This is a genomic window from uncultured Methanobrevibacter sp. (assembly GCF_902764455.1).
Classification (GTDB): domain Archaea; phylum Methanobacteriota; class Methanobacteria; order Methanobacteriales; family Methanobacteriaceae; genus Methanocatella.
Window position 1 is genome coordinate 1 of sequence record NZ_CACWVY010000009.1, and the last position, 57671, is coordinate 57671.

At 31.3% G+C, this 57671-nt stretch carries 43 protein-coding genes (1 of these 43 running past the window's edge); 17 read left to right on the plus strand and 26 right to left on the minus strand.

Annotated features, from left to right (window positions below; all coding sequences use genetic code 11):
• Positions 1-975: 975 nt before the first annotated feature.
• The gene (cobQ, locus tag QZU75_RS03210; RefSeq protein ID WP_296881512.1) at positions 976-2511 is read left to right on the plus strand and encodes a cobyric acid synthase CobQ; all 1536 of its coding nucleotides are present in this window, start codon (positions 976-978) and stop codon (positions 2509-2511) included.
• A 2-nt stretch (positions 2512-2513) separates the two neighbouring features.
• On the opposite strand, the gene QZU75_RS03215 is transcribed toward cobQ, so the two are convergent.
• Both QZU75_RS03215 and QZU75_RS03220 read right to left on the minus strand, forming a co-directional pair.
• Positions 2514-3248 (minus strand): class I SAM-dependent methyltransferase, encoded by a 735-nt coding sequence (locus tag QZU75_RS03215; RefSeq protein ID WP_296881513.1) that lies wholly within the window; start codon positions 3246-3248, stop codon positions 2514-2516.
• A gap of 18 nt (positions 3249-3266) precedes the next feature.
• Complete coding sequence (locus tag QZU75_RS03220; RefSeq protein ID WP_296881514.1) at positions 3267-4025, minus strand: TatD family hydrolase; 759 nt, start codon at positions 4023-4025, stop codon at positions 3267-3269.
• 101 nt (positions 4026-4126) lie between these two features.
• Here QZU75_RS03220 and QZU75_RS03225 point away from each other — a divergent pair, with 101 nt between their 5' ends.
• Positions 4127-4837 carry a tRNA threonylcarbamoyladenosine dehydratase gene (locus QZU75_RS03225; RefSeq protein ID WP_296881515.1) on the plus strand — a complete coding sequence of 237 codons (711 nt, stop codon included), beginning with the start codon at positions 4127-4129 and terminating at the stop codon, positions 4835-4837.
• Positions 4838-5006: 169 nt separating this feature from the next.
• A complete protein-coding gene (locus QZU75_RS03230) occupies positions 5007-5786 on the plus strand; it encodes a class I SAM-dependent methyltransferase (protein ID WP_296881516.1) in 780 nt (259 codons plus the stop codon).
• 60 nt (positions 5787-5846) lie between these two features.
• Here QZU75_RS03230 and QZU75_RS03235 read toward each other — a convergent pair whose 3' ends face one another.
• The 11 genes from QZU75_RS03235 to QZU75_RS03285 form a co-directional block, all read right to left on the minus strand.
• A complete protein-coding gene (locus QZU75_RS03235; RefSeq protein ID WP_296881517.1) occupies positions 5847-6065 on the minus strand; it encodes an isoprenylcysteine carboxylmethyltransferase family protein in 219 nt (72 codons plus the stop codon).
• A 281-nt stretch (positions 6066-6346) separates the two neighbouring features.
• Positions 6347-7801 (minus strand): energy-coupling factor ABC transporter ATP-binding protein, encoded by a 1455-nt coding sequence (locus QZU75_RS03240; protein ID WP_363139635.1) that lies wholly within the window; start codon positions 7799-7801, stop codon positions 6347-6349.
• Entirely contained in the window at positions 7794-8513 is a 720-nt protein-coding gene (locus QZU75_RS03245) for an energy-coupling factor transporter transmembrane component T (protein WP_296881518.1), read from the minus strand. The genes QZU75_RS03240 and QZU75_RS03245 overlap by 8 nt, the downstream gene beginning before the upstream one ends.
• A 10-nt stretch (positions 8514-8523) precedes the next feature.
• Positions 8524-9105 (minus strand): MptD family putative ECF transporter S component, encoded by a 582-nt coding sequence (locus tag QZU75_RS03250; protein ID WP_296881519.1) that lies wholly within the window; start codon positions 9103-9105, stop codon positions 8524-8526.
• Between the two features lie 40 nt (positions 9106-9145).
• Positions 9146-10891 carry an ABC transporter ATP-binding protein gene (locus QZU75_RS03255; RefSeq protein ID WP_296881520.1) on the minus strand — a complete coding sequence of 582 codons (1746 nt, stop codon included), beginning with the start codon at positions 10889-10891 and terminating at the stop codon, positions 9146-9148.
• On the minus strand, positions 10892-12682 hold the full coding sequence (locus QZU75_RS03260) for an ABC transporter ATP-binding protein (RefSeq protein WP_296881521.1): 1791 nt from the start codon (positions 12680-12682) through the stop codon (positions 10892-10894).
• 220 nt (positions 12683-12902) lie between these two features.
• Entirely contained in the window at positions 12903-13853 is a 951-nt protein-coding gene (locus tag QZU75_RS03265; RefSeq protein ID WP_296881522.1) for an AraC family transcriptional regulator, read from the minus strand.
• 244 nt (positions 13854-14097) lie between these two features.
• Positions 14098-14604, minus strand: coding sequence for a hypothetical protein (locus QZU75_RS03270; RefSeq protein ID WP_296881523.1), 507 nt, complete (start codon positions 14602-14604; stop codon positions 14098-14100).
• Positions 14605-14912: 308 nt separating this feature from the next.
• The gene (locus QZU75_RS03275) at positions 14913-15566 is read right to left on the minus strand and encodes a flavodoxin family protein (protein ID WP_296881524.1); all 654 of its coding nucleotides are present in this window, start codon (positions 15564-15566) and stop codon (positions 14913-14915) included.
• Between the two features lie 34 nt (positions 15567-15600).
• Positions 15601-15981 carry a putative zinc-binding protein gene (locus QZU75_RS03280; protein WP_296881525.1) on the minus strand — a complete coding sequence of 127 codons (381 nt, stop codon included), beginning with the start codon at positions 15979-15981 and terminating at the stop codon, positions 15601-15603.
• A gap of 397 nt (positions 15982-16378) precedes the next feature.
• The gene (locus QZU75_RS03285) at positions 16379-16678 is read right to left on the minus strand and encodes an STAS domain-containing protein (protein ID WP_296881526.1); all 300 of its coding nucleotides are present in this window, start codon (positions 16676-16678) and stop codon (positions 16379-16381) included.
• A 374-nt stretch (positions 16679-17052) separates the two neighbouring features.
• Between QZU75_RS03285 and QZU75_RS03290 the strand changes: the two genes are divergently transcribed.
• Together QZU75_RS03290 and QZU75_RS03295 are read left to right on the plus strand one after the other, a co-directional pair.
• Positions 17053-18438 (plus strand): carbon starvation protein A, encoded by a 1386-nt coding sequence (locus QZU75_RS03290; protein ID WP_296881527.1) that lies wholly within the window; start codon positions 17053-17055, stop codon positions 18436-18438.
• A 95-nt stretch (positions 18439-18533) separates the two neighbouring features.
• Positions 18534-19166 carry a flavodoxin family protein gene (locus tag QZU75_RS03295; RefSeq protein ID WP_296881528.1) on the plus strand — a complete coding sequence of 211 codons (633 nt, stop codon included), beginning with the start codon at positions 18534-18536 and terminating at the stop codon, positions 19164-19166.
• Positions 19167-19441: 275 nt separating this feature from the next.
• Here QZU75_RS03295 and QZU75_RS03300 read toward each other — a convergent pair whose 3' ends face one another.
• The gene (locus tag QZU75_RS03300; RefSeq protein WP_296881529.1) at positions 19442-20395 is read right to left on the minus strand and encodes an arsenic resistance protein; all 954 of its coding nucleotides are present in this window, start codon (positions 20393-20395) and stop codon (positions 19442-19444) included.
• A 112-nt stretch (positions 20396-20507) separates the two neighbouring features.
• Here QZU75_RS03300 and QZU75_RS03305 point away from each other — a divergent pair, with 112 nt between their 5' ends.
• The 6 genes from QZU75_RS03305 to QZU75_RS03330 all read left to right on the plus strand — a co-directional run bounded on the left by QZU75_RS03305 (position 20508) and on the right by QZU75_RS03330 (position 29743).
• Positions 20508-21968: a sodium-dependent transporter gene (locus QZU75_RS03305; protein WP_296881530.1), complete on the plus strand. Its 1461-nt coding sequence runs from the start codon at positions 20508-20510 to the stop codon at positions 21966-21968.
• Between the two features lie 468 nt (positions 21969-22436).
• Positions 22437-24422 carry a phage holin family protein gene (locus QZU75_RS03310; protein WP_296881531.1) on the plus strand — a complete coding sequence of 662 codons (1986 nt, stop codon included), beginning with the start codon at positions 22437-22439 and terminating at the stop codon, positions 24420-24422.
• A 331-nt stretch (positions 24423-24753) separates the two neighbouring features.
• The gene (locus QZU75_RS03315; protein WP_296881532.1) at positions 24754-26358 is read left to right on the plus strand and encodes a DUF2142 domain-containing protein; all 1605 of its coding nucleotides are present in this window, start codon (positions 24754-24756) and stop codon (positions 26356-26358) included.
• A 195-nt stretch (positions 26359-26553) separates the two neighbouring features.
• Positions 26554-27960 (plus strand): DUF2142 domain-containing protein, encoded by a 1407-nt coding sequence (locus QZU75_RS03320; protein ID WP_296881553.1) that lies wholly within the window; start codon positions 26554-26556, stop codon positions 27958-27960.
• A gap of 112 nt (positions 27961-28072) precedes the next feature.
• A complete protein-coding gene (locus tag QZU75_RS03325; protein ID WP_296881533.1) occupies positions 28073-28225 on the plus strand; it encodes a hypothetical protein in 153 nt (50 codons plus the stop codon).
• 96 nt (positions 28226-28321) lie between these two features.
• On the plus strand, positions 28322-29743 hold the full coding sequence (locus QZU75_RS03330; protein ID WP_394350229.1) for an MFS transporter: 1422 nt from the start codon (positions 28322-28324) through the stop codon (positions 29741-29743).
• Between the two features lie 326 nt (positions 29744-30069).
• Here the strand turns inward: QZU75_RS03330 and QZU75_RS03335 are convergent, their stop codons facing one another.
• Positions 30070-33996, minus strand: a complete 3927-nt coding sequence (locus tag QZU75_RS03335; protein ID WP_296881535.1) for an SAP domain-containing protein — start codon at positions 33994-33996, stop codon at positions 30070-30072.
• Between the two features lie 511 nt (positions 33997-34507).
• Positions 34508-35635: an MFS transporter gene (locus tag QZU75_RS03340; protein ID WP_296881536.1), complete on the minus strand. Its 1128-nt coding sequence runs from the start codon at positions 35633-35635 to the stop codon at positions 34508-34510.
• A gap of 505 nt (positions 35636-36140) precedes the next feature.
• On the opposite strand from QZU75_RS03340, the gene QZU75_RS03345 reads away from it, so the two are divergent.
• On the plus strand, positions 36141-38996 hold the full coding sequence (locus QZU75_RS03345) for a hypothetical protein (protein ID WP_296881537.1): 2856 nt from the start codon (positions 36141-36143) through the stop codon (positions 38994-38996).
• A gap of 536 nt (positions 38997-39532) precedes the next feature.
• Positions 39533-39862, plus strand: coding sequence for a histone family protein (locus QZU75_RS12800; RefSeq protein ID WP_394350228.1), 330 nt, complete (start codon positions 39533-39535; stop codon positions 39860-39862).
• Positions 39863-40117: 255 nt separating this feature from the next.
• Here the strand turns inward: QZU75_RS12800 and QZU75_RS03355 are convergent, their stop codons facing one another.
• The gene (locus QZU75_RS03355) at positions 40118-43741 is read right to left on the minus strand and encodes a hypothetical protein (RefSeq protein ID WP_296881538.1); all 3624 of its coding nucleotides are present in this window, start codon (positions 43739-43741) and stop codon (positions 40118-40120) included.
• A gap of 259 nt (positions 43742-44000) precedes the next feature.
• On the opposite strand from QZU75_RS03355, the gene QZU75_RS03360 reads away from it, so the two are divergent.
• Positions 44001-45032: an aldo/keto reductase gene (locus tag QZU75_RS03360; RefSeq protein ID WP_296881539.1), complete on the plus strand. Its 1032-nt coding sequence runs from the start codon at positions 44001-44003 to the stop codon at positions 45030-45032.
• A gap of 50 nt (positions 45033-45082) precedes the next feature.
• Here the strand turns inward: QZU75_RS03360 and QZU75_RS03365 are convergent, their stop codons facing one another.
• The 6 genes from QZU75_RS03365 to QZU75_RS03390 form a co-directional block, all read right to left on the minus strand.
• Positions 45083-46021 (minus strand): bile acid:sodium symporter family protein, encoded by a 939-nt coding sequence (locus tag QZU75_RS03365; protein ID WP_296881540.1) that lies wholly within the window; start codon positions 46019-46021, stop codon positions 45083-45085.
• Positions 46022-46135: 114 nt separating this feature from the next.
• Complete coding sequence (locus QZU75_RS03370) at positions 46136-47104, minus strand: alpha/beta hydrolase (protein WP_296881541.1); 969 nt, start codon at positions 47102-47104, stop codon at positions 46136-46138.
• Between the two features lie 36 nt (positions 47105-47140).
• A complete protein-coding gene (locus tag QZU75_RS03375) occupies positions 47141-47578 on the minus strand; it encodes a cyclophilin-like fold protein (protein ID WP_296881542.1) in 438 nt (145 codons plus the stop codon).
• 19 nt (positions 47579-47597) lie between these two features.
• Positions 47598-48752 (minus strand): cyclophilin-like fold protein, encoded by a 1155-nt coding sequence (locus QZU75_RS03380; protein ID WP_296881543.1) that lies wholly within the window; start codon positions 48750-48752, stop codon positions 47598-47600.
• 11 nt (positions 48753-48763) lie between these two features.
• The gene (locus tag QZU75_RS03385) at positions 48764-49153 is read right to left on the minus strand and encodes a helix-turn-helix domain-containing protein (protein ID WP_296881544.1); all 390 of its coding nucleotides are present in this window, start codon (positions 49151-49153) and stop codon (positions 48764-48766) included.
• A gap of 87 nt (positions 49154-49240) precedes the next feature.
• Positions 49241-50182: an aldo/keto reductase gene (locus QZU75_RS03390; RefSeq protein WP_296881545.1), complete on the minus strand. Its 942-nt coding sequence runs from the start codon at positions 50180-50182 to the stop codon at positions 49241-49243.
• Between the two features lie 94 nt (positions 50183-50276).
• On the opposite strand from QZU75_RS03390, the gene QZU75_RS03395 reads away from it, so the two are divergent.
• Positions 50277-50648: a helix-turn-helix domain-containing protein gene (locus tag QZU75_RS03395; protein WP_296881546.1), complete on the plus strand. Its 372-nt coding sequence runs from the start codon at positions 50277-50279 to the stop codon at positions 50646-50648.
• A gap of 176 nt (positions 50649-50824) precedes the next feature.
• Here QZU75_RS03395 and QZU75_RS03400 read toward each other — a convergent pair whose 3' ends face one another.
• Positions 50825-52213 (minus strand): DHA2 family efflux MFS transporter permease subunit, encoded by a 1389-nt coding sequence (locus QZU75_RS03400; protein ID WP_296881547.1) that lies wholly within the window; start codon positions 52211-52213, stop codon positions 50825-50827.
• Positions 52214-52769: 556 nt separating this feature from the next.
• Between QZU75_RS03400 and QZU75_RS03405 the strand changes: the two genes are divergently transcribed.
• Complete coding sequence (locus tag QZU75_RS03405) at positions 52770-52916, plus strand: hypothetical protein (RefSeq protein WP_296881548.1); 147 nt, start codon at positions 52770-52772, stop codon at positions 52914-52916.
• A 149-nt stretch (positions 52917-53065) separates the two neighbouring features.
• Positions 53066-54940, plus strand: a complete 1875-nt coding sequence (locus QZU75_RS03410) for a sensor histidine kinase (protein WP_296881549.1) — start codon at positions 53066-53068, stop codon at positions 54938-54940.
• A gap of 435 nt (positions 54941-55375) precedes the next feature.
• Here the strand turns inward: QZU75_RS03410 and QZU75_RS03415 are convergent, their stop codons facing one another.
• Entirely contained in the window at positions 55376-55714 is a 339-nt protein-coding gene (locus QZU75_RS03415) for a hypothetical protein (RefSeq protein WP_296881550.1), read from the minus strand.
• A gap of 927 nt (positions 55715-56641) precedes the next feature.
• Positions 56642-57671: part of an ABC transporter transmembrane domain-containing protein coding region (locus QZU75_RS03420; RefSeq protein WP_296881551.1), annotated on the minus strand (this coding region is incomplete at its 5' end). The annotated region continues 939 nt past the right edge of the window; the window shows 1030 of its 1969 annotated nt.

A 57671-nucleotide genomic window follows, 5' to 3' on the forward strand; every position in this document is an offset into this window, starting at 1 on the left:
GATATTAATGCACACCATGATAGAGAGATAATGTCTCACTTCACCTCCCATTAAAAGTAATTAGTTAAATTCAATTTCTGTGAAGGAATGTTAGAAAACACTACCCGAAGTTTTCGAGAGGCCTTTTCGCCTGAAAAGAACACTAACTAATTACATTCACATGAAATAATTAGATTTATATATAACATTCCATAATAAATAACACACAAGAGAGTTAACACAAAAGTTAACCTCCAATTAATGGGTATTTAAAGATAATGTCTAAAGGGTAGTATTGTAGGATTAAACTCCTGCAATATAGACATTGTCACAAAAAAACTATTTTTCAAAACTTTTTCTAAAAGAGTAAATTTTTTCATCAACTATTATTTTTTCAACTGTTTGATAGTTTGGAAAATATGTTTTTGCAAGACAAGATGACAAACCAAAATTTTAATGCAAGTTCAATTTGAATATATACTAATATTTCTGTACGTTACTTGCAATTTTCAGTGAAAACCTGCTAATTTTTAATGATTAAATTTCAATCTGCTTTTCTCTTTTTTAAAGAAACAAATTTCACTGTATATTCTTTTATTAAAATAGATTATATGAAATAAAAGTTACTAAAATCAGAACCATATTTCATCAAAAATGAAATTAATGATATTACCCTATTTAAATATCGATGAAAAAAATATTTTATATAATCAAATATATTACAAATTGATTGATTATAATAAATTTTTTACAAATTTAAATTAAATAACATTAAAAAAACATAAAAATATATATTAAATAACTTTAAAATAATAATTATAGGATTGATTTTCAATAATTTATTCCTATAAATCGAGTTTGGAGGAGAACATCTCTTGTTAATTATGTTCAGTCAGTACATTATTAAACCCCAGATATAGAGATACCCTCCTTCAAATGAGATTAAAAAAATCTCATTTTTAAATTATTTATAACATTAACTAAATATATTCCTATATGACAAAATGTATCATGGTTCAGGGAACCTCATCAAACGCCGGAAAAAGTATGCTTGTAGCAGCATTATGCAGAATATATAAAAATCGAGGATATAACATAGCTCCTTTTAAATCTCAAAATATGTCCTTGAATTCATATACCACCAAAGAAGATGGGGAAATTGGAATAGCTCAGATGCTGCAGGCAGAAGCGGCAATGATTGAGCCCAGCATACACATGAACCCTGTTTTACTAAAGCCAAAGGGGGATTTTACATCCAATGTAATCATTCAGGGAAAATCAATTGGAGATATGAACTTCTATGATTACCAGCACAAATACCATGATACAGCATTTAATGCAATAAAAGAAAGTTTTAAAATTCTATCAGAACAGTATGACATTATTGTCATTGAGGGAGCAGGTTCTCCTGCTGAAATAAATATGAGGGACCAGGATATTGCAAATATGGAAATTGCCCATCTTGCAGATGCCAATGTAATTTTAATTGCAGATATCGAAATGGGAGGAGTTTTTGCAGCAATAGCAGGAACATATGTTCTGCTTGACGATTATGACCGGTCACGTCTAAAAGCAACCGTTATCAATAAGTTCAGAGGCAATCTTGATATTTTAAAACCTGGCCTTGACAGAATTGAAGAGATAACCGGAGAACCTGTTTTAGGAGTGCTTCCTTATGATGAAACATTGAAACTGCCTGAAGAGGACTCAGCATCACTTACCACACACGTTTTTGCTGAAGACAAAGACATTACCATCGCAGTCATACGCCTGCCTAAAATAGCCAATTTTACAGATATCGACCCATTTGAATACGAAGAAGATGTGGCTCTTAAGATGATAGGCATTAATGATGATATAGGAGATGTGGATGCCATTATAATCCCAGGAACCCGTAATTCTACAGAGGACATGTTTGCCCTTCGTGAAAGCGGACTTGCAGATAAAATCATTGCAAAAGCGTCTGAAATTCCGATAGTGGGAATTTGCGGAGGTCTGCAGATTTTAGGCAATGTCATTTATGATGAAGATAAACGTGAATCAAAGCACGGAACAATTGAAGGATTGGGTCTTTTAGATATTGAATCCAGCTTTTCAAGAGAAGGTAAAATTGTTACCCAGTCAACCGCAACAATTCCTGATAACATTGAAGGCCTTGCAGGAGAAATATTTAAAAACATCACAGGAGAGGTAGTCAATGGATATGAAATCCATGAGGGAACCACCAATCTAATAAATTCCTGCGGACTGTTAAACATTAAAAAAGGTCAGGGAAACAACGATGATGGATATATTGACGGAGCTTCAAACGGGAATGTATTTTCAACATATTTCCATGGAATCTTTCACAATTACAACTTCAGACGAGAATTTTTAAATTATATCAGGGTTAAAAAAGGCCTTGAAGCCAGATATGGTGAAGATCCTTATGAAACCCAGAAAGACTATTCCCTCAACAGACTTGCTGAAATTGTTGAAGAGAATTTGGATATGGACATCATCGACGAGCTGATTTTCGGCAAAAAAGAATAACATTAACATTTTTTCATAATGTAAAATACATAGCTGTACTCATCGCTATTTTGTCTAAAAAAGGTGATCTGCTTTTTCAGCACATTAACAAATTCCTTTGCCGATTTATCAATACTTAACGAGTCCAGATTTTTTTCTAATTTTTTATGGAATTCTTTCCAGTCTTCCTTTGGAACAATTACATAATCAATGAATTCATAACCTTCATTTCTTATTTGTGCTATCTTATTTTCAATGGAATCAACTTCAGAGTATATATTTTTCCAAAATTTTACACTTTTAGCTGACGGTTTTTTAATCCAGGAAATATCCGAAACAATTATATATCCACCAGGCTTCAACAGTCGTTTCCACTCTTTTAAACCTTTTCTAAATCCGATGACCTCAATTGATGATTCTGCAAATACGATGTCAAATTCTTCATTGGCAAAATCAGGGTCTTTCATATCCATACAATAGCTAAATACCCGATCTTCAAAATTATTTTCAGCAATTTTCTCATTTAAAACATCCAAGTAATGTTTAAACAAATCTATAGCTTCAATTTCAGAATTTTCAAAATAATTGGCAAGAAGAATTGTAGATGAACCCACGCCACAGCCAATATCCAAAATGTTTAAGTTTGCCTTGCTGTTAATGTTAACTTTATCAATTGCCTTTAATGTTGTATCTGCACTTCCAGGAGACAATCGCTCCAAACCCTCATAAGCCAGATAAAAATATAACGGTATTTCCATATTGAACCTCAAATTGCCTTAATCAATGGTCAAATTAAATAATCTTTTTGCATTTTGTGCAGTTATTCTTATGACTTCATCTTCCTGCATACCTAATTCTTCTGCAATCTTTCCAATTATATATTTTAAGTTCAGTGAGGTATTTTCTTCTCCCTTTTTTTCTTCAGGAGTTAAATAGGGAGAATCTGTCTCAACAAGAATATGATTAATATCTATTTTTTTAACCATTCTTTTTGTTTTCTTGTTGTTAGTGTGAGTAATTGGACCCCCAATTCCAATATAAAAACCTAATTTAATTAATTGCTGAGCCATTTCAGCAGAACCTTGATAACAATGCATAGAACCAACCACATCATGTTTTTTTAATATATCAAATGTATCCTGTATTGACTTTCTTGAATGGACTATTACCGGCAAATCATGCTTTTGGGCAAGATTTAACATCTCTTCAAATAATTCCTTCTGTTTGTCTTTATTTTCTTTAGTATAATAATAATCCAAACCAATTTCTCCAACTGCAATTACTTTATCATTTTCAAGCTGGCTATCCAATAATGAAATATCCTCATCAGTTATTTTATCTGCAAACGTATGGAAATATCCTAAAGCCGCATAGACATTATTATATTTGTCTGACAGTTCCAGTATTTCCAAATTGCTTTGAGGATCAGTACCATTCAATATTATTGAGATATCATTTTTTGCGGCCTCTTTTATAATCTCCTGTGCATTTTCCATCTCACTTTTATAAATATGGCAATGTGTATCTATTAACATAAAAATATCACTTAAAAAGATTTTTTGGATTAAGTTTTTATTGTTTCGTTTTCAATTATTATATAATTAGTCAGATTAAATTAAATTTTTGGTGAGAGGAAATGGAAGACAAGTTTTCAAGAACAGAAATGTTAGTTGGAAATGAAGGAATGAAAAAATTGGAAAATGCCAAGGTTGCAGTTTTCGGCCTTGGAGGAGTAGGTTCTTTTGTCTGTGAAGGACTTGCCAGAAGCGGAGTGGGCAATTTTGTTTTGATAGACTTTGACAAGATAGATAAAAGCAATATCAACAGGCAGCTGATTGCAACAGAAAATACAATCGGAAAATATAAAACTGACTTGATGAAGGAGCGAATTTTAGAAATCAATCCGGATGCAAATGTTGAAATCCACAGGGAATTTTATATGGCCGATTCAAAAACAGACATCATTACAAAGGACCTTTCATATGCCGTCGACTGTGTGGATACAATAATGGCCAAAATAGCTATTATCTGCAGCTGTGATGCCCTTGATGTGCCTGTAATTTCTTCAATGGGAACCGGAAACAAGTTAGACCCTACAATGTTTGAAGTGGCCGACATTTATGAAACTTCAGTATGTCCGCTTGCCAGAATAATGAAAAAGGACCTAAAAAAGAGAAATATAGAAAAATTAAAAGTGGTTTATTCAAAGGAACATCCGATAAACACTAACGACTGTGCTATAAATCAAAATAGAAAGTATAAAGTAAAAGGCAGTGTTTCATTTGTGCCTTCTGTTGCTGGACTGATTATTGCGGGAGAAGTAATAAAAGACATCGCCATCAACTGATTTTCAAAATTAATATTTTTTCCAAACCTCCCCTAATTTTTCAAATACATTTTAATAATTTCAAGCGATAAAACAAGTGTTCTTTAAAAAATTTAGGCATACATAAAAATTTATATAGTATCCTAACCTACCATTATATAAATATAAATTAAATAATGGAGAAATACATATGAATTTAGAAGGTGTAGAAAAAACAATGCTTTTAACATTATTTGCTAAAGCAAAACATTCCCAGCAAAAAAATCATAAATTCTATGATTCAAAGGCAATAGAAGTGATTTCAAAAGTCGATTATGATTTCAGCATAGCTGAAAAGGACAGATTCATGCAGCTTGGAACAATTGCAAGAACAATAGTGCTGGATAAAATGGTAAAAGAATATATAAATGCTCATCCAGAATGTACAATAGTCAATATTGCATCAGGAATGGACACACGATTCAACAGACTGGACAATGGTAAAATCAATTGGTATAATGTCGATTTGGAAAATTCTGCCAATTACAGATTAAAATACATTGAAGATACCGACAGAGTAACAACTCTCGCATATTCCGCAATGGATCCTAACTGGGCTCAGGAAATTCAAATAAGAAATGATGTTTTATTTATAGTTGAAGGATTAACAATGTATTTAACTCAAAAAGATGTTGAAAATATCATAAATATAATAGATGACAACTTTGACAAATGCACAATTTTCATGGAGATAATGCCTCCTGTTTCAGTGGAAAATACAAAAGAAGCATCAATAGAAGATACTGACACCAAATTCATATGGGGTGTTGAAAAAGGCCATGAACTGACAAAATTCAACCCTAACTTTAAATGGATAAAAGACGTTAACCTATTTGATGGCGTGAATGTCTATAAACCTCATTATAAGATTATTACCTGGCTTCCATTATTAAGAAAAAGAATGGATTATATTGCAGTACTGGCAAAATAAACACTACATTTGAGCTGGTGCTGCTATAAGCACTAGCTTAGATTACATTTAAAAAAAAAATCATTTTATATCAACAATGGCCATCCATTCTAAAAACTTATCTGAAAAGGACACAATATTTTCTTCTGTTTTTATCATATAACCGTTAAAAATAGCCAAAAGATTACAGACAATACAAATAGAAAGATATTCTGAGAAATCAATATTAACCCAACTGCTATATAATAATGCAGTATATATCGGATGTCTTACATAATCATATACTCCATTTATAATCAAATTATTGTTTTCAATTTATCCATTTCTGAGAAAAAAAGCGCAGGAATCCAGAAAAAATATCCCTAAAATTAAAAAGACCATATTTAATTCATTTATTTTATAGATTGGGATTAAATGATAATAAGAGCATATGGAGGAAGTAATTGTTATTATTCCAATTACTGAAATTAAATATGGCCCTATACCAAAAATTGGCAAATGATTTTCATCCATATTATAATTATTGTTTTTATAATATAAATAATTTAGGTATGCCTAAATTTATTCTGATTAATTCAATTTCAATTCCCACCACCACCTAAAAAGAAATCTTTAAGTTTACTTTCATCAATTTTATAATTACCCGCAATTTTGCCCTGATCAAAATGAATTATATGAGAGCATACCTCACAAATCAATTCAAAATCATGAGTTATGATAAAAGAAGTAATTCCTAAACTCTGCAAATACCTTAAGTTATCAGAAACTTTTATCATATTTTTTAAGTCAAGCCCACTTGTCGGTTCATCAAAAATCAATATCTCTTTTTTAGATGCAATAGCTGATGCAATTGCCACCCTCTGCTTTTCACCACCAGATAATGCCATCGGATGGGCATCTTTTAGATGAATCAGATTTAGATTTCTAAGAATTTCTTCAGCCAAATCCACATCCTCCTCATCCATGCTTAGCAGCACTTCATCTAGAACACTTTCTGTGAATAATTGATGATTGACATCCTGCATTACCATATAAGATTTTTTAAGCCTATCCTTTCTCTTTAGAGATTTTCCATTACAAATTAGCTCACCTTTACATGATTTTTTAAGACCGCATAAACAGTTGGCGAATGTTGATTTTCCAGCGCCATTCTTACCAATAATAGCTATTATTTCATTTTTTGGAACTTTAACATCATCAATGTCTAAAACTTGAGTTTTGCCATAATTAAATTTGAAATTTTTAAGTTCTAAAAATTCATGATTATCGGAATAATATTCTTTATGTTTAAACTGCAAATTATCCAAGTTTAATTGTCTTAATCCTAAATTTCTATGATTTAAATTTTTAAATTCCTCAATTGACCACTCATTATTGACTTTTCCATTTTTTATAAAAATAACTCTATCAACCACATCATTTAAAAAGAATAGTTTATGCTCAGCAATAATTACCGTCTTTCCTTGTTCTTTCCATTTTTTAATAATATTTTCAAAATCCCAGCTTGACCTGAAATCCAAGTTAGAAGAAGGCTCATCCAAAACAAAAATATCCGGACAAACTGCAGATACTGATGCACATGCAATTTTTTGCTTTTCACCTCCAGATAATTTAAAAATATTTTTATCAATCAAATTTTTAATGTTAAATTCATCCACTACACTATTGAATCTCTTTTTAATCTCATCAACATCCATTGCTAGATTTTCACATCCAAAAACAATTTCTGAAGTTGTATCAACATTAAAAAATTGGGTTTTGGGGTTTTGAAAAACAGACCCTACATGTTTTGAAATTTCATATATCGGCATTTCACTAATTAGACCATTTTTTAAATAGACATTTCCTTCACGCTCCCCATTAAAGAAATTAGGAATTAATCCATTTAAAAAGCGTGTAATCGTTGTTTTTCCGCATCCGGACTCACCACAGAGCAGAATAACTTCTCCTTTTTTAATGTTTAAATTAATATCAGTTAAATTTTGGGCAGTACCATTGTTTTCATAGGTAAATGAAACATCTTCCATTTTAAGCAATTAGAACACCTCTTAAAAAGTTATATACATAAATTCCAAAGCCAATAAATGTGATTGCTAAAAGGGCGTAATCAAATTTAGTCCAATTCGCTTCAATCAAATGAGTCCTAGGTTCAGGATTACTTAGACCCCTCGTAAGGGAAGCTGCTGACAGTTCATCTGCAGTTTTAACTGCACTGATTAAAATTGGAATCATGTAAAATTCAATCAGCTTTAATGGGTTTTTAAAGGATTTAAGATTAAATCCAAATCCTCTCATTTTCATTGCATTGGTTATAGATTTGATTTCTTCTAAAACTGATGGGATATATCTAAAAACAACTGAAATTGGAATAATTATATGACGTGGAATATTACTTTTTTCCATTGATGCAATAAATTCGCTTACTTTTGTAGTTGAAATAGTATAATATCCCATCATAAGAATTGGCAACATTCTGGTGGCAGTATAACTAAAAGTAATTAATACAATTGCTATAAATCCAGTTGAAGTAGGGAGAACAGAAATCTGAATATATTTTGCCAATGCATAAACTACAACATATATTAATGCAGATTTTCTATGATTTGAAAAGAACAAACAAACAGAGGGAATTAAAACTAAAACGCCACTGGCATATAATGATATATCATTAAAAACCATAAAACTTAAAATAGCTAGTATAATAATTTTACTTCGAGGATCTAAATTAAAATTTAGTTCTAATCCCATCAACATCACCTTAAGCTATACCCGCCTTAATAAAATGTTTTTTCAAAACTATTTTACCAATATATGCACTAATTAAACCAACAATGAAAGTTAAGATAACTAAAACTATTAAAAAATTGGTTTGCAAATATGGTGCAATAACATTAACATAGTCATTTCCCATTGATGTACGCATAGCAGACATAAATACATCCCTTAAAATGAAGAATGGTAACATATTACCCATTATACCCAATATGAAAACTGCATAACTGATAATTGAATTTTTGATTGAAGAATAATTTCCCATTTTTAATATAACATCTGCAATTAATGCACATACAGTAAATGTTACAATAGGCACCCATGTATGTCCGCTTAAAAACATCACAATACCCATAATCAAACCTAACAGAGTAACCATTCCAAATTTAGAAACTCTTGTTAAAAACAGCATATATGGAATTCCACAAATTAATGCGGATAAAACCGGAAGTGCCAACATCACCATAGGAATATAACCTAACATTCCGAAAACAAATATTAAAACAATAAGTATCACCGAGAATATACCTACAGTGATTAAATCTTTAACGTTTAATCTTTCACTCATATAAATTTCCTCCTAATCTTTAAATTTAATGAAATGGCAATTAAATTTGCCATTCCCCACTTAAATTTTGTAAATCAACCATTTTCTTAAACAGATTGTTTTGAGCTAATAACTCATCCGGTGAACCTTGCTCAACGATTCTACCATCATCAAGAACAATAATATTATCTGCATTTGCAATTGTACGCATCCTATGAGCTATGATAATTACAGTTTTGTTTTTAATTAGCTCAGATAATGCTTTTTGGATTTTGGATTCGTTTTCAACATCCAAAAATGAAGTTGCCTCATCTAAAAGAATAACATTTGCGTCTTTAAGCATTGCTCTTGCAATCGATATTCTTTGCCTTTGACCACCAGACAACAGCTCCCCATTTTCACCTATTATGGTATCATATCCATCAGGGAGTTTTTGTACAAATTCATCACATTCGGCAAGTTTTGCAGCTTCAATAACTTCTTCATCTGTTGCATCTTTTCGACCGACACGGATATTTTCCAAAATTGAATTATTGAACAATATGACATCCTGAAAAACGATTGAAAAGTTTTCCAAAAGTTTTTCCGAATCCAGTTTTGATAAATCCTGGCCACCCAAAGTTACTCTCCCAGAAACAGGATCCCAGAATCTTGCTGCCAGTTTTGAGACTGTGGATTTTCCTCCACCTGACGGGCCAACAAGTGCTGTAACTTCACCCTGTTTAGCTGTGAAATTAATGTCATTTAAAACATTTTTTAACTCATCATAATTGAAATCGACATCATCAAATTCAATATCATACCCGTTTAAAGAATAATCAGTCAGTCCATCATCAACCACCAATGATTCAATTTCTTTGGTTCTTTCGATTTTTATATCCATCATCAATATTTCAGATAAAAACATCAATCCGTTTTCAACAGGTGCATAAACTGTAGCAGAAGCAATCAGGAATATTAAAAGTGTGAATAAAGATACCTGTGAACCCATTATTAAATAGGAACCCAAAAGGATTACAGAAACTATTCCTAAATTCAGAACAACTTTACCTGTAATGACCCCTGCAGCAGCCATCAATTCTGCTTTGATTCTTGATTTTTCAATTTTGGATGTTAATCTGTTTATTTTTCCAAAATATTCCTCTTCATAGTTATATGATTTTAAATCCCTGACTGATTCAATGCATTCCTGCATAGTATCACCACAATCAAGCAAATCTTCCATTACAATTTCCCCACCATTATAGATGAGAATTTTTGATACCCATAAAATCGCAAAGGCAACCGGAACAGGCCATAAAAGCGCAATAGCTAATCTCCAGTCAAAGATAAACATACCAATTGCAACAAGACATAACGAAATTATAGAACCAAGCAATTGAGGAATTGCATGTGAAAAAACATGCTCCAAATCTGTACAATCATTCATGATTGTTGCAGTCAAATCAGCCAGATCCCTATTTTCAAAAAAGGACAATGGGAGTTTCCTTAAGTTTTCACCAAGATTAATACGTCTTTTTTCACTTTCTGTATAAGTTGTATTGAATACAAAATGATATTGTTTCCAGGCAAATGCAAAGATAATTCCCAAAACAATCAATATCAATAAAATAAACATGCCAAGGTTTGGCTCAATAATTTCTCCGCCGGTTAACGGTTCTACCCACATATAGATGAGTAATGCATATAGACCCACCGGCAACATGAATGATATATTTAAAAGGGCAGTGTAGATTATGCCCTTAATCAAATTATCTGAACCCTGTTTTGTAAGTCCAAATCGTCGTGTGAAAAATTCAAATATCATTTATGCCACCTCACTTTTCACTTTCCATTGAATGGATTTGTTGAATTCATCCCACATCCTTGAATAAAGACCGCCATCTTCAACAAGGTTATTATGATTACCATTCTCTACAATTCGTCCATTATCAACTACATATATTTTATCCACATTCTTTACTGTGGACAATCTATGAGCAATCATAATAACTGTTTTATCCCGAGTAATTTCAGAGATTGCCTTTTGAATCATATATTCGTTTTCAGGATCCGCCAATGCGGTAGCTTCATCAAGAATGATAATCGGAGCATCTTTAAGGATTGCACGTGCAAGAGCTATTCTCTGTTGCTGACCTCCTGAAAGATAAGTTCCTTCAGTCCCAATTACTGTATTGATACCATCCGGCAGTTCTTCAATGATATCATCACACTGAGCCAAACTAAGGGCTTTTTTAACATCATCTTTTGAGGCGCCTTTTCGACCAATAGCGACATTATTGTAAATTGAATCCTTAAACAATGTAGTATTCTGGAATACAAATGAAATATTCTGCATTAATTCTTTTGTTGATATATCCCTTACATCAACTTCACCAACTTTAATTGAACCTTCATTAACATCCCAGAATCTAGGAATTAGAGAAGCTATCGTGGTTTTACCTCCACCAGAAGGTCCAACTAATGCGACAGTTTCATTTTCATTAATTTTAAAATTAATATCATTTAGTATATGTTCATCAGCATCAGTTTTTTCATAGTCAAAATAGACACCTTCAAATTCGATTGAATGATTTTTAGGTTTTTGAGGATTTGATGCTTCAACCAAAGGTTCTTCTGCTAAAATCTCTTCAATCCCTTCTAAAGCATGACTTGCTAACATCCAGTCTTGAGAAACTGTCATAATCCTGTTCATCATTACTGCACAGATTGGTGTGAATATTATATAGAACATGAAATCGGCAAAAAATTTTCTATCGACAACAGATCCTGCAAGCAATATACCTGCGGGAATCAACAGAGCAAAAAATCCATTGATTGACACTGTAAAAGAGGTCATTGGAAGTTGTGTAGACAATGAATAATTTGCGGAGAATTTTCCATAATTTCTAATAGCATCAATAAAGTTTTTAAATGAATAAACACTTTGTTGAAATGCTTTTGTAACTGGAATTCCTCTAACATATTCCACTGCTTCCGCATTCATTTTTTCAAGGTATGTTTGATATTCAACCATCAGATTTTGAGATTCACTTGAAAACATCGGATACATAAATATAAAACACAGGATAATCGGAATAATGCAGACAAATCCTAAACGCCAATCAAAACTGAACAACAATATTAAAAATGCTATTGGAGTTACAACAGCACCAACCAAATCAAATAATTGATGAGCCAAGAATGTTTCAGTTTTTGAAGTACTAAAATCAATTACTTTTCTAAGTCCACCGCTAGTATGGTTTGAAAAATATCCCAAAGGCAGTTTAAGCAAATGATTTACAGCCGCATCCTTCATGTTTTTTTCATTTCTGAATGCGGATAAGTGTGTACCCATTAAACCAAAAAAGTTTAAAACAATTCCTCCAACTGCAAATGCAAATGCGTTAAATGCATAAACATCCAGGTTCTGAGCCTGACTGAAGTTGGGAGCGACAGTTAAAAGAGCATTAACTACATTCCAAATATATATGAATGGAACTAACAGGCATATTGCGCTTAAAGCAGATAATATCATGCCCAAGATTGATAAATATTTATAATTACCCGAATAATTTAATAATCGTATAAATTTATTTTTACTTTGAGTATTTGACATAATAAACTCCTTATAATTTAATTTAGGTATGCCTAAAAATTTAAATGAAGTCTAAAAGGACAATGCTTTAAAATATCTTAAAAATAATTAAAAGAACAATTTTAAAGAAATATTAAAAAAAATAATTAGACATTCCTTATTTTCATTATTAAGTATTTTTAAAATAAGTATATAAATTTATTTGAACTAAAAAGACAAAAATATACCAAAAAGACAAATATTAATTTTTGTATTCAGATGGTGTGCATCCAACATACTCCTTAAATGCCTGGCTAAACTTTGAAGGAGAAGCATAACCAACTTTTTTGGAGATTTCAGAGATAGACAACTCATCATCTTCAAGCAAACGACAAGCATAATCCAGTTTATACTCCTTTCTCCATTTAAAAATTGGTTTTCCATAAACTTCCTTAAAACAATTTTTGAGAGCTGTTTTGCTTATACCATGCTTATCAGCCAAATCATCAATAGTAATCTTACTTTCTAAATCACCAATTAACTCATTTTTAACGTCTTCAACTATATCAACTTGCTTTTTAGAAAGTGAAAGTGATTCTGTTTTAGATTCCGCAGATATAGAGAAAAATAAAAGTAATTCCAAACATTTCAATTTAAAATAAGACTCTTTAATTCGTTCATCAACACAATATAACTCACCAATTACATGATCGATTTTTTGATTTGACCTAACTAACCTATAACCTTTGGATTTTTCTAAATGCTCATATAACTCAATTAAATCCAAATCAGGAATAAGTTCCTTAATCCGTTCATTTGCAACATCAACATCAATGAAAATCTCCAATCCTTCATAATATCCTAAAGGAAAATCAGAATGTGTTTTAGTTACATCATAAATACCAACACACAAATCCCCCTTCCCAAAATAAACAATTTTATCATCACCAATTGCATAGGAATATCTGCCTTTAGCGCAATGATTAATCTGAAGTAAACGAGAAGGAATTTCATCTTCAAAAAATACATTATTTATATTGTCAATTTGGATGTCAATAAAAGCTATGATAATTCCATCAAATAAAGAGTAAGTGACCATTTTTCCGTATTCAGCATTTTTTCCCAATACGATTGTCTTTTTTGAATCATCACCTATAATTGAAAATTCAGATTGTACAACTTTGTCAAACATTCCGTAAAGATTTTCATTCATATGCTTAATTTGAAATCGATTTTATTTAAATTTTAATTGAATACTTTACTTTAGAGAAATATCAAAGTATTGCTTTGCAGAGCGTATATAGTTACCAAAACCATTATTACAGTTTAAAAATCAGTTAATTTTCATTATTGTAAATGATTGTCAAAAAAAAGTAGATATCTAAAGAGATATCCAAAAATATGAAAAAAATCATTGAAAAAATATTTCAACGATATTTTTCTTTAAAAATCAGAAATTATTCAGATTTTAAATTTAATGTTTCTTTTTCAATGTCAATTTTTTCATTTAAAAGAGTTGAAATTTCATCCATTTCATCTTTAACAACTGAAATATCTTCTTCAATGGATACTAATTCATTTACATCTTTCATGTCTTTTACAAGATTTTTAATTAAATCATTTTTAGTTTTTTGCAATTTCAAAAGAGCTTTTAATAAGATTTCTTGTAATTTATTTTGTGTTTTAAATAAAATAAATTCTATTGGTTCTTCACCAGCTTCAATTTCAGCATCAGTAGCATCTAATAATTTAATTACATCTTTGTCCACATCATCTTCAACTTTATACATTATTTTAATAGCTTTTTCAATGTGAGCAGATATTTTCTTTTCAGTGTATGATTCTTTTAATTCTAATTTTTTTTCTTCACGTTTAATTTTTGCTTGTGCTTTTTTTTCTTCATATTGAACTTTTTTTTCATCAATTTTTACAGAAAGTTTTTCTTTTTGTTCATCAAAACTCATTATATCACATCGTATTTATATAATTAATAATTTATTAATTCAATAAATAAACTTTTTGATTTTTATTAAAAAAAAATGAATTCATTAAAACAAAAAAAATATATCTAATATTAAACATGATTAAAATTTAAACTATGAGTTTACATCTATTTAAAATTAAAAATTATAAACAAAATAATTATCTTATCCATTAATCAATAGTATTATATCTAAAATATAACATCTTAAAATTGACACATAATATTTAATTATTCGCACAATCGTCAGATGTTAATTGATTTTAAATTGCGGGTCTAAGGAATATAAAATTATTCCTCAGATAACCTCTGGCCCAATTCATATGCCCTTTGCAAATCCTTTGGAAATTGTGTTTTCTCGCTTTCAATCTTATGTTCAGGATCAAACATATTGTTAACATAGGCAGAATACTGTTTGAATTGTTTTGTATCATATGCATATAATGATTCACATTCTCCAAAAATAGTTGAAAGGTATCCTCTCATGATGGCCAACTGGTCTTCGCCATTGAAATAATCCATTTCCTTTGGCACATTCATAGTGTATATCATTGCTGTTTTTACTTCCTTTTTAATTTTAGATACTCTGTTGCCGTCTTCATCAATTAGATAAGTATCCGCAGCAAAAAGCAATCTTTCCAAAAATGCCTGAGCATATGAAGATATTGATCCGTAATAGATTGGAGTTCCCAAAACAATTGCATCTGCCTTAAGGCATGTTTTAAGGATTTCCTTTAAATCATCTCTCCAGAAACATAACGGATTTTCAAGATTCTTTTTTAAATGACATGCAAAACAGCTCATACATCCTTTAAAATCATAACTATACAACTCAATGTATTCTACATCTGCACCATTATCCACTGCACCATCAACTACCTTTTTGCATAGCTGTGCAGTGTTTCCCATTTTTCTCGGACTTGCATTAATAACAACTATATTCATGATGTGAACTATATTACTCAGGGTATTAATATTCTTATATTTTTCGGATGGTTTTATTCAGTTCTTCTTTAATTATTTTTACGCAATCTTCAGCTTCACTGTCTAATCTGAAAGGATCTTTTGCAGATACTTCAAATTCATCTAAAATTTCATTTACTGCAATAGTCTCACTTACATCAATTCCCTTATTTTTCAGGATTATGTTAACACATCCATTTGGACATCCATTAACTGCCACTATAGGATATTTTTTAAGCATCTCATCATTTTTACCTTCAATATCAGCTGAAGTCGAACCCATGCAAATTGAAATAATATTTTTATGTTCGCTCCTGCAGTCTCCAACCGCCACCCGGGAAATCAAACCGTTTGCACTCATGCCATTGCATGGTGCCAATGCAATTTTATCTTTCATTAACTCACCAATATCAATTTCTTAACTTTAAAGTTATTCCTCTTTTTGAAGCGCAATCATTCAATATTCTTTTTGCACAGTAAGAATTTTCATTTAAACTAAACCAACTTTTAGATGTTGAAAATTCCTAGGTTTTTATAATATATCATTGGTTATTAGATATTAATCCTAGGCTACACTAGTCCCCATGGTTCAGACAATTTTACACATATTAATATTTTACTTTTTTAACTGGGATATCGTAGAAAAAAAAAGTTTTAAATAGTCTAGTCATTGCCATTAATCAGTATGCAATGTGACTATTTAAAGTTCATTAGATAAGCAATATCATTATGCACAATTCATCCCTAACGTATAAAGTTAGGGTATTATTGCATTATTTAGATAAATTAAATTTTTATTCAATTTTAAATATTTTATCAAAACCTGAAATAACCAATATTTCCATAATAGCATCATTAACATTTCTAATAACCATTGGAATATTTTCAGCATTCAATTTCTTTTGAGTTGCAATTAAAACACGTAAACCTGCACTTGAAATATATTCCAAGTTAGAAAAATCAAAAATTAATGAATCAAACTTGCCCATTTCATCCATGACTTCATTTTCAAAATCAGGTGCAGTAACAGTATCAACACGGTCTCCAACTTCCATTGTTAACTCTTTTTCATTATATTTCTTTTCAATTTTCATATAAATCACTTAATGAATTTTTAAACTAAAATAATTTTAATTATTAAATAGATGTTTACTATTGATAAAATATTATATTCATAATTATAAATTTTTAAACATATAAAACTTGTTTTTTTATGTCTTCAGTTACTTTCAGGAATTTAAGTGATTTTTAAAAAATCAGATTATCCTTGTCTCAATATTTTAATACTAAATAAACTCTTTTTAAAATTTCTTCAATTGTTTTAAATAATTTTTTTATGTTTATTGAGAAGTTTTAAAAAGCAATTTTCAATTTTATACTATTACAACGGAGAACGTACTTAATATTTATTCAAAATTATACACTCATACAAAATAATTTATAATAAAAATAAAATAATATGATAATAATGTACAGTTTTATTACATGCGTATTGATTTTGATTGCATCATATTTTATTTATGGAAAAGTTATTGAAAAAGTAGCCGGCGTAGATGAAACCCGCGAAACCCCAGTCCATAGATTACAGGACGGAGTGGACTATATGCCTATGTCCAGAGCAAAGAATTTTTTAGTTCATTTTTTAAATATTGCAGGTTTAGGACCTATTTTTGGAGCAATACAAGGTGCTTTATTTGGTCCTGCAGCATTCCTATGGATTACATTCGGTACAATTTTCATTGGAGGAGTTCATGATTTCTTCTCAGGATACATGTCCCTTAGAAATGACGGTTTAACCATGCCAAAGATTGTTTCAAAATATTTGGGAAACCGAATTGAAAAATATGTTGCAGTCCTCATAATTCTCACAGGAATTCTTGTTTCAGCTACTTTTGCAAAAGGAGCTGCAGATTTAATCAGCAACTTGACCAGTATCCCCGTACTTATTTGCATAACAATAATATTTCTTTATTTCATTATTGCCACCATATTTCCAATTGATAAAATTATTGGAAAAATATATCCTATTTTTGGAGCGTTTTTATTGATTATGGCATTGATAATGATTGTAGGAGTATTCATAAATCCTGCATACACTATCCCCGAATTTACAACAAGCGGATTGTACTTAACTGACAAAAACATTTTCCCATATCTGTTTGTCACTATTGCCTGTGGTGCTATTTCAGGTTTTCATGCATCCCAATCTCCGATTGTTGCAAGATGTATGGAAAATGAGAATGACGCTAGACCTGTATTTTTTGGAGCTATGGTTTTAGAGGGAATTGTTGCTCTTATTTGGGCAGCTGTTGCAATGGCATTTTTCCACAGTCAGCCTCAACTTGCCGCAATTTATAATGCATCACCTGCAGTGGCAGTTAATAGAATGGCAACAGTTTTGGTCGGACCTGTCGGTTTATTACTAACAATCATTGGAGTTGTTGTCTGCCCTATTACAACTGGAGACACAGCACTTAGAAGTTCAAGAATAACCATTGCAGATCAACTTCATCTTAACCATGAAAAAATAATTTCAAGACTTGAAGTAGGAATTCCTCTGTTTTTAATATCCTTTGGATTGACTTTTATTGATTTCAGTTTAATCTGGAGATATTTCGCATGGTCCCAATTGATAGTAGCTACAATAGTGCTATATGCTGCGAGCGTATATCTAATTAAAAAAGAAAAGCAATACATTATTGCATTAGCACCGGCGATAGTATGTACTTTAATTGCATTTGCATATATCCTTCAAGCACCAGAAGGATTAAGACTGCCTTCAATGATATCAAATATAATTTCAATTATTGCAACAGCCATTATAACAGCAATATTTCTTAAAAAATACAAATAGCAAATTAATAGAAAATAGCTATTAAAATCTTAAAACTAAACTAATAATTATTTAATTATCTTAATTCATAGATAATTTTCTAAAAGGTGATATAAATGACTAAAAAAATAATAGCAGTTAACGCAGGCCCTAGAAAAGGATGGAATACTGACACATTAATTGATGAAGCAATAAGCGGTGCAGAATCTGCCGGAGCAGAAGTGGAAAAATTCAATCTCTACCGTTTAGAAAAATACACAGGTTGCATTTCTTGCTTTGGATGTAAAAAAGAAAAATTTAAAGGACATTGCATACGCCGTGACGGATTAAAAGAAGTATTAGATGCAATTCGTGAAGCAGATGGATTAATTATAGGCTCTCCAAATTATTTAAGCGAACTAACCGCATCTTTTAGGGCACTTTATGAAAGATTGGTCTTTCAGAATTTAACATACAATGAGGAAGTTCCTTGCTGTAATGAAAATCCAATTCCAACCTTGCTCATCATGACCAGTAATGCCCCAGATGATTTTTATGAAACCTTGATTCAAAATTATAAAAATGTATTTGACTCTTTTGTAGGGCCAACAGAAGTTTTTGTTAGCGGTGAAACACTCCAGCTTAAAGATTACAGCAAAACTGACTGGCCATGGTTTTTCAATGCTGAAGAAAGATATGAAAGACACGAAACTATTTTTCCAAAAGAAAGAAAGATTGCTTTTGATAAAGGAAAAAAATTAGTATTGTAATACAAAAAACAGGTATTGGTTAATTTCACACTAAATGAAATTGCTGTTCTGATCAACATTAACGACAAGCATTAGTTAGTAGAAACTTGTTTTTTTAAAAATGGTTGATATATATGCCGAGTTAAAAATTAAATTGATTTTGAAAAGCATTACCGTTAATGAAAATTGCAAATCATTAAATTATAAGTAATTACAATAGATTCAATTTAATTAATGACTTCATTGATTATTCATATAGTGCATTATGTCTAAAAAATAGAAAGAAAAATAGGAAACTAGTTGAAAAATAAATCGGAATCCTTAATCATTAAACAGAATCTGGAAACAATATACAATACAGGCAATTCTATCAATGGACCAATTACCAGTGCTATCGAAATTAGTTCATGACCCGGAAATGAATTTATTGCAATAGCAAGTGCCAATGGAGAGTTACGTGCTAATGTAGTCATTGTTAAGCTTGCATATTCTGAATATGTGAAATTAATCCTTTCAGACAATAACAAATCAATAGCTGTATTTACAATGAAAAATATAATCAGAGGAACAAACAGAACAACAATAGAGTTTAAATTTTCAAACAATAATTCACCCTGACTTGCAAAAATGCAAAATACCGCAAGAGATAAGAACCATATCTGTAAACTACCCATTATTTCAGCTGCTTTTTCTTTTAGATTATTGTTCAATATGAATTTTGTAATTTGTGCCGCAACAAATGGGATTACAATAACTATAATAAGAGAATAGGCCAATTGTGAATAATCTAGTGAATTTGCAGTTGAAAAAAATAAAATTAAATAAAATGGAAGTAATATTATTTGCAATACAAGATTTATCGGAAGTATTGAAAGACTTAAAGTTAAATCTCCCTTTGCTATTTTTGTAAATACCAAATACCAGTCTGTGCATGGAGTTAGTATTAACATGAAAAATCCTATTAAAATATCAACATTTCCCCTTAAAAATAGTGATCCTATGAAATATCCAAATAAAGGTGTCCATAAAAAATTGATTATCAAACTTGTTGATGTGAATTTAATATTTTTAAAACTGTCTTTTAGCTCATTTAAGTCAACTTCAAGGAATAAACCATAAAGCATTAAGCATAAAAATATATTTATCAAATAATCAGTATTATCGGCTATAATTTGAATATTACTGAATAATAATCCAATAATGACAGCTGAAAATATTATTACGGGTTCCAGTTTTTCTATTAAATCCATAACATCACCAATTTAGGCATGACTAAATTTTGTATTTAATAATATATATTTTTATTTAAACTTAAAAAAAATTGGAAATATTTAATATTAATTTATAAACAAACATTAATTTATGAGTGAACAGGCCCAATGGGATTCAACACTGACATTTATTTTTGCAATGATTGGAGTTGCAATAGGTCTTGGAAATATATGGAGATTCAGTTATATAGTATACTCCAATGGAGGAGGAGCATTTTTCGTTCCTTACGTTGTTGCAATATTTCTTATGGGAATTCCATTTCTGATATTGGAATACGGCATCGGATTTTCATTTAAAAAATCATTTAGTGAGATTTTTAAATCGATTAATCCTAAATTTGAATATATAGCCTGGATTCTTATTTTCTCAATATCCATTGTGTTAATATATTATATGGTCATAATTAGCTGGGATTTATTCTATCTTGTTAAAAGTTTTACTTTTAGCTGGGGAAGCGATACTGCAGCATATTTTGTTCAAAATGTTGGGGGAAGCGAAAATCTCTCAAAAATTGGCGAATTCTTCATTCCAATAGCCGGTGGAGTGATAGCTTCATGGATTATTTTATGGTTTATCTCCCACAGGTCAATTGATAAAGGAATAGGACTTGCTTCAAAGATTTTAATACCTGCCGTATTTATCATAATGGCAATCATTGTTATTTTTGCATTAACACTGCCTGGAGCAAGTATTGGAATAAATGCTCTAATTAATCCCAATTGGAATCTTTTATGGGACATTAACATATGGATTGTTGCTTTTTCACAAATAGTTTTCTCTCTGGGAATAGGTGAAGCTTTAGCACTAACATATGCATCATACTTATCAGACAATAAAGGTTTAACCGATAATGTATTCCTTGTTGTTGCATCAAACTCCAGTTTTGAAATATTTACTGCATTTGGAGTATTTTCAATCCTAGGTTATATGTCTGCAACATCCGGAACACCAATGGTTCAATTAGTTAGTGAAGGAACAGGATTAATATTTGTAGTATTTCCAAAAATATTTAGTTTAATGGGATTTGCAGGACGCATTCTAGCACCTTTATTCTTTTTAGCAGTATTATTTGCAGGAATAAGCTCAGCATTTGCATTTTTTGAACCTATAATAGCTTCAATTTCATCAAAATCCAATATGAGCCGTAAAAAACTAGTAACCATTCTAAGTATTATCGGATGTTTATGTTCACTGATTTTCACATGCGGAATAAGCAGTTATCTTGTCGGAATTGTGGACGGATTTGTCAACAAATTCGGAATATTGCTTTTAATCGCAATCCAATGTGTAATATTTGGATGGTATTATGGTGCTGAAAAAGTAATTCCGGCATTAAATGAAAAATCAAGAATAAAAGTCGGTTTTATCTGGACAACAACCATCAAATACATTCTCCCAATATTTCTGGTAATTATCTGGTTAATTGGAATAATTGACCTGTTCATGAATGCAAATCAATTTGAATTAATTGTCGATATGACAATTATTATACTAGTTTTAGTATTATCCGCAATATTTTATAGGAAAAAATCATCGGAAAATACAATATAATCAATTAATCTAATTTATACAACCCCGACAAACTTATCAAAATTTTTAACATGCTGATAGCTAATGTAATAAATACTATACAAAAAACAAATTTTAAAAATAATTACTCTAAAAAAAGACAATACTTAAACGACAACACTGGAAAATTTAATATTCATGCTACATTTAATTATAATCAGTTCATAATTTCAATAATATTATTAAATAGTATATTAATAAATATATTATAGGGCAATAAATTTTCCAAAATTATTCATATGAACTAAATATAATATAATCAAAGTTTACTTTATGAACATGATGAATTCATAAAAAAACATCATAGACACTACAAAAAATCTCATGCCCGATTATTCGGGATTTGTGGAAAAGTCAATTGCATTTATTAATATTTCCAAAGGAATCAGATTAATAGATAAATTTTTTGAAAATTTGGAGATTTATAAAAAAAATAGAATAGGTTAAAATATGAGAGATATTGACGAGCTTAAAAAAACACCAGGACTATCGCTTAAAAGGTATTTGATACTATTCATTGCAAATTTAATAGGATTGTATTTGATTAACTTTGGATTGGATTTTAAATTAACCAACTTGAATAATGTTATCATATTCATATTCTTCATTTCTATTATTAATGCGATATTATGGCCACTTCTAACAAAGTTATTAATGCCCTTTTTTGTTTGGACTTTCGGAATAGCAGCTCTCGCTTTAAATGGAGGGCTAATTGCATTTTTCGGACCATATTTCGGTTTACACATAGAGGGAATATGGATAATTTTAACACCATTAATAATATCATTAATTTCCATTATTCTATCAACCATATTTGCAATTAAGGATGATGAATATTATCAATCTGTTTTAAGGGAAGCACAAAGGAAAAGAAAAGGAGATATTAAAGATTATCCCGGACTTATAATCGTGGAAATCGACGGGCTTGCATATGACGTTTTATGTGAAGCTATCAAAAAGGGTTATATGCCAACCGTCAAGTCAATGCTGGATAATAAAACCCATACCCTTAAAAAATGGGAAACAGATTTGTCTTCACAGACAGGAGCCAGTCAGGCAGGAATCCTGCATGGAAATAATGAAGATATCACAGCTTTTAGATGGGTTGAAAAAGAAAATGACAATCAAATAATGCAATGTTCAGGAGTTACAAAAGTCAAAATACTTGAAGAAAGAATATCTGATGGAAATGGATTGCTTGTTGAAAATGGAGCGAGCAGATCCAATCTATTTTCAGGGGATACAGACAATGTAATCTTCACTTTCAGTAAAATAACAGATATGAAAAAACTATATAACAACGCATGGTATTCCATTTTTTCAAATCCCAACAATTTCGCACGTATAGTCGTGTTGCTCATTGAAGATATGATTCATGAAATATATTCCCAATTGAAACACAAAATATTAAACATCAGACCAAGAATTTCACGAGGAATCGCATATATTCCAACAAGAGCCGGAACAAATGTATTCATGAGAGAAATCAACACCGAAACATTAATTGGGGACATGATGATTGGAGATATAGATGTTGCATATTCCACATATCTGGGTTATGATGAAATTGCACACCATTCCGGAGTTAGAGATGAAGATGCATGGTTTGCCCTTAAAGGAATGGATAAACAGATAAAACGTTTGTTTAATGGAAACAAATATTCTCCAAGAGAATATCAATTCGTAATTCAATCAGATCATGGTCAGACTAATGGTGCAACATTCAAACAGAGATACGGACAATCATTTGAAGACTTTATCAAATCGCTGATTCCTCAAGACATTAACATGTATGCGGAAATGTCTTCAAACGAAGACCATTTTGCGGAGGTATACATTCCATTTTCAGATAAAATCAAATACTTTAAAAACAAAAGAAAAGCGTATAAAGAACAAAAGTTATTAGAATCTGAAATCGTTGTTCTTGCCTCTGGAAATCTGGCTATGATTTATCTAACCCAATGGGGCCACAGACTAACATATGAAGAAATCAACGAAAAGTTTCCAGATATGATTAATAAAATCATAGATAATGAATACATAGGATTTGTTTTAGTCCGTTCATCACAAAAAGGAGACATGGCAATAGGTAAAAACGGAACATACTACCTGGATACTGATGAAATTGAAGGAGAAAATCCACTCAAAGGATTTGGAAACAATATTGTTCAACATTTAAAAAGAAACAGTTCATTTAAATACACACCTGACATTTTGGTCAACAGCTTTTATGATGCTGAAAATGATGAGGTTTGTGCCTTTGAAGAGCTGGTTGGAAGCCATGGAGGAGTTGGAGGAAGCCAATCCGAACCATTTATTTTATATCCTTCAGAATGGAATCTTCCCGATGAAGAAATTGTAGGTGCTGAAAACATCTACAGAATACTGAAAACAAATTTAGGCAATATTAAAAAAAGTGGTGAAACTGATAAGTGATTTATCTTGTTCATGATTATGGACTTATTACATATCATGTTTTACACTTTATTATTATTTTTTTAATTCAATTATTGTAAATATTATTATAACCCACATAAAAGTTTTTTTTAAATCTAATTTTATGAATATCACTATAAAAGCATATACATTAACATATTATCCTAAGAATCCCCTACTCAATTTATAAGAAGAAGTTCAAAAATGACAATAAAAATTTAAATACTGAATAAATATTGTTTTCACATTTACAGGTATAAATATTAATTTAATACTATTTACTGAATTTTTTAAAAAAAATTTATATAATATCTTCTAGAAAAATAAAGATATGGAAATAACTTTGGAGAGTATTAGTCAGATTTTTATAAAATCCAAAAGGTATTGGTTAATCTATTTAATATTCATTGCTATTACCTGCTTGTCTACACTTTCAGCAAAGAACTTCGTGAAGCCAGAGTTTGTTATAACCACATTTTTAATCGTTGCAGTATTGGGTATAATCTGCATTGTTTATTATTTCATGCATGACTCTGAAAATGAACTGTATAAGGTTGCATTTGTAATCATACTTTGTTTTGGAATGATGTCTTCATTAATTGTGCCTATTGTAGATGTCAGCGATGAATTGGAGCATCTTACACGAGCAGAAATCACGTCTCAGGGAGTGATATTCCCCCATTGGGAGAGCGGTCCAAACAATCTCAACAGATTGTACAACCATACTTCTGAAGGAAAGTACAGCACCGCACTTAATAAGGATGTGGGTTTCAGGACATCGGAAAGCCATATGTTTTTCCTAAACAACCGGGAAAATACTGTTTTTGACACGCCCGGAGATACAGACAAGATTTCCAATTCAACAATACTTGACGGATCCGCCTTTGAGCAAAATCCGTTTTACGGATACCTTCCTCAAGCAATTGGTGTTTTTTTAGCCAAACTTTTTGATATGAATGTAATTTGGATGCTTTGGCTTGGCAGGATATTCAATTTAATTTCTTATGCATTTTTAATTTCTTTGGCTATTAAAAAGGCACCTGTGTTAAAAATTCCGCTTTTGGCCGTTGCCTGCATACCTCTTTCGATTTATCAGGCCGCTTCAGTAAGTATAGATTCAATGGTAATCGGTTTGGGCATACTTACAATAGCATATTTCCTATATCTGTATAAGGCAAGTCCACAATCTCTTGATACCAAACATGTTGCGCTATTTTGCGGACTTTCATTGCTTTTAGGTCTTTGCAAGTTGCCTTATCTCGCATTCGTGTTTTTGATATTGCTGGTTCCTAAGGAGAACTTCAAAGATAAGAATATCTTAAGGTACATGCTTTTGGGCATTTTGATTGTTGCCTTTGCAGGAGTATTGTGGAGCACATATTCCGAACCTGCTTTGATGCATTCATGGAGATCAAAACTTAATTATATGAACCCTGCATTGCAGGCAGAATATCTGATAAACAATCCACTTGCCATTTTAAACTTTTTAAGGTTGATTTTCACACAAACTTTAGGCATTACAGTAAATGGTCTGTTCAATTTCTTTGCAGCAGGCAGCGCATATCATTATTCAGACCATTATACACTCATTACAGTATTCCTATGGATATTTCTGGCATTCACATTACTGTTCTATCCAAATAAATCCAAGTTCAATTCGAAGGCAAGATTAGGTTCGCTTCTGATACTGCTAATGGTATATGTTGGAACATGCTTTATTCAGCTTTTGACATGGGCAGATGTGGGAAATACAAATATAGGAGTCAGTACAAGGTACTTTTTACCGCTGTTTGCATTGCTTCCCATCATAGTGCCATTCAGCATAAGAAAACTGGATGAATTCAAGGAGAGTTATGATAAATATGCAATGATTTTCATCATTGGTTTTATGGCCACTTTAATATTGGCTTTTGCAACAAAATATTATTTGATTTAGAGGGGAAAAATGAGTTTAAATGAATTTAAGGATGTATTAATTTCATCAAAAAAGTATTGGCTGATTTATTTGATCTTAATAATTGTTTTGGGTCTTTCAACCATTACATATAAAAATGTATTGCACCCAAATTTTGAGATTAACACATTAATACTTGTTGCGGTTTTGGGGATTCTCTGCATAGTGTATTATTTCATGCACAATTCAGATAAGGAATTGTACAAGGTTGCTTTTGTAATTATACTATGCTTTGGAATTATTACATCATTTATAGTGCCACTCTGCGATGTCAGTGACGAAACAGAACATCTTGCAAGAGCGGAGTTGACTTCAAGAGGAATAATAATTCCTCACTGGACAGGAGAGGATTTAGGTGTTGACAGGGCTTACAATGTATCATCATCCCATAAGGCGGCAGTGTATAATAAAGGTGCTGGATTCGTATCTATTGAAGCAGTAAATTATTTAACGGATCCCTTGGGTGTAACTGTGTATAATACGCCTTATGATACGCAAAAAATTGATTATACTCCAACAATAATCGTTTCCGCTTTCGAACAAAATCCGTTTTACGGATACCTTCCTCAAGCTATAGGTATGGACATTGCCAAATTATTGGATTTAAACGTAGTTTGGATGCTGTGGCTTGGACGGATTCTTAATCTTATGCTTTATGCAGGATTAATATCTTTGGCTATTAAAAAGACCCCCGTTTTAAAAATGCCTTTGCTTGCCGTTTCATGTATACCAATTTCAATCTATCAGGCATCTTCGTTAAGTATAGATTCCATGATAATTGGTCTTGCAATACTTGCCATTGCATACTTCCTATACTTATATAAAGCCGAGAAAAACTCGCTTGGAGTCAAGGAAGTGGTAATATTCTCTGCATTATGCCTGATTCTAGGCCTCTGTAAGTTACCGTATCTGGCATTAATATTCCTATTGCTGCTGATTCCATTCGACAACTTTGAAAAAGGTAAAAAAATCATCCCATATATGATTTTATGTATAGCCCTTGTCGGAATAATCGGAGTTCTATGGAGCAGATATTCACAACCTGCACTTATGCATTCCTGGAGATCCAGACTCAAGTACCTCGATCCGACAGGACAGATGAACTATGTCATGACACATCCGATATTTATTGGAAGGTTCTTTACCCAGATATTCACATATAACATAGCCAAGATTCTATACGGCACATTCAATTTCTTCGGAGCGGCCCAAAAGACACATTATTCAGACAGCTACCACTTGATAGTAGCTACATTATTGCTGTTTTTGGCTGTGATGTTACTTGCCTATCCGAAAAAAATAAAATTCGACAAAAAGACCAAAATTGGAGCATTATTCATTGTACTGATAATATATGTTGGAACCTGCTTCATCCAGCTTTTGACATGGGCAAGTGTTGGAAAGTTAAATCTAGGTCTTTCAACACGGTATTTCGTACCTTTATTTGCCATGTTCCCAATTATTGGAACATTTAGGATAGGGCGACTGGAAAGGAATAAGGATGAACTTGACAAGTATGCGATGGTTTTCATTATCGCATTCATGGCAGTCATGGTTTTATCTTTCGCTACGAAATACTATTAATTTTTAAAACAAAGGAATTAGAGAGTCGGATGTTAATCTCTAATTTCAACCTTCATTATTATTTTTTTGATGAGAACTATTTAATCTCAAACGAACATCCAACATTATATATATGAACGAGTTACATATTTATATCAATCAAACAATCAAGGAACCTTCTTGGATTCCTTTAATTATTGTTTGTTTGGATTCATTTATTATAACATTGGATACTACATTCATGAATGTTAGTATTCCTTCATTTGTTAAAACCAATGTGATTTAGATGACAAATATGAATAAAACAATTAATGAACATTCATGGATTCCACTTATAGTGGTAGCCCTTGCTTCCTTTATTATAGCTTTAGATGCTACATTCATGAATGTAAGTATTTCTCAACTTGTTGCTGATTTAAATACTGAAGTGAGTACCGTTCAAACAATCATGTCGTTTTATACTCTCATCACTGCTGCATTCATGTTGCTCAGTGCCAAGCTTCAGGACATAGTTGGTAAAAAGAAACTGTTTTTAATCGGTGCTGTACTTTACGGTATCGGTACAATGATTGCAGCAATAAGTTCCAGTGCTGAAATATTATTTATCGGATGGGCAGTGATAGAAGGTATTGCCGGGGCATTAATGCTACCTGCCACCGTTTCTATAGTAAGTGGAACATATTCCGGTGAGAAACGTACAATTTCTTTGGCAATCGTTGGTGTTATGGGTGCGTTTGCGTCTGCTATCGGCCCACTCTTCGGAGGAGTTATGACAACATTCTTAAGTTGGAGATACGGATTTGCATGCGAATTAATAATCGTTATCCTTATTTTAGTACTGCAAAACAGAATACCTCATTTCGAACCGACTGAATCTAAAAGTGAATTGGACATTTCAGGTGCTATTATTTCATTTATAGGCCTTATTTTGTTAGTTATTGGTATTTTATCCCTTACTCATGATTTTAATACTAGCATAGCTGTAATAATTTTGGGCATGGCTGTCTTGGCAACCTTTGCATGGTTTGAACTCAGAAGAAAAAGGAATGGTAAAGTGCCATTGCTTGATATTGAATTATTTAAGGACAGAAACTTACGTGTGGGTACCGCCATAATGATATTATGCTATCTTATAATGGAGGGAGGATTGTTTGCAGTTTCTCTCTATCTGCAAAGCGTATTGAAATTAAATGCATTCAATACTGGTTTGACTATACTTCCGTTGACTATTGGATTGCTTATTTTCGCAACGCTGGCTCCGGCATTATCAGAAAAACTGAGTCACAAGAAAATCATGGCAATAGGAAGTATAATGTCAATCATCGGATGTCTGATTTTAAGCTATCAGTTTAGACTGGATACCTCACCTCTAGAGTTCATACCAGGAATGTTTATATTAGGAGCAGGATTTGGTTTTATAATGGGTTTAAGTGTGGATATTTCATTAACCAATGTTCCTGATGAAAGTCAAAATAATGCATCAGGTGTTACTTCAACAGGAGAATCATTAGGAGAGTCAATGGGTACAGCAATTATCGGAATAATTCTAATTCTTGGAGTTTTTGGAGGCATTTCTAATGCAGTCGATATCTATGCCCCAGAATATTCAGATAATGAAACATTCCAGATTGAAGTTTTTGATAGCTTTGAAAAAATGGATACTGTAAACGGTGTTGAAGTGGACATTCTAAACACCATTATTCAGGAGGCCATGGCATTCGTAATGATAGTAACAGCCATACTGATGGCAATTGTTTTTGTTCTGATACTGCGGCTGAAGGATATGAAGATTGAAAACAAATGAGAGTTTATCTCTCATTTACATTGCCTTAATCATTAACTTATTACCAACATTCTTTTATTTATCAGAAGTATTGCCTTAACAATAATGGGTGAATTAGACCCATACAATGAGTAGAGTTGTTTTGAATGTATCAACTAGTAAAAATCTATTTTGAATTACAAATTAGAAAGTAAAATTTTTATAAAATTAGAATTAAACGAATTTAAATTTGATTTTAAAAAAAAATAATTAATAATAGTGAAAATTATTCCACTACTATTTTTCCTTAAACTTATTGGATTTTCCTTTACTGTCTTGAATTATACAGATATTATCTTTCAAGATACCTATTTATCATCAGAAGAATCTGCAATTTCAGGAGCGGCAGTTTTCATAAACATGCCTAAGAACTGATTCAAGAATTCTGATAAATCAAAACCATACATATCCAAGATGGATAAAATAACTTCAATATCAAATCCAGCTACATCCAGACTAGTTAATAAAGCAGACATATCAAGTTCATCTACATCAAAACTAACTATTAGTCCGGACATATCAAGTTCATCCCAGTTAATATAACCTACTTTTAACAAAGCGTTAGCAGCAGTCATGACAAATTCAGAATTACGTAATATGTCAATAACATCTGACAATCTAATTTCAGAGAGGTCATAACCTTTCAAATTAATATCCAAACTATCAAAATCAATATCCACTGAACCAACCACTTCAGATAAGTCAAGCACTACTGCATCTAAACAGGAATAATCACAGTTTTCAAGCATAGCAGCTAAATCAAAGTCTGGATTTTCAAACATCTCTGAAATAGCAGTAAGGTCATCAAGGGATATATTGAAACTGGCTAATAAAGCAGACATGTCAATATTTTCAAAGTCGATACTTTTTATTAATCCTTCTAAATCAAGGTCATCTATTTCAAGACCTGCTAATTTTAACAAGACTGCAACAGTAGACATGTCAAACTCATAATTATTGAAGATATCAATAAGGTCAGATAAGCTAATTGCAGACACGTCATAATCGGACAGGTCAATACCTAAAGCAGCCAAATCAATGCCTAATGAATCAATCAATCCAGATAAATCAAGCACAATTGCACCGAAACAGGAATAATCAAAGTTTCTAAATATTGCATCTAAATCAATGTCAGAATTAGTGAATATTTCTAAAATCTTTGAAAGGTCATCGCTGGATAAATTAAGACCAGCTAATATAGCAGATATGTCAAAGTTTTCAACATCAAAACTGGCTATTAAACCTTCCAAATCAAGATCATCTACATCAACGCCCACTAATTTTAACAAGGCCGCAAGGGTAGACATGTCAAACTCGCAATTATTAAGGATATCAATAAGATCTGACAATTTGATTGCAGATAAATCATAATCAGACAGGTCAATGCCTAAATCAGCTAAATCAATACCTAATGAATCAATTAAACCGCTTAAATTAAGTTCAATTGCACCGAAACAGGAATGATCACAGTTTTCAAATACAGCATCTAAATTAAGGTCCGGATTATTGAATATTTCTATAATAGCAGAAAGGTCCTCGCTTGATATATTAAGACTTGCTAATACAGGAGATATGTCAAAGTTTTCAGCATCAAAACTGGCAATTAAACTGGACACATCAAGTCCGCCAATGTCAATACTGGATAAGTCAAACTCGGACATGTCATAATCAGGATTATTAAAGATACCGATAAGATCTGGCAGACTAATTGCAGAGAAGTCATAATCGGACTCATCAATACCAAATTCAGCTAAATCAATGCCTGCGGAATCAATCAATCCTGATAAATCAAGCACCATTCCATCCAAACTTGAATAATCACAGTTTTCAAACATGCTTTCCCAATCAATGTCTGAATTTTCAAACATGGAGGTAATGCCTTCAATATCCAATTTTTCTAAATTAAGACTGGCTAATAAACTGGACATGTCAAAGTTTTCAGCATCAAAACTGGTAATTAAACCTTCTAAATCAAGTTTTTCCACATCAAGACCTAATAATTTTAACACTGCGGAAATAGTAGCCATGTCAAACTCAGAATTATTAAATATTTCCATAATTTCTGACAATTTTATTGCAGACACATCATAATCAGACAGGTCAATACCTAAAGCAGCCAAATCAATGCCTAATGAATCAATCAATCCAGATAAATTAAGCTCAATTGCATCCAAACAGGAATAATCAAAGTTTTCAAATATTTTTTCAAAGTCAAGGTCTGAATTATTGAACATGTCAATAATAGCAGAAATATCCTCAAGGGATATATTAAGACTTGCTAATAAAGCAGATATGTCAAAGTTTTCAGCATCAAAACTTTTTATTAAACCTTCCAAATCAAGTTCATCAACGTCAATACCTAATAATTTTAACACTGCGGAAATAGTGGACATATCAAACTCAAAAGTATCTAGGATAGCCATAATTTCTGACAATCTAATTGCAGATAAATCAAGATTTTCTATGTCAATACCTAAAGCAGCCAAATCAATGCCTAATGAATCAATCAATCCTGATAAATCAAGCACAATTGTGTCTAAAATTGAATAATCAAAGTTTTCAAATATTTTTCCTAAGTCAAGGTCTGAATTTTCTAGCATGTCTAAAATAGCAGAAATATCCTCGCTGGATAAATTAAGACTAGCTAATAAACCTGATATATCAAAGTTTTCAAAGTCTATTTTAATTACTATAGTGGACAGGTCAATATTTTCTAAGCCACTAGTTAATAAATTTAAAACAGATGTAATGGCAGGAATGCTAAACACGGAATTATTCAATGCATCAACAATTTCCGGCACGCTGATTGCAGACACATCATAATCGGACAGGTCAATACCAAACTCGGCTAAATCAATGCCTGCGGAATCAATCAATCCTGATAAATCAAGCACAATTGAGTCTAAACTTGAATAATCAAAGTTCTCAAATATGCCTGCTATACCAGAGGCTAAATCTGATATGCCTGCACTAGACATGTCATCAGCATCGACGAAGGAACCTTTATAAAAGCTAGACATATTCCTAGTGTAAGTATCAATATCAAATCCTGAACTTAAAAGAGCAGCAAGGGCTAATAAATCCATTTGATAAACATCTAAAGGAGATATATGACCAACCATATTAACAGGGAATTCACCATCATCAGTAGTATTTTTAAAGTTAACACAATCAATATTTAACATTGGGAACAATTCATCGAAAGTTACACCAACAAAATCAAAACTATCCATACCAATAACTACATCAAAACTACTTGCATCTACAATAGGGTCAAGACACACATTTACATTATCCATATTAACATGAACATCATCAAAGTTTGTGTACTTGAAATCAGCCATGGATACAGATAACTCAAGATCGGATAAATTTAAATCGGCAAGTGCAATATTCAGATTTAAATCAGATACGCTTACCTTATAGTCTTTGCTTATGAGATTTAATGAAGGTAAGTTTATGGATATATTTAGTTTTTGTTCGTCCGCTCCTATTGCCATATTGAAGTCAAGATTCTCAAAGTTGAAAGTTCCATTATTAAAGTTAGGATATAAAAAGTTGCTTATTTTAACATCTAAAGTTATACCGTTTTCATCAGGGAAAGCTTTGAATATGAAATCAAGGTCTTTTAAATTTATGTAATCTCTTTCAGTTATTACCTCCAAACTATTCAAAAGTGCTGAAAGTTCAAGACTTTTTGAAACTGAACTTGGCAGAATAGATAAATCAAGACCTTTAAATGTAAATACAGTACTTTCAAAGTCAGTATAGGAAACTTCAGGAATATTCATTTTTAAATCAACATTTGAAGAATCTGAAGCAGCTACAATTGACATAGTGGAATCAGACATGCTCAAACCGTTTTGGGTAAAACCTTCAATATTTAAGCTGGTATCCCCTCCCTCGGAGATTTTGTCCTTAATAGCTAACTCATCATAATTAATCCCAAAGCCGCTAAGTGCAGAAGTTACAGGGTCTTCAGCAACTTGAGGAGATAAATCTACTTTTTCAACTTCACTTTCTTCATTGGATGCTTCACCGAAATCATCATTCAATATAGGTAAAACTCTTTCAACGAGATCTTTCTTTTTACCTGAAGTACTTAGACCGTTTTCTTTTAAGATGACTCTTAATTCTGCAACGGTGTATTTATTAGATACTTCCTTGGCAGTTAATACTTCAAAATTTGAATCTTCCTCAGATTCAACATTTAAATTTTTTTTCTTTTTAGTCATAATATCATTTCCATAAACGAGCCTATAATAAATAATTTTATTTGTATAATATTTAAATTTGTTGATATAATTTAAACATTATTTAATTTATAATTCTTAAAATAAACAAAATATTATAAAATTAATATATTTATTTAAATTATTGAAAATTTTTTTAAAAAAAAAAATTCAATTATAATTTAGTCGGAAAAAATTAAAAAAAATATCAAAATTGAACAGAATAATATACAAAATTTCCATAATTATAACATTGAAAAATATAATTAATAAAAAAAATAAAAAATTAAAAAAATATAAAAATTATTGTACAATTTAATAAAATTTATATTATATACCTGCAATATTCACTCACAGTGGGAATTGAATTGCGAAGTCAAGAACACAATTATTTTTATCTTAAAACTACAATCATCAAAAATCCAACATATGCTCATATTTATCCAGCAATACATATTTTGTTAAAATATTTCCCATTTATCTTTTAAAAATGCTTTTGTTTCAATCAGAAAATTTATCTTAAATTTGGAAAATTCCTAATTCTGTATACTGCTGTCGGACATGCCAAAATGAAACATACCACTGAAGTGATAAGAAGCAAAAGCCCAGATCCTGCATCAACAAAGATTCCCCCGATGAAAATTCCGACTGCTCTGTTCATGTTGTTGATAAACAAGTATGCTCCATTTGCAAACTCAGGTGCTTCCCTTATTGATGAGCTCAGCCAGTATTGAGAAATCGTATGCATTGAACCATCCAAAAGTCCAAAAATAATCAATAATACGAATGTATATCCAGGCACCTCGATTCCAAGACCTAAAAATATAACAACAACTGCAAAAACAATCGGATAAATTGCAATTGGAAGATTGTTCCATTTATTAATGAAATATCCAAAAAGACTTGTTCCACAAACGGCCGCTATACCGTTGGCGAATAAAAATGTTGATATTGAGTCAACGGGAACCTTGGTGAGAACTGCCAATACAGTGGAAAAATAATTGTAAATCATACTTATTGCAACACCTATAAATATAGTGAAAAGCAGGGATACTAAAAAACGTTTTTCCTTTGCAAAACTGAAGTTTTCAATGGGATTGCTTGGGTGACCTTCCATTTCAGGAAGCAGCAGCCAAATTCCAACCAATGCCAAAACATTAACCATAAAAAGCCATACATTTACAAAAGGATATCCGAATGTCACACCGACCTGTGTGGATATTGACAATCCCAATATGGATCCTGCAGACACACCTAAAACAATCTTGTTAACACTATCAGGATTCAATTCGCCCATTACAGTTAAGGCAATACTGATTGCCGATGAATAGAAGAATGCGGGAATCAACCTGATTAACAAGGCAAGATAAAAATTATCAATAAAAATCTGGAGGAAACTGCTTAATATGAAAACCAATAAAGAAATTATGAAAAATCTCTTTCTTTCATATTTGGAAAAATAGGACGGCAAGAATAAACCTGTAACACTTAATATCAGCGCAAACAATGCAACGAACAGACTGGCCATAGTTATCGGAACGCTGAAATATTCTGCAATCAATGGAATTATACCTGCAATACTTAAAAATGTTGACAGTGAAAAAGCCATCAAAAACAAACTGAGAGTAACTTTCTTAGACATGTCCCTAACATTCCCATTTTACGTTAAATATCTTTCAATGGATTATAATATTATATTACATAATAATTATATAAAAAACTATTCAAAATCTTGACTGACTATAAAAGAACTGGAATAACACAATTCCAAAATGTCACTGACATTTACTTTTGAAAACCATTGATGTAAACAAATGGACTGAAAAAAGACACACCCCGAACAAAAATTACTCACAATATCAACAAGTTAAAATTATATACAATATGAACTCATACCCAAAAAAAACAACAAAATACATGAAATTAATACAAATTAATGTTAAAAACAAGAAAAAACCGATTTTACTAAAAAAAACTTTTTTAGATTTTTATTTAAATTCCACAATCATCAACATCATCTTTTCGTATAATATTATTCAATCATTCAAAGTTTTTCAGAATATGTAAAAAATATTTATCTTTTAAATTATTTTTGAAAACAAATATATTAAATCACGACATAATATGAATTATTGTAAGGAGGTGAAATGATTTTTAATCAAAAAGTGATGATTTTAGCAATAGGTGTTGTTTTTCTTTTAGCCATTTCCACGTCATGTGCGGCTGACAATACAACTGAAATTATGGAAAATCCAAATGATTTAGAGTGTGTTGAATATACCAATTCCATTTTAAAAGATTCTAAAACATTTTCGGATTTATATACAAAGATAAATAATACCACAAGTTCTGAAATCTATCTAGATGACAATTATACATTCAACAATGATACAGATTCAGGTTTAAAAAATGGAATCTATATAAAGCGTGCAATGACCATTTACGGTAACGGTTCAACAATTGACGGCGGAGGCATTGCCCGTATCTTTCTTGTGTATGACAATATAGGTAGCGTTGTTTTTAAAGACATAGTTTTTGTCAATGGAAAGAATATATATGAAGGTGGGGCAATTAAAGGAAAAGCAACAGTAATAGATTGTATTTTTAGGAATAATCATGCAAATGACGGTGGAGCCATCTATGGTGAAACTACAGCAATAAAGTGTATATTCACAAACAATTCGGCTAATTGGGGAGCTGCAACTCACGGGTGTACCTGTATAAACAGCAGTTTCAATGAGAATCATGCATCAGTTGGTGGCGCTTCCGCTTACGGAAAGTATATCAACTGTAGCTTTAAAGACAATTGGGCTGAAGTTAATGGCGGTGCAGTATATGTATCAAGCAGTTCATTTGAGAACTGCAGTTTTAAAAATAATTCTGCATTTAACGGAGGTGCAATCTATGGAGCAAAAGCCATTGTTGTAAATTGTACCTTCACTTCCAACTGTGCTGAAGAATGGGGCGGTGCCATATATGGAAGTTCCACCAAAGACTGCATATTCATCAATAATAATGCAAATGAAGGTGGAGCAATTTATGCTGATGGTAAAACATCTATTAACTGCATTTTCAAAAACAATTCTGCCACAAATGGTGGGGCAGGCTATAAAATCAATGCATCATGCTGTCAGTTTTATGCAAACTGTGCCTCTGAAAATGGTGGAGCAATCTTCGGAGGTATTGTTTTCAGTTCTAATTTTACAAATAATCGTGCAAGAAAAGAGGGAGGAGCAGTTTATGATTCCTCTGTGGCAGATTGTTTGTTTGAATATAACTGTGCAGCCAATGGAGGTGCAATGTCTAAAATCATAGCAGTCAACTCAACATTCAACCATAATGTTGCAGATATTGGCGGGGCCGTCTCCAACGCCAAGGTTTCAACAGATTCCAAATTCACCAACAATACAGTCAATGATACCATCAATGTCACATTTTTTGACAGCCAAAGTTTAAGTTCATTTTCTGATTTATATGATTTAATCAGCACTAATGAATCAGTTATCTATCTGAATAAAAGTTACAATTACTATTTCATAACAGATGCCCGTTTTAAAGATGGAATTGCCATAGACCATAATTTAACTATTTACGGCAACGGATTTACTTTGGACGGCGAAAATTCTGTCCGTATTTTTAAGGTTCTATCAAGTAATGTTGTATTCAGAGACATTGTTTTTATAAATTCCAATGTATTTGGTGACGGCGGTGCAGTTTGGGGAAACACCACATCAATAAACTGCACATTCAAAAATAATCATGCAAGCTATGGTGGAGCTCTATATTCTGGCAGTGCTATAAACTGTACTTTCACCTCAAACTATGCATCTTCAAGTGGAGGTGCTATATCCAACGGTTATGCTAAAAACTGCATCTTCACTGATAATGTGGCAGATGCCTGCGGCGGAGCTATGAATGGAATTTCTGCTTTAAACTGTACTTTTAAAAACAATACGGCAATGTACGGTGGTGCCATTAATATAGGTTCTGCCATAAAGTGTATTTTTGAGACAAACTATGCCTCCAGCTGGGGAGGTGCCGGCTGTGAATTGTCAGCTGTCAACTGCATTTTCAAAAATAATTGTGCACCAGAGGGCGGTGCCATTGTTGATGGATTGGCAGACAGTTGTATTTTCAAAACTGATTGTGATACTCTTGTTGACACCGATGTTCTCAAACCTGACTTAAATGTTTCTGATTTCACTTCCGTTTATATTTCAGATGATAAAGTGACATTTAACCTTACAGCTAAAAGCGGATTTAAGATAACTGACAGCGATATTCAAATCAAGGTATATGAAAATGATGTTTTAATTCTATCAGAGCATATCTTGAGCGGTGATCACTGGATGTCTAGATTGGATGCAGGGTCATATTTTGCAGTCATTAATGCAACAGAATTTGATGTCACATCCAATATTACTTTAAAGATTAATAAACTCTCAACAAAAATCACCGCTTCAGGGCTGACAACAGTTTATAATGGAGGAAAATATCTTTATATGACCTTAAAAGATGAATTTTCAACTCCGATTAAGGGTGCAAAAATATCAGTTAAAATCAAAAGTACAAAAACAGTAACAACAGATAAAAACGGGAATGCCAAACTGACAACAAATGTTTTGGCTCCAAAAACATCATACACTGCAATAATCACATTTGCAGGAGATACAAATCATATCAAATCAACAAAATCTGTTAAAATCACTGTTAAAAAGGCAACTCCAAAACTGACTGCAAAGACAAAGTCATTTAAAAGAACCATTAAAACCAAAAAATATCAGGTAATTTTAAAAACCAACAAAAACAAAGCAATGAAAAAAACAAAAATCATATTAAAGGTTAATGGTAAAACATACCATGCAACAACCAATAGCTATGGTAAAGCAATCTTTAAAATTACCAAGTTGACAAAAAAAGGTAAATTTACTGCAGTTATAAAATATAATGGCAGCAAATATTACAAAGAAAAAAAAATAAAAGCAAAACTAACCGTCAAGTAGATGTATTAACATCTACTGATTTTTTCTTTTAATAGCATGAGGCATTATGTAACATGCCTACCAGTGATTATCTCAGTTTAAAATTGTACTTTTATTAAATTGATTTATTGATAAATTATTTTTATATAGAAATTAAAAACATGTTGAATCATTTATCAACATTTTTACTAAACTGTATCTTCAATCTATTGCCCAGGAATTAATGTTGCCCCAAAAATAACAATTTCATATTAATTGCATAACCCTAATAAAAATTTAGGAACTTTAAAAGCCAATTTTCCCAATGACTTTCGTTATCAGTTACTGTTTAAATTAATTTTCAAAGATAAATACTTGATTTAAGGTAAAGACTATTTTAATTAAGTTAGATTATAAAATCAACATAGTTTTTAAAATAATCCTATTTTTTGAATATCTTTTAATTAATATCTTTTTTAATTATATGAAAATTAAGTAATTTATAATAAATAGGGCAAAATTTTAATAATACAATATTGATATAATAATATAAAACTATTATAAAGGAGGTGAAAAATATGGCAATTCCTAAGGCTCCTGTAAAAAGAATCATCCAAGAAGCTGGCGCTGAAAGAGTAAGTGCTGATGCAGTAGATGCATTAGTTGAATACTTAGAAGATTACGCAGAAGATGTCTCTAAAAAAGCAGTTACCTATTCAAAATATGCAAAAAGAAAAACTGTAAAAGCAGAAGATATTGCTTTGGCTATTGATAGTTCAAAAACTTCTGAATCTCCTAATGAGAATAAACACAATATCTTAGACGTAATCAAAAATGTATTTGATGCTGCAAAAGAAGGACAAGGTATTGAAGAAATCATCAAATCATTTAAGAAATTGGAAAAATGAGAATAAATGAAGATTAATACAAAGATTGATATAAATCCTATTATTTGCAAGTTATTCTTGCAAATTTTTTTTACTTTTTTTAATAACAGATAAGAATTAACATTTATGCAGAAAAAAACATATTGTCTGATGAATTGAAATATTAGATGAATATGCTATTTTCAACCATAACCTCAAAAACCCAAGATATTTTCAAAAGAATTCGGGATCACAATGAATTTAAAAAAAAAAGAATAGAAAAAATAGAATATGACTCTATTTTTTCACAGTTATTTTAACTTTTTTAGTGGTTGGCTTGTAAAAAGTGTTTCCTTTGAATTTGATTACTGCTGTATGTTTGCCATTTATTGTTAACTTTTTAAGGTTGAAAGTCGCTTTACCTTTGCTGTTTGTTTTAGCCTTGTAAAGTTTACCTTTAACCTTTAAAGTAACATAAACTTTCTTAATCGCCTTATTCTTGCTGTTCTTTAAGATTACTGCATATTTTTTTACTTTTTTCGCTTGTTTGAAAATTTTGTTTTTAGCGAGAACTTTTGTTTTTTCCTTATTTATTGTTATCTTTACAGTTTTTGATACAGTATTATAATTTGAATCAGCAAATTGAATGACAAGATTTTTCTTGCCTGATTTTAATGTTTTCAGGAGTTTTGCAGACAAACTAACGGTTGCAACACCTTTGGCATTGGTAGCAACTGAACCCAGATTTTTGCCATTTAATTTGAATGAAACCTTTTTACCCACAATAACATTTCCATTTGCATCTTTAAGAACAATACTGTATTTTCCACCATAGTTAATGACATAAGCCTTATTTTTAGCAGAAATCATTGCATCTTGTTTTGATACAGTGAATGTGACTGGTGAAATTAAAACACGTTCATTTCCTAAATATTTCACATAAACATTATAATTTCCGACATCCAAATTAGGAATTTCTACAGTTGCAGTGCCGTTAGTCACATTAGCAGAATATGTTTCTCCGTTGAGTATAACAGACAGTATTCCATCATTTAATGGTACATACTTTTCATCAACAACATTTGAAGAAATCTTTACAATTTCTCCATAGGTAATATTGGAAACATTGAGAATTAATTGTGCAGGATCAACATTAATTAATGTGAGAGTTGGATTATCTTTTACTGACACAATATCTGTTCCATTAATTGTAACATTAATTAAATTACCTTTAAATGTAATGTTATATGGAGTTTGCATATAGTTTACTCCTCCACCATGTTCAGCAGTGTTGTTAATGAAATCGCAGATGAACACGGAATTGCTTGACACATCACTAAAGGTTATCGCACCACCATTACCATTCCATATATTACCCGGATTTCCACCTAAAGCAGAGTTATTAATGAAACAGCCAGTGAAATTATTGTTATTTGTAGTGTTGTGGAAAACGATTGCTCCACCAGAAGAATTAGCTACATTAGACCTGAAATCACAATCAAATCTGTTATTGTTTGCTTTATTGTAAAAGAAAATTCCTGCACCATAAACTGCAAAGTTATTTCTGAAAATACTTTCAAACTGATTGTTTTCAGCAACATTACGGAAAAATATCGCTCCACCACTGGCAGCTTTTGCCCTATTATTATTAAACTCAGCAGAAATTACATTATCACAAGATTTAGTTTGGAAACATATAGCTCCACCAATTCTTTCAGCCACATTACCTTCAAAATATCCTCCAATTATGTTATTATCAGTTTCACCATTAAAGAATATTGCTCCACCTTGATATGCACTATTATTAATGAAAGTGGAATTGATTCTGCAATTAGAAACGGAATTATTAATATAAATCGCACCACCTTGTTGGGCAGCGAAATTATTATTGAATTTACCATTAAAGACCACATTATCTAAACTTTTCATGAAATCGATTCCACCACCATATTTAGCATAATTGCTAATGAAATCACCATCAAATGTAATATTATGTGGAGTTTGCCTGTAATTTACTGCACCACCATGTTCAGAAGCAGCATTATCAATGAAATCACAAGTAAATAAACAATTGCTTGACACATCCCTAAAGGTTATAGCACCACCATTACCATTTAAATCACCTGATCTTTCTCCTAAAGCAACATTATTAACAAAAGAACCAGTGAAATTATTGTTATCAGTAGTATTAACAAAAACAATAGCACCACCAGTAGAATTAGCTATATTGAAGCTAAAATTACTATTGAATCTGTTATTATTTGTTTTATTGTAGAAAAAGATTGCTCCACCATAAACCGCATAGTTATCTCTGAAAATACCATTAAATTCATTACCTTCAGCAGTATTACGGAAAAATATCGCTCCACCACTGGCAGCATTTGCCCTATTATTATTAAACTCAGCAGAAATTACATTATCACAAGATTTGGCCTGGAAACATATAGCTCCACCAATTCTTTCAGCCACATTACCTTCAAAATACCCATCAATTATGTTGCTATCAGTTTCACCGTTGAAGAATATTGCTCCACCCTGATATGCACTATTATTAATGAAAGAGGAATTGATTCTACAATTAGAAACAGGACTTCCGACAAATATTGCTCCACCACGCTGGGAAGCATTGTTATTATAAAATTCAGAATTTATTACATTCAAATTACCGAAAGCAAAAATTGCTCCACCGGATTCTGCACGATTATTTTTAAATGAGACATTTTCAACAGTTCCATTTTTACAAGCTATTGCCCCACCATACATAGCGGAATTTTCATTGAATTCACCATTAAAGACTACATTTTCAAAGTTTTCAAAGAAATTAACCCCACCACCATATTTAGCAGCATTATTAATGAAATTACTGTTAAAGGTTATATTATATGGAGTTTTCCTGTAATTTACTCCTCCACCATATAGAAGGGCAGTATTATTAACAAAATCACAATTGAATATGCTATTGGATGAAGTATCTTTAAAGGTTATAGCTCCCCCATTACCATTTAAAACATCAATTTCTCCTAAAGCGGCGTTGTTAGCGAAATAACCTGTGAAATTGTTGTTATTTGAAGTATTGAAGAAAAACATTGCTCCACCACAGGACTCAGCTATATTAAATCTGAAATCACTGATGAATCTATTGTTGTTTGCTTTATTATAAAAAAAGATTCCTGCACCATAAGCACCCCTATTGTATCTAAAAGTACTTATAAATTGATTGTTTTCAGCAAGATTATAGAAAAATATTGCTCCACCACTTGCAGCTTTCGCATGATTGTGATAAAATTCAGCATCAAATAAGTTGTTTGAAGATTTTCCCTTAAGAAATACTGCTCCAGCCGCCCTTTCAGCCACATTACCTTCAAAATATCCAGTTATTGTGACATCTGTGGTTTGACCGTTAAAGTATATTGCACCACCATTTTTTGCACTATTGTTTACGAATGTAGAGTTGATGTTACAATTAGAAACAGATTTATTAAAATAAATCGCACCACCAGAACCGGAAGCACTATTATTAACAAAACTACAATTATCAACCATTGCTAAAGAAGCAAAATAAGCTGCAGGACCGTTAGTTCCCTTAGCATTTATTATATTGATATTTTTAAGAGTAACGTTTGATCCTGTAAAAACAAATATCCTCACTTGACCAGAACCGTCTATGGTATGGCCTTGCCCGTCAACAACATAATTATCTTTAGAAATAGTAAATCCATCAAAATCCTTATCAAATGATGGATTAAATTTATAATCTTTATTCAGTATTAATTCATATTCAGACTGAGAAATTAACTCATTTAAATCCGTGAAATTACCCACATCGGTACTTTCAGCCGTTAAACTTTCTTCTTTGATTACGTCACAAACTTGTACTTCAAAATCAGTTTGATTGTCAGCAACTGCACTTACACAAGGCAAACTGATTAAAACAACAAGAATTAATGTGACAATTATTAGTTTTGATTTAATAAATATCCCTCCTAAAATGATAATAATTTATTAATGTTTATACTTTTGTTCAAGAATATATAAAAAAATATTGATTACAATCCATCAACTACAAAATCTTTCAAGCATAATTAATTAGAAAGTGAAGCTAGATTTTACAGAAAAATTTTCAATTTAACATAGAGTATTAAAGTTAAACTTATTTAATTAAATATTGAAATTAATTACTATGAAATATATCAAACTTGGAAATTCAAAACTTAATGTCAGCAGGATATGTATGGGATGCATGGGTTTTGGCAATCCCACAACAGGAATGCATACCTGGACACTGCCTGAAAAAGAATCAATTGAAGTAATTAAAAAAGGATTGGAGAATGGAATAACCTTTTATGATACTGCAATCGGTTATCAGAACGGCACTTCTGAACAATACCTTGGAAAAGCAATCAACAAGTATGCTAATCGTGAGGACATTGTAATTGCAACAAAATTCCTGCCCAGAACAGAAGAGGATATTAAAAATAATGTTTCCGGCCAGCAGCATATTCACAATCTTGTTGAAAAAAGTCTTGACAATCTTCAAATGGACTACATTGATTTATACATATATCACATGTGGGATTACAATACCCCACTATATGACATTTTAGAAGGTTTAAATGAAGTAATTGAAGAGGGAAAAGTCAGATATATCGGCATTTCCAATTGTTTCGCTTGGCAACTTGCAAAAGCAAATGCAATGGCAGAATTAAATGATTTTAATAAATTCGTATCAATTCAGGGACATTATAATTTAATTTTCCGTGAAGAAGAACGTGAAATGGTTCCATTATGCAAAACAGACAATATTGCATTAACACCATACAGTGCACTTGCATCAGGAAGACTCTCAAGATTGCCTGGTGAGGATTCCAAAAGGATGAAAGAAGATTTTTACGCCAAATTAAAATATCATAACACAGAAACACAAGATTTGGAAATAATCAAAAGAGTAAATGAAATTTCAGCAAAATATGAAGTTTCAATGACCGAAGTTTCACTAGCATGGCTTTTAGAAAAAGTAACTTCACCAGTTGTTGGTGCAACTAAAATGCATCATGTTGAAGGTGCAGTAAATGCAGTGGATTTAAAATTATCCGCAGAGGACATGGATTATCTCGAAGAACCTTACACAGCCCATGATTTAGTTGGAGTAATGGCAGACAATAAGGTTTCAGCCAGCGATGATGATAAGGTATGGCAGAAATATACAAAATAATCGTTAATGACAGTTCAAAGGAATTATATCAGTAACAATCCTTAAAAACATCATAAATATCTTCTAAATACATATGAAAGAATTGATCCTGCAAAATTCTGCCACACAGAATATAATGCTCCAGGAACTGTTGCTTGAGACAGATTTGGAAAATGAGTCTTTGCAAGACCCGTAGACAAACCTGAATTTTGAAATGCCAGCTCAATAGCCACAGTAACAATCTGCTTTTTATCCATTCCTGCCAAATAACCCGCAGCAAATCCAAGAAACATCGCAACGAAATACTGCAGAATGATGACAATAATTATTATTTCTGATGAAGTTAAGATAGCCTGTTTATTGGCACCAATTACCCCTGCAACAATCAAAGAGATTACAATTGAAGATATTGCTGGCAAATAATCTTTCAATTTTTCACAGAAATCAGGAAACTTGTAATTTAATATTAATCCCAAAACAATAGGAATAATCACAATTTGAATGATTGAAATGAACATGTCAAGGGGATTGAACTGAATTTGATTACCAATTAAAAATAATGTGATTAATGGAGTCAATATTGGTGAAATTACAGTTGATACTGCTGTTAACGAAACTGATAAAGCCACATCTCCCTTAGCAAGAAATGTAATAACATCAGATGCAGTTCCTCCAGGAACAGTTCCAACCAGAATGAGCCCAACAGTTAAAGCATCATTTAAAGAAAATATTTTTGCAAGAGCCAGTGCCAAAAAAGGCATTGCAAGATATTGTGCTAAAAGTCCAACTGAAATTTCTTTAGGATTTTTAAATACTCTAACAAAGTCATCTGCCTTTAAAGTAGTACCCATTGTAAAAAGAACAATACTTAAAAGAAGATTCAATATATTTATGCCATTATAATTACTTAAAACCCATTGAAATGAGTTTGGATAAATTAAAGAAATGACAACAGCAAGTAAAATTATTATGAAAAAATATTTTTCTATGAATTTAAAAATCCTTTTCATGATTAAATATTTTATCCAAATGTATTAAAAAAATTATGGTTTAAGAGTCAGCCCAATAATAATCCAAAAAAATAATTATTGGACGAACTCTAATTGTTACTATTAAAAGTAACTTTACAAGTTTTTATTGAAAAATTCTGCAATCTTTTCAAAAGGGATTACATCAGTTTTATAGTACAAATCAGTGTGAACTGCATCCGGGATAATCATTAACTCCTTATTGTCCCCAGTCAATTTTGCAAATTCATCTTCTGAGAAATATCTGGAATGTGCATTTTCTCCATGAATCATTAAAATTGGTGTTCTGATTTCATCAGAATATGCTATAATCGGCTGAGATATGAATGACATGCATCCTATTACATTCCATCCATCATTTGAACCAGGAGATCTCGGATGATATCCTAAAGGTTCAATGTAAAAGTCATGATAATCCTTTACAAATTGTGGCAAGTCATCTGTCACCTCTTTAATGACCCCTCCGGCTTTTGCATATTCTCCATTTTTAAAGTCTTCGGTTCTTTGATTGTTTAAGGCAACTTTCATTTCATATCTTGCATCGGCATTATCATCCGCATCATAATATCCCTTTGCAGTAATACGAGTCATATTATACATTGTTGAGGTGACTGTTGCTTTGATACGGGTATCAAGAGATGCAGCATTTAGCGCCATTCCTCCCCATCCACAGATTCCACAAATTCCTACCCTGTCACTGTCAACATCATCTGATGTGACAAGATAGTCAACTGCAGCCTGAAAATCTTCAGTATTGATGTCCGGGGATGCCATGTCACGAGGTTCTCCTGAACTTTCACCTGTAAATGAAGGGTCAAAAGCTATTGTCAAAAATCCCATTTCCGCCAGGGTCTGTGCATAAAGACCTGAAACCTGTTCTTTTACAGCACCAAATGGTCCTGCACATGCAATAGCAGGTAATTTATCCTTAGAATCCTCTGGTTTGTATAAATCTGCAACCAAAGTTATTCCATACCTATTTTTGAATGTTACCTTTTCATGATTTACCTTTTCGCTTTTTGGAAAAACCTTATCCCATTCTTCTGTTATCTCAATATTATCCATTATAACCACTTTTATAATTTTTAATAAAATTTATAATCATTTTAAACTGAACTCTAATGTAACATCACCAGATCCCAGAACTTCCTTTAGTTTATTGGAGTCAACATTATCTATTTTACCCAGTTTTGTATAGCTCCATGAATGAGAACCGTAAAACAAGGATATTTTGTCTCCCTGATACAATACAATATCCCCAGGGTTGGTACCAATATTTTCATCACTTGTTGGAAGTGAAAAGCCCAAATCCCCTACTTTTTCAAAACCCCCATACTCAGATGCATTAACTGTGACATTTCCTTTTTTCAATTCTTTAATCAATTCCTGAGTTGCAGAATTGTTTTCCAATTTAACATCAAATACCTCATCATTGATTCTGACTTTAACTAAATCATCCATACTATCATCTCCGCTAACTGCAGTACAAGCAATTAAACTCAATACGACTATAAAACAAATTTTTTTAATGAAAGACATCATATCACCTAGATACTTGTTATTTTAAACTTAAAACTAATTTTACATCGCCAGTCCCCAAAATCTTCTTTAAATCTTCAATATTCTGTACTTTGCCCAGTTTTGTATAAGACCAGGAATTTGAATTATAGAATAGTGATATCTCATCACCATCATAAAGCACAATATCACCTGCTGACGTGGTAATATATTTGTCGCTTCTCGGAAGTGAAAATCCCAAATCCCCAACTTTTTCAAAGCCTCCATAATCTTCAGCATGAATTGTAACATCGCCCCCTTTTAGCTTGTTCATCAGTGCTTTTGCTGCAGAATTATCTTCCAATTTCACATTTAAAACATGATTATTGACTTTAAGTTTTATTATATTTGAACGAGCAACAGTTTTGATATATGTTTTTAAAACAGCCGATTTAACCTTAGATGTTGATTTAATATTAATAAAAACATTGTGTTTGCCTTTAGGCAATGATTTCATGTTGAAACTCACAATTCCTTCTTTATCGGTTTTCAAAGAGTACTTCTTATATTTTTTACCTGTAAAAACCTTTATCATTACTTTAATATTCTTCATCGGTTTTTTGGATTCCCCATTTTTAATAGTAATATTGTACCTTTTAGATTCATTATAATAAACTGTGATTTTTGGAGCTGAAATTTTTAGTTTAGCCATTGAAATTTTAATCGAACTATATTTCATCTTTGATGAAAACTTTTTAGAATCTTTGACATTAATTGTCACTTTATGACTGCCAATGTCTAAATTAGATGCATAATATTTTGCAATTCCATTAGAATCAGTTGTTACAGTAATTTTTTTATATTTTTTACCGGAATATACCTTTAAAATAAGTTTAACATTCATAACAGATTTTTTAGTTTTGCTGTCAATCGCTTTTACCTTGAAATATTTGCCTGATCCGTATGTTGTTGATAATTTTGAAACAGACAGTGAAATCGATTTAGGTTCCACTGAATTGCTTTTAGTCGATACTGTTTGGGTACTTCCATTTGAAACAGTATTTGACTCATTGAATATCTGCATACTGTCAGCTATTGATTGATTATTAACAACAACATCAGTTGCATTATTCCTGTTTTCAGACGCATTGGCTGCAGAAATACTCAGTATTGCTACAATGAAAATCAGCACAAAAACAATTTTTTTATCAAACATATTATCACAACTCATACGTCAAGAATATCAATATAAGTTTCTTTTATAAATGTAATCTCATCATCCGTGTAAAAATCTCCCTCATGAGTATCCAAAGCAAAAATAATCAATTCATATAATACTTTATTCAGTTTCATTCCTTTTGAAGTTAAAAAATATTCAGTTTCATGATTATTAATCTTTTTTTCAATTAGATTGTTTTTTTCCATTGATTTAAGGCATCTTGCAAGAGATTTATTGTCCAGATTTGGACGGTTTTCCTGAAATTGTGTAAAACGCTTTTTTCCCAAAAACAAATCCTTCAAAATGTAAAATGTCCATTTATTGCTTATGGATTTAATTGCACCACCTACAATATTTCTTTCAAATTGATTTGCATACAATTTCTCTTCAAGTGCCATGAAAAATTATTTGTTCATTAATATTTTAATAGTTATAGTGGCAAAAATGCCACAAATCATAGGTAAAAAAAAAGTAAAGAAAAGAAATTATTTCATTTCTTTTTCCCAAATTCTAATTGTATTAACATTAGCCTTATCTGCCAGTTCTTCCATTGTCTTAATTTCATCATCACTTAATTCAATGTTTACTGCATCAGCCGCATCTTCAACATGATGAACCTTTGTTGCTCCAACAATTGGAAGTGTTCCTTTAGCTATTGCCCATGCAATCGGCAATTGTGCAACTTTTGCATTGTGATTTTCTGCAATATCTGCAATAGCTTTATTCAACTCCTCAATTTCTGCCAAACTTCCACCATATGCATTTGCCCTGTCTGATCCTTCAGGGAAAGGATGTTCAGTGTCATATTTGCCGGATAATGCACCCTGTTCTAAAACCATGTATGAGAAAAAGATTATGTCATTCTCTTTACAGTACTCAAGGATTCCTGAATCTTCAGATGAACGGTTTAACAGGCTGTAATGGTTTTGAACGGCTCCAAGCTTTAATCCTGCTTCTTTTAAAATCTCATTTGCCTCTTTGATTTCTGCGAGATTATGGTTTGAAACACCAATCATTTTAATGTCATGCTCTTTTGCGGTTTCAACCAGTTTTTTAGTCCATTCAGGCGCTCCGACAGGATTGTGAATCCAGAAAATATCAATGTCTTCAACGCCCAATATTTTTGCGCTGTTTTCATACATTGATGTTACCTCATTTGCCTCAAACATCTCGGCAAGCTGTGGTGTGAATTTGGTTGAAATTACAAAATCTTCACGATTGGAAGTTTTTAAGAATTCTCCTAAAACCTCTTCAGATTTTCCCATTCCATAGACATATGCAGTATCCCAAAGGTTTAATCCCAATTCCATTGATTTATCATAGATTGGTTTTAAGTCTTCAATTTTATGTTCATTTCCAAAAGTTCCATCATTACCCCAAGCCCAAGCGCCAAGGGCAATTTTTGGAAGATTATCTTTTAATGTCATATTTAATTATCTCAATAGATAACTATAAAAAGTTAAAGTGACGGCTATGACACCTAAACATTAAAATAAGACAAAATAGAAATTTTTAAACCATATGACATATTTTGATTTTGAACTTACACACTGTCCAGTTGAATTGTCACTTGATATAATCAATAGAAAATGGGTTTTGCAAATTATTTGCGATATGTTCTTTGGAAAAACCCGATTTAGTGAATTTCAAAAGGAAAGGCCTGAAATGTCAAACAAGGCATTGTCCAGAAGCTTGAAATTCATGGAAGAACAGGGATTGATTAAAAAAGATGCTGACGAATACTTTCTAACCCCTAAAGGTAAATCATTGAATAAAGTTATTTATGATTTGGTTGAATTTACTTTAGACAACAATAAAGAATTTTACGATGAAAAAACAATGATGAAAGCAAAGGAAGGATTTAGAAAACAGTTACTGGACCAATCTTGTTGATTATCCAAGATTATTAACATCATTTAATTCAAAAATCGCATCATATAAAACTCAATTATGTATTGAAACATATTTTAAATACATGATAACTCTCAGATTAGTCCTATTCGACTTAATTTGAATTATTCCATAAATTACAAACATTTATCACAACCAACAATGTTTTAACCAAAATCTTAACCGTCCACAATGTCACTTTTATTTTTTATGAAGAATATTGTTATTATTAACAATATTACAGTAATTATTATCATCATGAATGAAGTTAAGCTAAATGAATTGACGGAAAGCTGATTGTGAGTAATATTTCCATTTGCCAATATCTGCATTATCACAACCGTAACTGATGAACCTATTGCACCTATAACCTGCCTTGCAGTGTTGTTAATCGCTGTTGCATCTTCAACATCCCCTGCTACAACACTCATTGCCCAAGTAATAGCCGGAGATAGACCAAGTCCGCAGCCGATTCCCCTGATTAGCTGAGTAATTAACAGGTATTCGAACGAGGAATTCATATTATAACTCATCATGGCAGCGAAACAGATTATATTTAAAATTGATGAAGCTATTAAAACAGGTTTTATTCCAATTTTATCAGCCAATACAGGACCTATGAAATTAAACACTATCATAATAATTGCTGCAGGGAACAATATGAGTCCAGATTCTGTTGAAGAATAATATGCTACATTTTGAACAAACAAAGGCACAATTACATTAATTCCACACATTATAAAGTAGAGCAATGATGCAAAAACAGTCCCATATACAAAATACTTATTTTTCAACACAGTCAAGTTGACCAAAGGCTTTTCAATCTTATTTTGACGACTGATAAATACTATTAAAGATATTGCTCCAACAATAATTGGTAAAATTACATGAGTTAAGCTGAATCCGAACTCTGCAATATTTGAAAATCCAATCATTAACCCTACACAAAACAGTATTGACAATATCAATGAAGGAAAATCCAAAGGATACTTCTCTGTTTCAAGCTCGAAGTTTGCAAAGAGCATTGCCAAAATTAAGATTACCACAGCAATTATTGCCAAAAATTCAAAAATAACTCTCCAGTTATATAAATCAACTATAATCCCACCTATTGTCGGCCCCATTGCAGGTACAATTCCAACAAGGAATCCCATCAAGCCCATGAAAAATCCCCATTTTTCCTCGGGCATTATCCTGAAAATTAATATCTGGCCTATCGGCATTAAAATACCAGTTCCCATTGCTTCCAAAATTCTACCAACAATCAACATTTCAATGCTTGTTGATAAAAAACAAAGCACCGAACCCATTATGAATAATATAAGAGATGTTGTCATGATTGTTTTAATTTTAAATCTTTTTGTAATGTATGCTGTTGGGGGAATCATTACTCCAAGCACCAATAGAAAAACGGAGTATGTCCATTGTGCGGTTGCAGAAGATATTGCAAAATCATTCATATAATAAGGCAAACTTGTTGTTACAATACTCTGTGAGATTAAAGTAATTGAAGAAGCCAGTATAATTATAATTAAAGTTATTAAACCATTTCTATTTTCAAAATCCATAATAGGTTCCATAAAAATTCAGTTGTCTGAGAAAGAATTATCTAACAGATAACATATTATTATTTTTTAATAATTTTTAAATATTTTGAAAAAATTACTTAAGAAGTATTAAATCACCCAGATACCTAATTTTTATCCATGTTTCAATATTCTCTGAATATAAAAAAATTAAAATATTTTAGTTTGTGAGTCAATATAACCCTCGATTCATTAATCTCTTTTACATCATCACACTCTTTTACCTCACCAATCAGCAGGGGAGAATCCAGATTATAGAACTTTTATTTCTTGACCCGCTTCATTTAACTTTTTGTAAAACAGTATAAAAATTATCTACTACAAATTAGAAATATTGTTTAATATAGTACGAACAATTAATGCTTAAAAGTACCATTATTACCATTACTTTTTAGTGAAATTCGTTTTATTGTTAACTATAGGTGCCCCAATCAAAAATTGGATATACAAATCAAAAATTTTAAAGAAAATCTGAAAAATTATTTTTGCAAAAGTCTACTAAAAAATAAAGAAATAAATAGGTTATAGAAAACATGTTTTGGATGATTTTAAATTTGAAAACAGCCCGGTTCTTCGAGATGCTGAAGTGGAATATAGTCCAAACAGAAGTCCAAAATATGACGACATGTATTCCAAAAATATCAGTTACCTCATTATCTATAATTTTTCAATCAGTACAATTTGATTTATCATCAATATAAATACTACAATTTCCATATATAATAATAACATTCGATATAATAATTTTCAATTGTTCAAACAGGATGTTTCATCCAAAAATGGAGTTACTTTTAGTGCTCATATTAAGAATTAAGTGGAATTAGGGTAATTTAAATGAAAATGTATAAAGATTATAGGAGATTAGAAAATATTGATGAACTTCGTATTTATGATATTAATGAAAAAGAATTATATACTCCAACACCCCTTGAATTTCATGTCGATGAAGTTCCATATCCACAGCTCATAAGCAATATCCCCATGGATGTAAACATTTTAATACCTCATAACGATGGAAATGATTTTATAATCAAATCAGCGGGAAACTTTATACTTAATCAAGGAAATCTCCAATTGGATGATGTGCGAGGAAGATTATTAAGCAAGGTTTCACCGGTTTTATATGAAATCTTTCACGAGTCTCTCCATGAAGTCTATAAATCTCAAGAAACAAAGGTGATACATGTCTTCTATTACGGTACGGAAAAGTTATCCAAAATCACCATTGTCAAGATTCTTTATGAAATGAACAGGATATTTGTTTTTGCAGACCACATCAACACCGACAAGGGCACTTCCGACGAATTTGAAAAAATTCAGTATGCTGAGGATAAAGTCAACATGATGGAATACTTCACACAAACTGGAAGTTACCGCAGAATTGATGGAAAATATACATGGACACAAGGAATATATAACATCATAAATCGCCCTAGGGAAGACTATGACGATTATCACAACATTGTTTTTGATCTTGCCATTCCAGAAGACAAGGAACTGATTGAAAGAATCTTAAAAATTATGGATACTGACACCACCCATCATGAAGACCTAATCAGAATCAAAACCGATGATGGAACCTTGAAGTATCTTGAAATTAACCTATATTCTAACTTCGATGAAAACGGAAACCTAATCAGCCGTTACGGTTTATTTAACGATGTAACCCAATACTCTAAAAAATCCATGACAAAACCTGTTGATTTCCTATTGCAGGGCTTTAAAAACAGCAAGAAACTGGCATTATTAATCGAACCGCTAAATCCCAAACATTTTGAATTTTCAGAAGGATTTTATTATTTTATAAATAAAAATCCAAAAGATTATGTTCATTCCCGTGATGTTATCAACAATATCGTTGAAGATGAAACAAAAAAACAGATTATCAGATTAATTGAAGGAGAATTGGACAGAATTGATGAAACATTCACATATAATGTCAATGGGGATGAAAATAATCAAAAAATCTGTGAACTGTACATTGAACGCTTTGAATTTAGCAAAAAGAATCATAGCCTCGGATTTTTATCAGACATTACCGATGAAATGAATAAGCAGAGAGAATTGCGTGAATCTAATGAACATAAAATCATGTTAATAAAAGAGGTTCATCATAGAGTTAAAAACAATCTGCAAATTCTCAACAGTTTCCTAAATTTAGAAAAAAGAGTATATAGAAACGAACCTGATGTAATCATCGACCATATGCAGACACGCCTAACCTCACTTGCAATATTACATGAAAAGACCTATAATACCCAGGACTTAAAAAATATTAATCTAAACGAGTTCATAGAAGACCAAGACAGTCAAATTAGAAATATAGTTAGCATGGACGATAGCGTTGAATTTGAATCAATAGTTGATGAAGACCTCAATTTAACAATTGAAGTTATCACCCCATTATTATTAATCATTGATGAGTTAAATATGAACGCCCTAAAACATGCATTCCCAGATGAAACAATTAAAAATAAGAAAATTACCAAAATCATAACCAAAATCGATGAAGATACCGCCCAAATGACATTCAAAGATAATGGTGTGGGCATTGAAGATCCTAAGAGCATTTCTAAAAATCTGGGTTGCACAATCATTAAAAGCCTCACCAAACAATTGGACGGTGAAATTGAATTAGTGGAATATAAAAATGGAACTGAATATAAATTAACTTTCCCAATAAAAATGGTGCATACAATACATGGTTAATTGATTGTAGATTATTTAAATATTATTTTTTAAGAAAAAAGTCATTTAAAAATTATCGTAACATTATCTTCTTATCTTTACAGTGAAAGATGCCCAATTGATAATAGATTATGTTCCAAATGATAATTTAACACATGAACATTATAGATTTTTTAAAAAATTTTAACCATAACGAAATATTTTAAAATAATCTAGTTTGTATGTCAATGAAACTTGGCTCTGAAATTTCATTTACAACATCACCATTATTAACCTCACCGATGAGTAATAGTGAATCAAATTATGCAACTTCAGGTTCTTTTTGACCAGGTCCATGTAGTGTTGGCATAATACACTTCAAATTATCTACTACTTTTAGTGAAATTTGTTTTTATACAATACACATAATTATTGTTAAAAAATTAAAATTAATGTTTGTTTATCTGTGAACAGTTATTACAAAGTTCCTTGTTCAATAATTTCTAACCCCAGTCCTTCCTGAATTTTTTTTAATGTTTCTTTAGCGGATTTTTTAGCAAATATTTGGCTGGAACCTTCTAAACTGGATTCACCTAGGAATCCAAAGTCTCTAACCCATGATTCTATTACAATTATATCATTTTTAAATGTGTATTTAATTAACTGTGGAGATGTGACTATTCCGGATCCATGTTGATAAAATTCCTCTCCTTGGGATTCTCTTTTTTTGTATTTGTTATCTTTCAAAATTCTCAATATTGTTTGCTCTTCCTCTTCTCTGTTTGTACTTTTAAATTTAAGATAAGTTCTTGACATGATTGTAATTTTTATTGTTAGAAATATTTAAAGTTATAACTATTTGTTTAGTTTATCTATTGATTATGCAATATTTTTACCAATATCTGAAAAGCTAATAATTAACTATTGTTTTATCCCTACTTAATAGGAATAATGCAAACATATTGATTACTAAACCTAAAATCATCAAAAATGACTGTATTTCCCCATAAAATATCGCACCAAAAACCATTACCAAAACCTGTCCGCATGAAGACAATAAAAAGTAAATAAAAAAATCAATATGTTTTCAGTTAAATGAAAAGTAATGACGAATAGATTTCATGATAACGAAAGATAAAATATAAAATTTTTGATAAATCTAAAAATTGATTAAAATAGAAATGAGACAACTAATCAAATTAATCTTTGCTGTGAATCAATTAGCTTGGTTCATTGACTTCATTTACAACATCACTTATCAGGAATGGTGAATCAGGATATTCAATTTTTGATTCTTTTTGGCCAGTTTCCTGTTGCTGTTGGAATGACACACTTTAAATTATCCACTACTTTTAGTGAAATTTGTTTCGTTTACGAACAAATATTACTTGTCAAATACTCTCACACTAACAACATATCCATGAAATACTAAAGTAAACATTAGGATAATGTACTATTGGGAAATTAATTATATTTATAAAAGTCTCTAATGAAAAACTCCAAAAGTCTCCAATAAAAAAATAATAAGTTGATTGAAATGGAAAGAAAATACTTAATTCATTACTCTCAAGTATGATTTCCAAGAATTTAAATCAATTCATTATCCCTTAAAAAATCGATTAAATTCATATGAATTCCATCATGAGGCATGTTCACATCATCAGAGTTATTACGTATTTTGGATAAGACATTTGCGTAAAGCAATCAAAGCTGTCCAATACATATTGCATGATTGAAATTCAATTATTCATCTTTTTGATAGTCAATAATCGCAAATATCCTCTTGATGCTTGAAAATGCAGTTTCAATAGAGGCCATTGAGTTGCTTAGTTTCTTAATAGGCTTTGTCATTAATTGTCCATACATAATAACTGCCAATAAGGTTCCCAGCTGTATTTCATTAACTGACAAAAAGTAAACACCTGCCATATAAACAGTTATATTACTTGCATTTGTTAAAAAGGTTGTAATAGGCTCCATAAAATTAGTAACATTTCGGGATTTGGCATAATAGTCAATTACAGTTTGGTTGATTTTTTTAAATCCTTTTTCATGGAATGAATCACGATTTGACAGGCCTCTTTCAAAATAGCTCATCAATCGCCCCAAATGCTTTTGATGACCATCGTAATAGGATTTAGATTTATAATCACATAAATAAAAGCAAATCACATAAACAGGCAGTATCATCAGATATATTAAGCTCAATCTAAAGTCTGTCATCACCATCAATACCATTACAAGGACTATCGATAGGATTTGCGCAAAAATTTCAGAAATACGGGAAGAGACGAACTCTCTGATGTTCATCACATCATTGTTTAATCTAGATAGTATCTGACCCTTTGAATTTTCCTGAATGAATCCTGAACCAACAGCATCAAGTTTATCAAATAATTTCATTCTTAAATTATATGCGACCTTTTCACCGATAACTCCCATGATTCTCTTTGGAGGTACTTTAAACAGATACCCTACAGAATATAATGCCAACAACAAGGCAAGATTAGTGTAGATGGCAAAATCGTTAGATGAATTCACGTTAGAACTCAATAAATCAACCGTCTTTCCTGCAACTTTAGGAGCATAAACCATGCACAATGTAGATGCCGTGAGTAAAATCATTGATATTATTGTTTTGGCCTTATCGTCTTTCAATATTCTGCGGAATTTTTGGAAGATGTCTTTTCTTTCAGCCCATATGCCCTTATCCTCACAAGCAATATCATCCTCAACAATTTCTATTTCTTTTGGATTATCCGTTGTGTTTTCA

Coding starts and splice junctions, on each gene's coding strand:
- cobQ (WP_296881512.1), top strand. CDS start 976: ATGACAAAATGTATCATGGTTCAGGGAACCTCATCAAACGCCGGAAAA.
- QZU75_RS03215 (WP_296881513.1), bottom strand. CDS start 3,248: ATGGAAATACCGTTATATTTTTATCTGGCTTATGAGGGTTTGGAGCGA.
- QZU75_RS03220 (WP_296881514.1), bottom strand. CDS start 4,025: ATGTTAATAGATACACATTGCCATATTTATAAAAGTGAGATGGAAAAT.
- QZU75_RS03225 (WP_296881515.1), top strand. CDS start 4,127: ATGGAAGACAAGTTTTCAAGAACAGAAATGTTAGTTGGAAATGAAGGA.
- QZU75_RS03230 (WP_296881516.1), top strand. CDS start 5,007: ATGAATTTAGAAGGTGTAGAAAAAACAATGCTTTTAACATTATTTGCT.
- QZU75_RS03245 (WP_296881518.1), bottom strand. CDS start 8,513: ATGGGATTAGAACTAAATTTTAATTTAGATCCTCGAAGTAAAATTATT.
- QZU75_RS03250 (WP_296881519.1), bottom strand. CDS start 9,105: ATGAGTGAAAGATTAAACGTTAAAGATTTAATCACTGTAGGTATATTC.
- QZU75_RS03255 (WP_296881520.1), bottom strand. CDS start 10,891: ATGATATTTGAATTTTTCACACGACGATTTGGACTTACAAAACAGGGT.
- QZU75_RS03260 (WP_296881521.1), bottom strand. CDS start 12,682: ATGTCAAATACTCAAAGTAAAAATAAATTTATACGATTATTAAATTAT.
- QZU75_RS03265 (WP_296881522.1), bottom strand. CDS start 13,853: ATGAATGAAAATCTTTACGGAATGTTTGACAAAGTTGTACAATCTGAA.
- QZU75_RS03270 (WP_296881523.1), bottom strand. CDS start 14,604: ATGAGTTTTGATGAACAAAAAGAAAAACTTTCTGTAAAAATTGATGAA.
- QZU75_RS03275 (WP_296881524.1), bottom strand. CDS start 15,566: ATGAATATAGTTGTTATTAATGCAAGTCCGAGAAAAATGGGAAACACT.
- QZU75_RS03280 (WP_296881525.1), bottom strand. CDS start 15,981: ATGAAAGATAAAATTGCATTGGCACCATGCAATGGCATGAGTGCAAAC.
- QZU75_RS03285 (WP_296881526.1), bottom strand. CDS start 16,678: ATGAAAATTGAAAAGAAATATAATGAAAAAGAGTTAACAATGGAAGTT.
- QZU75_RS03290 (WP_296881527.1), top strand. CDS start 17,053: ATGTACAGTTTTATTACATGCGTATTGATTTTGATTGCATCATATTTT.
- QZU75_RS03295 (WP_296881528.1), top strand. CDS start 18,534: ATGACTAAAAAAATAATAGCAGTTAACGCAGGCCCTAGAAAAGGATGG.
- QZU75_RS03300 (WP_296881529.1), bottom strand. CDS start 20,395: ATGGATTTAATAGAAAAACTGGAACCCGTAATAATATTTTCAGCTGTC.
- QZU75_RS03305 (WP_296881530.1), top strand. CDS start 20,508: ATGAGTGAACAGGCCCAATGGGATTCAACACTGACATTTATTTTTGCA.
- QZU75_RS03310 (WP_296881531.1), top strand. CDS start 22,437: ATGAGAGATATTGACGAGCTTAAAAAAACACCAGGACTATCGCTTAAA.
- QZU75_RS03315 (WP_296881532.1), top strand. CDS start 24,754: ATGGAAATAACTTTGGAGAGTATTAGTCAGATTTTTATAAAATCCAAA.
- QZU75_RS03320 (WP_296881553.1), top strand. CDS start 26,554: ATGCACAATTCAGATAAGGAATTGTACAAGGTTGCTTTTGTAATTATA.
- QZU75_RS03325 (WP_296881533.1), top strand. CDS start 28,073: ATGAACGAGTTACATATTTATATCAATCAAACAATCAAGGAACCTTCT.
- QZU75_RS03330 (WP_394350229.1), top strand. CDS start 28,322: ATGAATGTAAGTATTTCTCAACTTGTTGCTGATTTAAATACTGAAGTG.
- QZU75_RS03335 (WP_296881535.1), bottom strand. CDS start 33,996: ATGACTAAAAAGAAAAAAAATTTAAATGTTGAATCTGAGGAAGATTCA.
- QZU75_RS03340 (WP_296881536.1), bottom strand. CDS start 35,635: ATGTCTAAGAAAGTTACTCTCAGTTTGTTTTTGATGGCTTTTTCACTG.
- QZU75_RS03345 (WP_296881537.1), top strand. CDS start 36,141: ATGATTTTTAATCAAAAAGTGATGATTTTAGCAATAGGTGTTGTTTTT.
- QZU75_RS12800 (WP_394350228.1), top strand. CDS start 39,533: ATGGCAATTCCTAAGGCTCCTGTAAAAAGAATCATCCAAGAAGCTGGC.
- QZU75_RS03360 (WP_296881539.1), top strand. CDS start 44,001: ATGAAATATATCAAACTTGGAAATTCAAAACTTAATGTCAGCAGGATA.
- QZU75_RS03365 (WP_296881540.1), bottom strand. CDS start 46,021: ATGAAAAGGATTTTTAAATTCATAGAAAAATATTTTTTCATAATAATT.
- QZU75_RS03370 (WP_296881541.1), bottom strand. CDS start 47,104: ATGGATAATATTGAGATAACAGAAGAATGGGATAAGGTTTTTCCAAAA.
- QZU75_RS03375 (WP_296881542.1), bottom strand. CDS start 47,578: ATGTCTTTCATTAAAAAAATTTGTTTTATAGTCGTATTGAGTTTAATT.
- QZU75_RS03380 (WP_296881543.1), bottom strand. CDS start 48,752: ATGTTTGATAAAAAAATTGTTTTTGTGCTGATTTTCATTGTAGCAATA.
- QZU75_RS03385 (WP_296881544.1), bottom strand. CDS start 49,153: ATGGCACTTGAAGAGAAATTGTATGCAAATCAATTTGAAAGAAATATT.
- QZU75_RS03390 (WP_296881545.1), bottom strand. CDS start 50,182: ATGACATTAAAAGATAATCTTCCAAAAATTGCCCTTGGCGCTTGGGCT.
- QZU75_RS03395 (WP_296881546.1), top strand. CDS start 50,277: ATGACATATTTTGATTTTGAACTTACACACTGTCCAGTTGAATTGTCA.
- QZU75_RS03400 (WP_296881547.1), bottom strand. CDS start 52,213: ATGGATTTTGAAAATAGAAATGGTTTAATAACTTTAATTATAATTATA.
- QZU75_RS03410 (WP_296881549.1), top strand. CDS start 53,066: ATGAAAATGTATAAAGATTATAGGAGATTAGAAAATATTGATGAACTT.
- QZU75_RS03415 (WP_296881550.1), bottom strand. CDS start 55,714: ATGTCAAGAACTTATCTTAAATTTAAAAGTACAAACAGAGAAGAGGAA.